The sequence below is a fragment of the Prosthecobacter sp. genome (assembly GCF_044222345.1).
Lineage (GTDB): Bacteria > Verrucomicrobiota > Verrucomicrobiia > Verrucomicrobiales > Verrucomicrobiaceae > Prosthecobacter.
In genome coordinates, this window is the sequence record NZ_JBGANL010000007.1 from 1 (window position 1) to 56,796 (window position 56,796).

Genomic DNA, 56,796 nt, shown 5'->3' on the forward strand with positions numbered 1-56,796 from the left:
GCCTTTGGACTGGGCACGCTGCCGCTGCTGTTTCTGGCGCAGACGCAGCTGCATATGCTGGGGGGGCGCCTCCAGCCTGCCACGATGCGGAAGGTGCAGCGGGGACTGGCGCTGGTGACGGCGGTGATTCTGGCGTGGAGGCTGAGGGATACGCTGGACTTTGGAAGCAGTGAGGCGGCGAGCTGCTGCCATGCGATGAACTGATTTTTTGAATTCTATGAACACAACCTGCCAGCACTGCGGGACACCGGTTCCGGCCACGCGAAGCGACGGCTTCTGCTGCGCGGGCTGCCGCTCTGTGCATGACATGCTGCAACAAAATGGACTGGAACATTTTTATGATCTCAAGTCCGGGCTGAACCTGCCGCCTGTCCCTGCGCAGGCCATGCGGCAGCAGGACTATGGCTGGCTGGAAACCGCCACGCTGGCCGCCGAAGCCACGCGGGTGAGTGAGGATGTGGCGGCTGAACTGAGCGTGTCTGTGCAGGGGCTTTCGTGCATGGCGTGCATCTGGCTCATTGAGCGGGTGTTTGACAAACTGGGTGGCACACAGATCCAAGTGGACATCTCCAGCGGTGAACTGCGCATGGCCTGGCAGCCGGGGAAGTTTCAGCCGGTGGAGTTTGCGCGTGAGCTGCAGCGCTTTGGCTACCTGCTGGGCATGCAGCGTGCCGAGGGTGGGCAGACCCGTGACAACACTCTGGAGCGCCGTACCGGTGTGTGCGGTGCGTTTGCGATGAATGCGATGGCGTTCTCGCTGCCTGCGTATTTTGGCATGCCGGCGGACTTTCCCTTTGCGCACTGGTTTGACCTGGTGGCGGCGGCATCGGCCACGCTGGCGCTGCTGGTGGGTGGCAGCTACTTCGCGCAGCGTGCGTGGCATGCGCTGCGTGCTGGGGTGCTGCACATTGATACGCCGATCACTCTCGGGATTCTGGCGGCGTATGCGGGATCGCTCATCGGCTGGATGAGCGGTGAGCCGGGGCTGAAGTACTTCGATTTTGTGGCGATGTTCATCTTTCTGATGCTGGGCGGCAGGCTGGTGCAGCAGATGGCCGTGGCGAGGAACCGCCGCAGGCTGCTGCGTGATCCCTCCATTCCTGAGGCGGAGATGCTGGACGCTCTGCAAGCGGGTGCGACCTTCACCGTGAAGCCGGGGCAGGCCGTGCCGGTGGCCGCGAAACTGACCGATGAGCATGCGAGCATCAGCCTGGAGTGGATCAGCGGAGAGAGCGACTCCTGCACGCGGAGCAGCGGGCAGCTGCTGCCATCAGGCGCGTTGAACGCGGGTACGCGGGCGCTGAATGCGGTGGCGCTGGAGTCGTGGAACGAATCGACGCTGCACAAGCTGCTGGAGGCGCGCCGTGGTGGGGAGCACCGGGATCTGCGGCTGGAAAAACTGCTGCGTGGTTATTTGGTGGTGGTGGTGCTGGCGGGCGTGGTCGGCGGACTTTGGTGGTGGTGGCACACGGGTGAATGGGCGCGGGGGCTGCAGGTGATGATTTCGGTGTTTGTGGTGTCCTGCCCGTGCGCGCTGGGTGTGGCGGCGCCGCTGGCGGATGACATCGCGGCAAGCCGTGCGGCGGACCAGGGTGTCTTTGTACGCACGCTGGGGCTGTGGAAGAAGCTGACGCGGCTGCGCCAGGTGGTGTTTGACAAGACAGGGACGCTGACGCTGGAGAACCCGATGCTGATGAATGCTGCGGTGCTGGATGGACTGGATGAGAACTCACGCCAGATGCTGCGCCATCTCACGAGCGGCAATCTGCACCCGGTGAGCCGCAGCCTGTTTGACGCGCTGGGCGGGATGCCGGAGCAAGGCATGGACGCTGAGGTGACGGAAGTGCCCGGACAGGGGCTGCGCTGTGAGCATGAGGGCGAGGTGTGGGCGATCTCACGGCCGCAGGATGCGTCTGCGGATGCGATCTTCACGCGGGATGGAGTGACGCTCTGCGCTTTCCGCTTTCGTGATGCACTGCGTGCGGAATCTCTGGCGCAGGTGGAGGCGCTGCAGGCGCGCGGGCTGAGGGTGAGCATCCTCAGTGGTGACCGCGAGACCAAGGTGGCGGCGATCGCCGAGCAACTGCATCTTCAACCGGGGCAATGGCAGCACAGTCTGACGCCGGACGAAAAGGCGGCGTGGATCTCCGGGCATGAGCCGCAGGGCACGCTCTATATTGGTGACGGCGCGAATGACAGCCTGGCGTTTGACGCGGCGGCGTGTGCGGGCAGTCCGGTGACGGGGCGCAGCTTTCTGGAGCACAAGGCGGACTTCTATTTCCTGGGACACAGCATGCGCTTCATGAGCAGCCTGCTGGACATCGCTGCGACGCATCGCCGGGCGGTGCATGCGGTCTTCGGGTTTTCGGTGACGTATAATATTGTCACGGTGATCGTGGGACTGATGGGGCATCTGAGTCCGCTGCTGGCGGCGATTCTAATGCCGCTGAGTTCGCTGGCGACGCTGTCGCTGGTGGCGCTGGTGTTTCGGCGTGGCGGGAGCGCCGGGGTGAGGAAGTATGTGGAGCCGGAGGTGGGAGCTGGGGAAGCGTGTGTGACGGCGTGCTGAGAGGGGGGCGTTGTAGAAAACTTGGGGGTATCCTTTGCTGGCGAAGGGGGGCTTTGACCCCTCACCCCGGCCCTTTGACTCACTTCGTTCGCCCTTCGGGCTGCCTGAGGCAGTCTATCTCCGCTGCGCTCCGGTTCCCCGAAGAGAAATATGTGTTTCGTCGTGGCTCAGGGGCCGGGAGAGGGGGGGCTGCTTTGGGCTGCCTTGGCTGCAAAATGGTGTGTGCTAGATGAGATGCGGGAAGCGGCAGGGCTCGGGCGGATCATCGTCCTCTGCGTCTTCGAGGTGAGAGCGTGTTTTTTGCCAGAGTTTCAAGGTGCCGTCGTAGGCTGTTTTGACGCAGGTGTAGCATTCGGGGACTTCGGCGCAGCTGCCGTAGTAGGTGACGATGCGTGTGCCGAGGGGTTTTAGCTCAAGCTGCTGCTGCACGTGAAGGGTGTAGTCGTCGTAGAGCTGCGATTTCATCTCCACGTCGTGATCGATGCGCAGCATGGGGAGGATGTTTTCTTCGAAGGGATTGAAGAGGTAGAAGGCATCGAAGGCGTCAAAGGAGACTGTGGTGATGTTGCCGTGAACGATTTCAGCCCGAGTGATGCGGAGGCGCTCCATGAGCTCGCGTGCAGCTTTGACGAGCCTGGTGCGCTGCTCCACGCCGGTGAAGTGGCCGAGGGTGGATGAGGCGCCGATGGCGCAGAATTTTCCGGGGCCGCAGCCGATGTCCAGCACGCGGGTGCCGGGCTTTTCGACGAGCATCTGTGCGGCCATCTGGCAGACATCCATGGGGGTCCAGTGGCAGGCGGACTGTTCGCGGATGTGATCGGGATAGTGCTGGTCGAATTCGTGATCTCTGAAGGCGGTGAGGAATTCGGTGTCGGACTCGATGGGGGGAGTCGAGGCTTGTGGGTAGAAGCGGGCGGGCATGATGGGGTGTCAGAGCGCCAATGCGGCGAACTGAGTGGTGTGACCGTGCCGATCAAGGGGGCGGGGGCGAGAGATTATTTCGCCTGAGCATGATGGACGCTTTGGTCTGTGGATGCCGGAAGGAACGGAGACGGTGCCGGAGCTGGAAGGTGAGGCTGCTGAGGGATGGTGGGGGACGCTGGCCGACAGACTGGGATGTCTGTCGTACTTTATGGCTTCCACCAGGCGTCGAGCTTTGAGCTCAGGGCATTCACTTTGTCTGCGTTTTCGGCTGCGAGGTTTTTCTCTTCGGTGGGATCGGCTTTGAGGTCGTAGAGTTCGACGACGTCATCGGGTTGGTTGGCCTTGTGGGGGACGATGAGCTTGTCGTGGCCGTAGATGATCCAGCGCCAGCGGAGGCTGGCGGCGGGGACATTGAGATCGACGAAGTTGTGGGTGAAGCATTCGCCGTAGAGGGTTTTGCGGGCGGTGACGGCGGAGGAGTCGAGGAGGTCGATGCCGGGGAAGGTTTTAGCGGGCTGGATGCCGACGGCCTTGAGGAGGGTGGGAACGAGATCGATGGACTGAGCGAGGTCTTCGGACATTTTTGGCTGCACGTGGCCGGGCCAGCGGATCATGATGGGGGTGCGCAGGCCGCCGTCGTACTGGCTTTGTTTTGACTTGTCAGCGTAGCGGCCGGTTTTGGGGTTGGTGATCCAGCCGTTGTCGCTGAGGTAGAGGAAGATGGTGTTTTCCTTCATGCCATTGTCGTCGATGTGCTTGATGAGCTCGCCGCAGGTTTCGTCGAACCAGTCCACCATGGCCCAGTATTTGGCGACATGCTCGCTGGGGGCCTTGTCCTTGTATTTCTGCAGGAGGCGCTTGGGTGGCGTGTGGGGATCGTGCGGCATCATGGGGGCATACCAGACGAAGAAGGGCTTTTGCTGCTGCTTCGCTTCGCTGATGAAATCATAGATGGGCTGCATGGTCTTGCGGCCGATGTCGAGGCCGGCATCTCCATGGCGGCCGCCGTGGGTCATGCCATGGGTGAAGCCGCCGCGCTCGTAGCTCTTCTGCCACCATTTGCCGGTTTGCAGGCTGAGGTAGCCTTTTTGCTTGAGCATGGTGGGCAGGGTGCCGGCTTCTTCGAGGTGCTTGCTGATCACTTCGCGACCGGCGTCAAACTGCGGACTGGTTTGAAACTCGCGGGGTTTCATGCCGGCGGGAATGGGGGGATCGTTGCTGGTGACTTTGTGCTGGTGCGGATAGAGGCCGGTGATCAGCGAGGCGAGGCTGGGGCAGCAGAGGCTGCAGGGGACGTAGCCACGGGTGAAGGTGAGGCTTTCTTTGGCGAGGCGGTCGAGATTTGGGGTCTGGATGACGGGGTGGCCCATGAAGCCGTAGTCGCTGTACAAATGATCGTCCGAGATGATCATGACGATGTTTGGCGGTGCATCAGCGGCGGAGAGCAGGCAGGGGAGGGCGAGCAGTGAGAGGAAGAGGCGGCGGATCATGGGCGCATGAGAACGAAGGGGCTGCGGGGCATCTTGCCGGGCAAATTGCTCGCAATTGCAGGCTGGAGGCAATCCAGACTTGCGCATGAGCGAGGGAACGACAGCCTAGGGGGATGATTCGGAAACGCTTTCGGCGTGTGGTGCCGGCGCTCAGCATCTGCCTTTTTTCACTGACCTCCTGCAAAATGCACGTGGGCTCGTTTGCCTACAGAGCCATGCACAGTGTGTCCAAGCCACTGACTTCGGAACCGCTGGACTACCTGCCGTTTCCGGATCTCAAGCAGTGGGCGGCCCTGCCGGGACCGATGCTGGAAGTGCAGGGTGGCAAGGCGATCCCGCGCAGCCTTTTTATCCGTGATGAGGAGCTGCCGAAGGGATCGCCGAAGGCCAAGAGGCCGAGCTCGGGGCTGACAGGGAGGGCGGGGGATCTGATGGGGATGGTGACTTCGCTGCTGGCGATCGCGGCGGGATCGACTTCGGATGACAAGCTGGGGTCGATCGACGACACGCGGCGGCAGCTGGCGGTGAATGAATTTCCCTTTGTGCTGCTGCAGGGGGCGGATCTTGTTTATGTGAAGGCGGAGAAGCAGATGTGGCCGCGTCTTGCGCGTGCTGACAAGTGGAGCAAAATCACGGTGATCACGAAGGACGGCACGTTCTTTGGCATCGCGCAGCGCATTCATTTTCGCAGTTCAACCTCGGAGGTGGTGCTGGAGGGGGACCCGACGGTGCAGTCCGGGCAGCAGCACATCAAGGGAGCGAAGGCGGACGCGGTCATGGTTTTGGATTTTGCGAAGCGCCGTGTGCTGGTGAACGGGCCGGTGGTGGAGAAGAAGCTGTTTCGGTGAGCGGGGAGGGGGCGTCTCAGAGTGAGCTGAAGCTCACGAGTACTTTGGTGTTCTGGCGCAAGCCCGGGCCTTCATGCGACGTTTTCTTCGGATATGGATCCTCTTCTCGAATATCACCGCCAGCAAACGCGTCGGCAGTTTTTTGGCCAGACAGGCTTGCGTTTGGGTGGTGTGGCGCTGGCGGGCATGATGGGAGAGTCGTTTGCGAGCGGGGCTTCCAGCCTGGTGCAACCGGCGCTGCCCGGACTGCCGCACTTTGCGCCGAAGGCCAAGCGGCTGATCTATCTGCACATGAATGGGGCGCCTTCGCAGCTGGATCTGTGGGATCACAAGCCGCAGTTGCAGCAGCATTTTGACAAGGATTTGCCGGACAGCATCCGCAACGGGCAGCGCATCACGACGATGACGAGCGGGCAGGCGCGGTTTCCGGTGGCGCCGAGCATGTTCAAGTTCACGCAGCACGGGCAGTGCGGGCGGTTTGTGAGCGAGCTGCTGCCGCATACGGCGAAGATCGTGGATGAGATTGCGGTGATCAAAAGCGTGCACACGAGCGCGATCAATCATGACCCGGCCTGCACGTTTGTGATGACGGGCAGCGAGGTGCCGGGGAAGCCGAGCATTGGCTCGTGGCTGGGGTATGGGCTGGGCAGCGAGAGCAATGACCTGCCGTCGTTTGTGGTGTTTACGCCGACGTTTCCTGCGGCTAGCCAGGCGCAGGCTTTGTTTACGCGGATGTGGAGCAGTGGTTTCCTGCCGACGAAGTATACGGGGGTGGCGCTGCGGGGGCAGGGGGATCCGGTGCTGTATGTGAAGAATCCGCCGGGGGTGGATGGAAGTGACAGGCGGACGATGCTGGATGCGCTGAACAAGCTGAACACGATCAATCATGACCGCATTGGCGATCCGGAGATTCAGACGCGCATCGCCCAGTATGAGATGGCGTTCCGGATGCAGACGAGTGTGCCGGAGCTGACGGATCTGAGCAAGGAGAGCAAGGCGACGCTGGAGATGTATGGGGACGATGTGAACCGCAGCGGCAGCTTTACGCACAGCGCCATCATGGCGCGGAGGCTCATCGAGCGGGGCACGCGGGTGGTGCAGATTTTGCATCGCGGCTGGGACCAGCACAGCAATCTGCCGAAGCTGCTGCGTGGTCAGGTGGAGGACACCGAGCGTGCTTGCGCGGCGCTGATCATGGATTTGAAACAACGCGGGTTGTTGCAGGACACGCTGGTGGTTTGGGGCGGGGAGTTTGGACGTACGGTGTATTCACAGGGTACGCTGACGAAGGAAAACTATGGGCGTGACCACCATCCGCGCTGCTTCACCATGTGGATGGCCGGTGGTGGCATCAAAGGCGGTGTGGAACACGGCGAGACGGATGACTTTAGCTATAACGTGGCCAAAGACCCGGTGCACATCAATGATCTCAACGCGACGATTCTGCACCTCATGGGCATTGATCACCGCAAGTTCAGCTTCAAGTTCCAGGGACTGGACCAGAGGCTCACGGGAGTGGAGGAGCACAGTCCGGTGAAGGCGGTGCTGGCTTAGAGCTAGGGCGTACTGTGATTGATTTCCACCGTTACGGAGCGGTGGTCGGAGCCGGTTTCGGGGCCGAGGGTGCGCTTTTGGACGGTGAGGCCGCGTTTTGTGAGGACGTGGTCGATGGGGATCATCATGGGCAGATTCAGGCCCCAGGTGGGGGGCCAGACGGGATCGACGGAACGGAAGTCCAGGCCGCTGTTTTCGCGGAGGAGGCGCATGCCTTCGCACCAGGGGGTGGCGTTGAGATCGCCGGCGACGATGACTTCGCCGGTGAGGCCAGCGACGAGAGTGGCGATGCCTGACAACTGCTCGCGCCATTCATGCGCCCTCTGGGCGCTCATCGGCGAGTTGGGGTGGGTGCCGATGAAGGTGAGCGGTCTGCCGAGGTGATCGAGATTGAGCACGAGGGTGGGCAGCCGCCAGATGGTGAAAAGGCGGACTTCGGAGCTCTTCATGGGCAGCCGGGTGTAGCAGGCGATGCCAAAATGGACCTCGCTCAGCTCTTCCAGGTGATGGGGGTATTTGATGCGAAGGGGTTCCAAGGCTGCGCGCCAGGATTCATCGACTTCCTGCAGGCAGACGATGTCCGCGTCGGTTTGCATCACGTGGGTGATGGCGGCCGACTGGTTTTTGTTTTCCGTCAGGACATTGAAGGTCATGACGCGGAGGGGTTTCTCGCCGGGGAAGGGCGTCAGCTCGGCCGTTTGATGGAAGGCGTGGATGATCTGGGCATTCCAGAGCAGGGAGATGAGCGAGATGAGCACCAGCCAGGTGCGACGGCGAATCAACGCGTAGATCAGCACGAGGGCGCAGACGATCACGTACTGGAGCCGGAAGTGTGAAAGGAGATCAAAAAACCAGCCATAGCGGCCGAGGCTGCCGAGCCAGGTGCAGGAGAGGGCCAAAAGGGAGATGACATCACAAATCCCGCCCAGTGTGACGGCTTTTTTGACAGGGATAGGTTTGTCGGCTGGCGGCGCGTCGTCACTCATCGGCAATGAGGGAGAATAAGCATGCAGGGGCGAGCATGCACCTTCTTCTTGCGCGGCGGTGCATGCCGTTCATGGATGCAGGCATGGGTAAACTTCAAGACAAGATCGCAGTCGTCACCGGTGCCGGACGTGGCATTGGCAAAGCCATCGCTGAAACTTTTGCCGCCGAGGGCGCGAAAGTGGCCGTCGTCAGCCGCACACTGGCCAATGCGCAAAGCGCTGCGGATGCCATCAACGCCACCCATCCCGATGCTGCGAAGGCTTATGCGCTGGACGTGGCCGATGGGGCAGCCTGTGCCGAAGTGGGCAAGCAGATCCTGGCGGACTATGATCACGTGGACATTCTGGTGAACAACGCCGGTGTCACCAAGGACGGCCTGCTGCTGCGCATGAGCGAGGAAGACTGGGACGTGGTGCTGGACACCAATTTGAAGGGCGCTTTCAACATGGTGAAGGCGTTTCAGCGCAGCATCCTGAAGCAAAAAGGGGCGCGCATCATCAACATCAGTTCTGTGATCGGCCTGATCGGCAATGCGGGGCAGGCGAACTACGCGGCGAGCAAGGCGGGACTCATTGGATTCACGAAGTCTCTGGCGCGCGAGTTTGCTGGTCGTGGTGTTACGGCGAACTGCATCTGCCCTGGGTTCATCGCCACGGACATGACGCATGTGCTCAATGACGCGGTGAAGGGTGAGATTTTGAAGAAGATCCCGCTCGGTGATCTCGGTGCCGGTGAAGACATCGCTGAAGCCGTTCTTTTCCTCGCCAGCCCGGCGGCCCGTTATATCACGGGGCAGGTGCTGGCCGTGGATGGCGGGATGGTGATGTGAGCTGGATGCTGAGGGGGCGTCTTGTGCCTTTCCGGGGCCGTGAGGACGGCGCACCTTTTTTGTGCCTGCGACGTGACAGACCCGAGACTTCGGACCCGGCGCAGCGGGTCCCTACCAGGTCTGTGGCACGCGGGGCGGTGGGGAGCCAACGAGGGGTGAACTTCGTGCTTCCGTCGATCTCGCCTCGTCTTCGCAGTCGCGGATCGTTCTGTTTGCGGGACGCGGTGTGAGGGACTTGCTTGGAGCGGGTGGCACCGGCTGCGGAATAAATTCCGCGCTCCGAAGAGTTGGCGCGCTGCTTTTGCGGCGCTGAGGTTTGACGCGGAACTTAGGTTTTGTCTCCGAAGATCATGGCGATGATGCTCACGGAATTGAAGATGGAGTGAAGGATCATCGGCACGAGGAGGCAGCCGGTGATTTCGTAGGCGAGGCAGAAGAGGACTGCGAGCATCCACAGGGGCAGGAGGCTGCCGACGTGCATGTGGATGATGGCGAACATGAGGGATGAACTCAGCGCCGCGAACGGGGCATCGGTGTAGCGTTTGAGGACGCCATAGACGAAGCCGCGAAAGAGGGTCTCCTCCGCCAGGGGGGCGATCACCACGGCCAGGAAGATGACGAGGAATTTGAAGCCGATGCCGTCAGATTTCTGGAAGGCTTGGACGGTTTCCTGGGGCTGGAGGTCCGTCCAGAAGTTCTGCAACCACGTCACCGTGACGGCTGAAACCACATTCACGGAGATCAAGATGATGATGGTGAAGATTCCCAGTGTCACCGCCAGCGAGCGCCAGTGCAGATTCTGCAGGCCAAAGAGTTCGGCGGGATTCAGACCGCGAGCCTGATAGAGGTAGAGCAGAAGCCCCGCGCAGACGGTGAGATGGAACAGCATGCCGAGGACCAGACTGCTGTCGTTGACCGTATCACCCCCGGTCTGGCCTGACTCATGGGGCTGCATGGAGAGGATGAAAAGCAGGCCGATGCCGGCCAGCACGAGCAAATCCAGTGCGCCGTAGGGACGCGAGAGCACGGAGCCTTCATGGTTCCAAGAGACTTCGGGACGCGCGTGCCGAAGCAGCCAGTAACTGACCAGCGCCATGGCGGTGGCGATGCTGACAAAGACGGACAGATCGTGCAGGACGCCGAATGAATGCACATCCAGCATGATCAGTGGGCGTAGCTGGGAGGAAGATAATAGGGAACGCCAGGCAGCAGCTTGGGCAGCAGGCCGCTGCTCAGATCCAGCTGCACCTTGGCGGGTGGTGTTCCTGCTTTGGCGGAGGCCGCGCCAAACACATCGAAGAAACTGACATCGTGACGATACTTTACGACGCCTGCATCTGCGGCTTTGCCGAGGGTGCGAGCCAGAGCGTAGGCATCCTCCACGTAACCGATTTGATCCACGAGCTTGGCGGCGAGGGCTTCACGACCTGTCACCACGCGGCCGTCAGCCACGGTGCTCTTGAGCTGTTCTTTAGGCACGCCGCGTGCCTCGGAGACGATGCCGAGGAAGCGATCATACATCTGCATCACGAGATTCTGCACGTAGGCCTTTTCGTCTTCACGCATGGGGCGTGCGCCGCTGAGGGAGTCCTTGAAGGCGCCGCTGGTGAAGGCGGTCATGGAGAGGCCGACTTTGCCGAAGAGTTCGCTGTAGTTCATGGTCTCGATGATCACGCCGATGCTGGCGGTGAGGGTGGTTTCACTGGCGACGATCTTGGTGGCGCCGCAGGCGACGTAGTAGCCGCCGGAAGCCGCCATGGAGTCCATGTAAACGACGACAGGCTTTACCTTGGCGGCTTTCTTCACCGCATTGTAGATGATGTCCGAGGCGGTGACCTCACCACCGGGGGAGTTCACGCGCAGCACGATGGCTTTCACGTGGGTGTCCGCGACGGCCTGCTCCAGCGAGTTTTTGATCGACTCCACACTGGGCATGGCTTCGGCAAAAAGGCCGCCCACAGACATGGAGGAAATGACGCCTTCGAGGTCGATGTGGACGATCTTGTCGTGCGAGGACTGCTTGGGGGACTCGACCGTGGATTCATGCAGATGGCGCTTGGGCCGTGCGGCAGAAAAGCTGGTGTCAGCGCCGACATCGAGGTCCAGCTTGCCGAGGAACTGGCCGACATTCAGGCCGAGACTCACGATGAGTCCGAGCAGCAGCAGGGCGATCAGGCATCCATAAGATTTATTGCTCATAAGGCTGGAAGCTAAGCGGCGGGTGGTGACTTGCCAAGCCCTTCGCACCGCAATTTAGCGGGCTGATTCAGCAGGTGAGGATGTCTTGCAGCAGCCATTCACAAAACTCATTTTTCCATTTCACGGGCATTGTGCTGTAGAGGGCTGCAAGGACGGCGGACCTTTTTGGATTGCTTACGGATGAGGCAGACCCGGAAACTGGGACGCGCGCAACGCGTCCCTACCAGCCCTGGGGCAGCGCGGCAGGAAGGGGGACGGAGATCGGTATGCGCAATACGTTCTGTTTGCGAATCAAGCAACCGAGAGGCAAACACGCGGACGCGCGGCGCGGGGATTATTTGAACAAACCTTTGAGGCCCTTGAAGGTGTTGATCAGGTCCTTGGCTTTGTCTTCGATGTCGTTTCCGAGCAGGCTTTCGAGTTTTACCTGGAGGTCGGGTTTGACCTCGGGGTGAGAGAGAGAGCCGGTGATGGTGAGATCGAAGGTGAGGCGGCCACGGCTGTCGGAAAGGCCCTCTACTATGAGCTTTGAGAGGGTGCGGTTGATGCCGCGGCTGGCAATGCCCTGCATCAGGCTTTGCTTCATGGCATCGCCACAGGAGAGGCGGGTGAGCATGCCCTGCTGGTCTTTGGCGAAGTCCATCCAGGAGTCACGCTTGATGGTGTATTCGTAGTCAGGGAGAGCAAACTGCGTGTCGTCCAGGAAGCGCATGGACTGCTGACGGTAGAGGATGTGGGCGTGGACGTCCTGCGCGAGCATGCCGCCGATGCGGACGGCGCTGAGATCGATGCCGTATTTCATGAGCTTGTCGAGGTGCTGGCCGGCGGTCTCGCCGATGGTCATGTTTCCCCCGATGGAGGAGCCGCGGTCGATGATGAGGTTCAGATCCGCCGCAGGGGACCACATGCGTGTGGCGGGATCGACGGGATTGACATCGCCTTCGCCATGGAGGGTCATGTCGGCAAAGCGCACCTGCCGGGATTGACCGCCGATTTTGGCGACGCCCTCCACCACGGCCTTGGCGGCGAGGCGGACGTGGAGGCGGTTGTGGGCGGTGAGGTCTTCGGGGTCGATGTCGATGTCGGTGAGCGCGAGGCTGAAGTCGCTGATGTCGGCTTTGAACTGAGAGTCGACGCCTTGATTGCTGACGCGGAAATGTGCCTGCTCGATGCTGATTTCCTGAAGGGACAGACGTTCGGCGCTGGGCTGGGGCGGGGGGGGCTGTTCCGAGACTGGAGGAGTGGTCAAAGCGGGGGCGGGCTGTCCGGGCGAAGGCACTGCGGCCACGGGCGGTGACTGGACCGGGATGGCGCGAGGCACTTCCTGCTGCTGCATCTGCGCCAGCTTCTCCGGAGGTGGCTGGAAGAGCTTTTGGAGAGAGCTGCCGTCTTGAGGGCTGACGGTTTCAGTGACGTCCAGGCCGATGATGCGCAGGATGCGCGGATAAAAATGGCGGTGCCACAGGCCTTCGGGGACCAATTCCAGATAGGCCATTTGGATACTCACCGGTGCGTGCTGCATGGGCGGGCGTGCGGCGACGGGGGTGCCTGCGTATTGATCGCGCGGGCCGATTTTGATTCCCGAGAGGCGGAGGCTGGGGGGCCAGGAGAGGATGGAGAGGTTCACGTCATCCAGTTGGACGCGGGCGTTGATGTTCTTTTCCGTTTCGAGCGTGAGGCGCTCCTGGTTCACATAGCTGCGCAGCCACCAGACGCCGCCCAGAGGGGCCGCCAAGGCGAGCAGTACGCCGAGACCGAAAAGGACAAGGAGGATGCGGGTGAACTTCTTCATAGGGGTGAGCATAATCAGTCCTGTGAGATTTGAAATTTGAGATTTGAAATTTGAATTGGCGAATTCCGGCTATTGTCGTCACCCCCTGTTTTAACTCGTTCTGAGCGGGCAGGATTGCCCGCACTACTCCTTCTCATTATGTCCATTCGCGTTCGCTTTGCTCCTTCTCCCACTGGTGATCTTCATGTCGGAGGCGCCCGTACGGCTTTGTTTAACTGGCTCATGGCCCGCAAGAGCGGCGGCACCTTCATCCTGCGGGTGGAAGACACGGACGGCGCGCGCAACACGGCGGAAGCCGCGGCTGGCATCATCAAAGGCATGCGCTGGCTGGGGCTGGACTGGGACGAAGGCCCGGAGGTGGGCGGTGACTGCGGCCCGTATTTCCAGAGCCAGCGCAAGGACATCTATGACGCGTATTTCAAGAAGCTGGAGGACGCCGGGCGCGTGTATGCCGAGCCCGATGGTGCGATGCGTTTCAAATTCAGCCGCACGGCCATCACGGTGCATGACCTGGTGTGTGGGGATGTGACCTTCGCCCCGACGGAGGAGCCGGACATGACGATCCGCCGCCCGGACGGCAGCTACATCTTTCACTTTGTGAACGTGGTGGATGACATCGAGATGCGGATGACGCACGTGCTGCGTGGTGAGGACCATCTTTCCAACACCTGGAAGCACATTGATCTTTTCAACGCCTTTGGGGCCACGCCGCCGACCTATGCGCACATCCCGCTGATCCTGAATCCGGATGGCAGCAAGATGAGCAAGCGTGATGAAGGCAGCGCGATCGAGCACAGCTACATGAACGCGGGTTTCCTGCCTGCGGCGGTGTTCAACTACCTGTGCATGCTGGGCTGGACGCCGAAGGCGGAGAGCGAAAAGCTCAGCCGCGAGGAGCTGACGGCGCTGTTTGATGCGGGGGCGATTCACAGCAGCAATGCGAAGTTTGATCTCAAGAAGGCGCTGTGGTTCAACGCGCAGTACCTGCGTGAGCTGAGCCCTGAAGCGCTGCTGGAAAACGGTCGTCGCTTTTTAAGCGCGGCTGGTCTGACGTGGGAAGATGACGCGATGGCTGCTGCGGCTGTGCACAGCGTGCGTGAGAAGGTGAGCCTGCTGACGGAACTGCCGGAGTGGGTGCATTACTTCTTCCGCGAGGACTATCCCTTTGAGGCGGATGTGGTGACGAAGCTCAAGGCGAAGCCTGAGAATGCGGGGCTGCTGAAGGCTGCGAGTGAGCAGCTGGCGCTGGCTGCGGAGTGGACCGAGCAGGGCGTGCACGATGCGGTGGAAGCGGCGGCGAAGACACTGAGTGTGAAGCCGGGAGCGATGATGCCGCTGCTGCGCTTTGCGCTGAGCGGGCAGTCACGCGGGCCGGGGGTGACGACGATTGCGCATTTGATCGGGAAAGAGAAGACGACTGCGCGGATTCAGTGGGCGCTGGGAGAGGTGATGGGGGCGTGAATTCGTCTTGTTACTTCCTCAATTTGATGAGAGTTTTTTCGAGCCTTTGGCCTATGGCAGGTAATTTCATTGCTGGAAGTGGACATGCATCGCAATACCGGGATCAAAGACATTCCGCCGCACTTTTACTGGGGCTCTTTGGAGCTCGATTATTCGACCGCCATCGCAGCGAACGTAGCACTTCAAAACTGCACTGTCATGCCGCGCCGGTGGTATGTGGATGCCCGCTTTCGTTGTGCCGACTGCGGGAACGAGTTCCTCTGGTCGGCCAAGGAGCAGCAGGTCTGGTTTGAGACTTACAAATTCTTCGTCGATTCACTGAAAACCCGCTGTGATGAGTGTTGTTTGAGACGGAGCGAAGTACTACACCTTCGCCAGGAGTATGACGCCCTCATTGGTGAAGCCCGCTCACAAGGAAGCGTTGAGCAGAAGGAGCGCATCTTGGAGATCTTGGAAAAATTGGAAAGTTCCTGTGGCCCTCTTCCTGACAAGATGTGCGAGACCCGTGAACTTTTTTGCAAGCAGTTGATGAAATTGAACGGTGCATCTGAACATTGAGTTCACACGATTACACACTCCCCAGCCCACTGAGCATAGGACTTGGCCACCTGCTCGGGCCTTAGGGCGACGATTTCAGGGACGTCGTAGGGGTGGAGTTCTTGGAGGCGGGACTCGAAGAGGGGCCAGGCGGCGGGGGTGGTTTTGAAGATGGCGAGGACCTCGGCGGAGGTTTCGACTTTGCCCTGCCAGCGGTAGATGGATTCGATGGCGGGGATGAGATTCACGCAGGCGGCGAGTTGCGATTCCACCAGCACCGTGGCAGTCTCGCGGGCTTTCCCGAGGTCGGGGAAGGTGCATAGGACAATCAAGAGGTCGTTCATTTACCGCCAGCTTATGAGATCTGCCTTCATCGACAAGCTTATCAAACGCATGGACCGCCTGGAACCGGGCGAGATCCAGGGCATCGTGCTGGAGCTGGTGCGGGAGAAAAAATTTCAGGAGAAGGTGTTCGAGGCGCTGCAGGAGGGCGTCATCCTGCTGGATACCGAAAACAAGGTGACTTATGTGAACCGTGCGGCCTGTACTTTTTTTGGCATGGAGCAGGATCAGGTGGTGGGCCAGCGGCTGGCGCAGGGGGTGCGCGGCCTGGACTGGAATGAACTGCTGAAGCCGGGCACGGTGGTGAGCCGGGACCTGGAGGTGTTTTACCCGGAGAACCGCTACCTCAATTTCTACATCACCAGCATCGACGATGACAGCCCCATGGGTTTTGTGATGCTGATCCGGGATGTGACCGAGACACGCAAGCGCACAGAGGAGCAGCTGGAAAGCGAGCGGTTGAATGCGTTTACGCTGCTGGCTGCCGGGGTGGCGCATGAACTGGGGAATCCGCTGAATTCGCTGACGATCCACCTGCAACTGCTGGAGCGACGCCTCAAGAAGATGGGGGCGAAGGGGGAAAGCCTGCGCGAGCACCTGGACGTGGCCACCGGAGAGATCAAGCGGCTGGATTTCATCATCGGGCAGTTTTTGGCGGCGATCCGACCGTCGAAGCCACAGCTGCAGAGGGTGCAGTTGCGCGAGCTGCTGGATGAGTGCGTGCGGTTCCTCCAGCCTGAGATCGAGGCCTGCAAGGTGAAGCTGAAGCTGGACTTGCGCTCTGATTTGCCCGCCATGCCGCTGGATGCGGGGCAGATGAAGCAGGCGGTTTACAATCTCATCCGTAATGCATGCCAGGCCATGCCGAATGGCGGGACGCTGACGATCAACGGCACCTTCACGGACTTCGAGGTGCGGCTGAGCTTTGAGGATACGGGGAAGGGGATCAATGCGGAACAGATGGGGAAGCTTTTCCAGCCTTTTTCCACGACCCGGACCACGGGTACGGGACTGGGGCTGCTGATTGTGCGGCGCATCATCCGTGAGCATGGCGGGGAGATCGACATCGAAAGCCGGGAGGGGCTGGGCACCCGGGTGAGTCTGTGGCTGCCGCTGGTGGAGAAGAGCGTACGGATGCTGGAGGCTGGACGGGATACGGGGGGCAAAAGCCGAGACCTAGGCTAGGGTGGAGTGTGGGCTGGCTACGCGGATGGCCTACTGATTCTCAATATTACATAAAAGATTATAATTATCGTCTCAGATCAATCCGATGCATTACGGAGGTTGACCATGTGGCAAAATTCGGCCAGCATTTGCCCCCATGTCTGACTCAACCAATCCGAAACCCGCCCGCAAACTGAACCCAGCCCTGAGCAAACCCGTCCAACCGGATGAGATTCTCGCGAAGGTGATCGGCTCCGCCCCGCTGTCCCGTGGCGAAATGACCAAGAAGCTGTGGGAATACATCAAGAAGAACGGTCTGCAGGACCAGGCCAAGAAGACCAACATCAATGCTGATGAGGCGCTGAAGGCCGTCTTTGGTGGCAAGAGCCAGGTGACGATGTTTGAGATGACGAAGCTCGTCTCGGCTCACGTCAAGTAAGCCCGGCATCCGCAGTTCCCTGAGATTCGGGGAAACCGCTGCGAAAGGCACCCTTTCCAAAACCCGCAGATCAAGCTGATCTGCGGGTTTTTTGCGTCTGGGGGCGGGAGGGACGGGAAGGACAAAGGGGGCGCTGACTGAGGGCTGTGGTTGATCTTCTTTCGGCTACTCATGGTTGAATCAAATCTCCCTTGCATCGGCGGGTCTTCGGCGTCATCTCAGGGGAACCTGCTCGTCACCACCACACCTTGGCAACCACCGACTCTTCACGCACCCTCGTAGCCATTCCTGCCCGCTGGGGTTCCACCCGCTTCCCAGGCAAACCGCTCCACCTCATCGCCGGCAAACCGCTGGTGCAGCATGTGTGGGAGCGCTGCCAGGAGTGTCGGCAGATCGACGACGTGATCATCGCCACGGATGACGCGCGGATAGCGGAGGCTGCGGCAGGATTTGGGGCGAAATTTGTCCTGACTGCCCCGGAGCATCCGAGCGGGACGGACCGGATCGCCGAGGCGGCGAATTCGTTTCCTGAGCACCAAGTTATCATCAATGTGCAGGGGGATGAGCCGCTGATCTCACCGGCGCTGATTGATGAGCTGGCGCGGACGCTGAGGGATGACCCGGGGGTGAAGATGATCACTGCTGCCGCGCCGATCCAGGATGCGGCGCAGATCAGTGATCCGAATGTGGTCAAAGTGATCTTCGATACGCAGGGGGATGCGCTGTATTTTTCGCGCTCGCCGCTGCCTTACCTGCGCAATCCGGAGGCCTGGCCGCGCAGCTACAGGCATCTGGGCATCTATGGCTTTCAGCGCAGCTTCCTGTTTCAGTTTGTGGCCTGGCCGCCATCGCGGTTGGAGCAGACGGAGTCTTTGGAGCAGCTTCGAGCCCTGGAAAACGGGTCCCGAATTCGCGTGGTGCTGACGGACGAGCTCTCGCCCGGCGTGGATACGCCGGAGCAGGCTGACGCGATTGAAAAGCATCTTCAAAAACAATCTTCTTGAACTGCGCCCCGACAACCTCCAACCGAAGAGAATCCATGAAATACATTTTTGTCACAGGCGGCGTCGTTAGTTCACTCGGCAAGGGGCTTGCCGCCTCCTCTCTGGGCACGTTGCTCGAACTCCGTGGCCTGCGGGTCATCATGCAGAAATTTGACCCGTACCTCAATATTGACCCCGGTACGATGAACCCGTACGAGCATGGTGAGGTGTATGTGCTGGATGACGGTGCGGAGACTGACTTGGATCTGGGCCACTACGAGCGTTTCACCCACACGAATCTTTCCAAGCTGAACAACCTCACCTCCGGGCAGGTGTACCAGAACGTGCTGGACAAGGAGCGCGCCGGGAAATACCAGGGGCGCACGGTGCAGGTGATCCCACACGTCACCAATGAGATCAAGGCGCGCATGCACGAGGTTGCGGAGAAGATGGGCGGAGACGTCATCATCACTGAAATCGGCGGCACTGTGGGTGACATTGAGGGGCTGCCCTTCCTGGAGGCCATCCGTCAGTTCGGTCATGAGGTCGGTCCAGGCAATGTGCTCTACATTCACGCCACGCTGGTGCCCTATATCAAGGCGGCGCAGGAACTGAAGACGAAGCCCACGCAGCAGAGCATCGCGAAGCTGCGCGAAATTGGTATCGCACCGCACATCATTCTCTGCCGTACCGAGCATCCGCTGGATCTCGATGTGCGTGAAAAAATCTCTCTATTTGGCAATGTGCCCATCGAGTCGGTCGTGGAAGTGCGTGATGTGAAGCACACGATCTATGAGGTGCCTTTGAAGCTGCATGAAGAGCGGCTGGACGACAATGTCTGCCGCCTGCTCAACCTCACCACGCCGCAGCCGGATCTGACCCGCTGGCGCAACTTTGTGCAGCGCGTCATCCACCCCACGCACCACGTGCGCATCGGGGTGGTTGGCAAATACATCGAGCTGCAGGACGCGTACAAGAGCATCTATGAATCTCTCACGCACGCCGGTGCCTCCCATGACTGCAAGGTGGAAATCATCCGCGTCGATGCCGAGAGCATCGAAAAAGCTGGTCCTGAGCTCTATCTCACGGGCTTGCAGGGCATCCTCATCCCCGGTGGCTTTGGTGACCGTGGCACGGAAGGGAAGGTGACTGCTGCGCGCTATGCCCGTGAAAAGGGCATTCCGTATTTTGGCATCTGCCTCGGCATGCAGATCGCCGTCATCGAGTTTGCGCGCAATGTGTGCGGCTTGAAGGGCGCGACCAGCACTGAGTTTGACAAGAGCACGGCGCATCCGGTGATCAGCCTGATGGAGGAGCAGAAGAAGGTGAAGCAGCTCGGCGGCACCATGCGCCTCGGCTCCTGGGTCACTGATCTGGTTCCTGGCAGCAAGGCCTTTGATCTTTATCGAAGCGCCACGATCACGGAGCGTCATCGCCACCGCTTTGAGTTCAATTCCGACTACAAGGAGCTCATGGAGCAGAAGGGCATGCTCATCTCCGGGACTTCACCGAAGGGTGATCTGGCTGAAATCATTGAGCTGCCATCGCATCCCTACTTTGTGGGCTGCCAGTTCCATCCCGAGTTCCTCTCCAAGCCGAACAATCCGCATCCGCTTTTCTTTGGCTTCGTCAAAGCCGCGATGCAGCACCATGCGGTGGCGGATCCGGTGTGCTGAGAGGAGGCTGCTTGAACTCCGGTTTTGGCGCCTTTCGTGGGTGGCTCAAGCTGAGGAAAAGCATCAAAGAGGTCGATTGACCAACCCATGGGGAGTCTTGTAGTCTGGCGCTACCTCGAAATTTTGCGCCTGCTGAGCAAGCTGCGCAGCCGCGATTGAACATCCTTCCGATTTTGAACTCCAACCTGCTCCCTGCCATGAAAACATCTCTCTTCTTCAGCCTTCTGCTGGCCAGTGCTTCACTGAGCCAGGCCAATCCTGAAATTGCCACGATCATCGATCAGGAATACGGGGCCGCGACCTCCGAAGGCGTGGTGCTGCTGCAATCACCTGCGAGTGCCGCCGATCCTACGCAGTGGTCCGTCTATGCGCGGGATCCATTCCGTCAGGGGGAACTCGTGCGTGCCATCCTTACTGCTGGAAAAAGCGGCTGGGCACCCAAGACTGCCGGTGGTGGCACCAAGCTGCTCACGCGCGTGCCACCGCAGGTCATTGCCTTCAACCGGATCAGATTCCGTTCATCCGACGCACTCAAAATCGCGCAGCAGAATGCGATGCTGGCCAAGACCAACTTCGTCGCAGCGTCCTATCAGCTTGCCGCCAATGCCACCACCGGGGCACCTGAGTGGGGGCTGGCGCTGAATGGCACGGATGGCAATGAAGTGGGTTTCATCGTCATCTCCGCCGAGACTGGCGCGGTGATTCATCAGCAGTGGGACAACGGTCTTGCCAGCAATGTGCCTGGCGCGCCGGTTTCCTCTCCTGAGCCCGGTTCCAAAGGTGAACGTGCCGCCGACAATGTGAGGCGTGCCGCGCGCAATGCGTGGGAATGGACGGGAGATACGGGCCTCGAAGTGGGGCACTTCTTCAAGCGGCTGTTTAAGAGCGGGAATTGAGGATGGTCGTGATGCGGGCGCGCTGGCCTGCAATGGTAGCGCCCCGCGTTCACCCATGGGGTTCATTTCACCAGCTTCATGAGCGCCTCATGAAGCTCTTTCTCACCGCGGCCGTCCGTCTGGATGTTAAAAACAGGCTCGGTGATGTCGGTTATAGCATTTTCCAAAACTGATTTCCGGAAAGCGAGCGTGGAGACGCTCGACGGCGGCTTGAGGACAAGCCGCCCTACCTCGCGCTGGGCGTTCGTATGCCCAGTGCTGGTAGTGCTGGCTGTCCTCAGCCAGCCGCCGTCGAAGACCAAGATCATCGATCAAGAAACTCTCACCGCGGCCGTCCGTCTGGATGTTAAAAACAGGCTCGGTGATGTCGGTCATAGCATTTTCAAAACTGATTTCCGGAAAGCGAGCGTGGAGACGCGCTCGGCGGCGGCTTGAGGACAAGCCGCCCTACCTCGCGCTGGGCGCTCGCATGCCCAGTGCTGGTAGGGTTGGCTGTCCTCAGCCAGCCGCCGTCGAAGCCCATGATCATCGATCAAGAAACAGCCTGCTAAACGAAAATGAGTTTTGCGAACCGCTATGTCATGAGCGGGGCCACGAGAGGTTTGTCCCCCAGCATGACGAGCACTTGATGGTGATGTGCCCGCCGGCTCATCGCTGTAAAGGCGGGCGCATCTTCATCCTGGAGAGTGATCTGGATCCCTGAGTATTCTTCCACTGCGGAAGTGAAGGGATTGGAGAGGGATCTCTTATAGCGCTGAATACTCTTCAACTGGCTGAGGATCAGATCAGGATCGGGGGAGATGTAACCCCGCTGCCGAGCACCCGGCAGATCCACTTCCTTCCAGCCCTCGATTTTGTCTTTGCTTAGGATGTGAAAATCAGAACAGCAGGCGTTTGGCCCGGCTTGTCAGGCGGCGCGGAATGGCTGCACAAAACGAAGGCTGCCAGCAGTCCGAGAAAGACGATGGCGTTTTTCATGGTGGATGCATTAGAGCATTTTAAATTATTTTATAGCCTAATGGGGCGGCGGCGGCGGACGCGGATTTGATGGGTGTGGCGGAGCGCCGCACAGGGGACTGTGCGGACCACTTTGCTGTCGCCCTCGCGATAGCTTTGGATTTTTCAACCCAGATGAGGCCACATTTTTATTTAAAATGCTCTAATGTAAGACGTTACGAGTTGTTTGCAAGCGCGTCGCGCATCGTGGGCCAGCCCCTTGCGGGCAAGAGTGCCCGCATCACTTTCTTATAGCTCCACGGCCTGGTTCATCACTGCGACTTTCACGCTGCTTTCTCCGTGCTTTGCATCCAGAGCGGCTTTGAGGGCGGTGGAGCGGTCGGGTTCGCCGTGGACGAGGAAGACGTTTTTCTTTGGACCTTGGACGCGGTCAAACCAGCCGAGGAGTTCGTCGTGGTCGGCGTGACCTGAGAAGGAGTCGAGGATTTCAATGCCGGCGTGGACTTCAAACTCGTCGCCGAGGATGTTTACGCGCTGGTGCCCTTCGCGGAGTTTCCAGCCGAGAGTGTTTTCTGCGCAGTAACCGACGAAGAGGATGATGTTGCGGTTGTTGCCGACGTTGTTGCGGAGGTGGTGGAGGATGCGGCCGGATTCGGCCATGCCAGAGGCGGAGATGATGATGGCGGCGCCTTTGAGTTTGTTGAGGTTTTTGGACTCATTGACATCACGCACGAGCTGCAGCCCCTCAAAGCCGAAAGGATCATTGCGCATGAAGGCGGCCTCATGAACCGTGGGTTTGAGTTCATCGACATGGAGGCGGAAGATCTCAGTGGCTTTTACTGCCAGCGGGCTGTCCACAAAGGTGGGGATGAGGGGGAAGCAGCCCTCGTGGCGCAACTGGTCCAGTGTGTAGAGGAGCTGCTGCGTGCGCTCGACCGCGAAGGCGGGGATGATGAGCTTGCCCTTTTGCTGCAGGATGCGGCGGATGATCCGGCAGATGTGTTCATTGGAATCCGAGGCCAGCTCATGGTGCCGTCCGCCATAGGTGCTCTCCATGATGATGTGATCCACTTTCTCGCAGGCTTCGGGATCTGCCAGCAGGTCATTGTTGGGGCGCCCGATGTCCCCGGAGAACAGCAGGCGGGATTTTTTGCCGGTCTCGCGGTCGTCGATGTCGAGGATGACCTGCGCGGAACCGAGGACATGACCGGCATCGATGAAGGTCATGGTGACGCCGTCGGCAATGATCATGGGGCGGTGATAGCCCACGGAAACAAACTGCCGCATGCACTGCTCTGCATCCTCCATGGTATAGCTGGCTTCCAGCAGCGGGAGGTTGTCGTTTTTGCGGTGGCGGTTGAGCCAGTTGATGTCGCTCTCGTGAATGTGTGCGGCGTCGGGCAGCATGATGCTGCAGAGGTCGCGCGTGGCGGGCGTGGCGAAGATGTTGCCGTTGAAGCCACGTTTGCAGAGATGGGGGAGGTTGCCGCTATGGTCGATGTGGGCGTGGGAAAGAACCACGACGTTGATCTGCTTGGGATCAAAGGGGAAGTCGCGATTGCGCTCAAAGGCCTCGCTGCGTCTGCCTTGGTACAGGCCGCAGTCCAGCAGGATGCGCTGGCCGTTGACAGTGATAAGATGCTTGGATCCGGTGGTGGTGCCGGCGGCACCGCAGAAAGTCAGTTTCATGGATGGTTGGAGTTTTTTGGGGTGCCCGAAGCACGTTGAATCAAAGAAGGCGTCGGAATGAATACAACACAGCGAAGTTATTCTGTTCTGCCATTGCAAAGCCATCTTTTTATTGTCCGGACTCGGTCCTCATGAATGAAACGAAGGGACTTATGGAAGAGCGGCCTTTTTAAACAGCCATTTGCAAAACCCCATTTCGGCAGGCAAATTTGAAGATGCCCGATGTCTCGCTGAGGGCGATGATGCCATAGGGCTGGTAGGAAGGCGATGGGGCGTCCTTGGAACTCTTGCTTTCTTCTGGCCGGCAAATTCGACGGTGACGTCTTATCCCGGGGAGGCTTTGCCCCTCACGGGAGCAGGGAGGTCGCGCTGCAGTGCCAAGTGATCGGCGAAGATGGAAGGCATCTGCACTGCTGCGTGCGTGGAGGTCAAAACAGAAAGGCAGGCGCAGAGAAGCCGCGGTTTCATGGTTGTGTGCGGATTCTGGCAGGCCTGGCAAATTGCGCCAGCAAAACGGTGCGATGAATTGCGTACTCATTTCCTGCTTGGCATTCACCAAGCCGTCCTTCATCGTCCCAATTTCCAATCATGCGCCTACTCCTCACTCTCGCTTTTCTCGTTCAATCCGCCACCGCCACCGCCGCCGAATGGACCATCTCCACCTTTGCCGGGAACGGTACCCAGGGGGGCAGCGGTGATGGCGGCCCTGCCACTGCGGCGCAGATCGACAACCCCTTCGGCGTCACACGTGGGCCGGATGGTGCTATCTGGTTCTGCGAATACACCGGCCAGCGCATCCGCCGAGTGGCTGCGGACGGCACTATCAGCACCATCGCGGGGACGGGGAAGAAGGGTTACAGCGGCGATGGTGGTCCTGCGCTGGAGGCGACCTTCAATCTGCCGCATGAAATCCGCTTTGATGCGAAGGGGGATCTGTATGTCGTCGACATGACGAATCATGTGGTGAGGAAGATCGACATGAAAACGAAGATCATCACCACCTTCGCAGGCACCGGCGTGGCAGGCTACAGCGGTGATGGAGGCCCGGCGGCCAAGGCGCAGTTCAAAAGCCCGCACAGCATTCAGTTTGGCCCTGATGGAAGCCTCTATGTGTGCGACATCGGAAACAACGTCATCCGCAGGATCGACATGAAAACCGGTGTGATCAGCGCCTTTGCCGGCACCGGCAAACCCGGTGCGACGCCGGATGGCGCACCCATCGAAGGCACGCCGCTGAAAGGGCCGCGCTCGCTGGATTTCGACAAGGCGGGCAATCTCTGGCTCGTCACCCGCGAGGGGAACCAGGTCTTCAAGTTTGACCTCAAGGCGGGCAAGATACATCACGTGGCGGGCACGGGGGCCAAAGGCTTCACTGGCAACGGCGGCCCGGCCAAGCTGGCGACGCTGAGTGGTCCGAAGGGGGTCTCCATCGACGCGGCAGGCAATGCCTGGCTGGCCGACACCGAAAGCCACAGCGTGCGGATGATTGATGCGAAGACGGGCAATCTCGAACTCATCGCGGGTACTGGTGAAAAGGGCGACGGCCCGGAAGGGAATCCGCTTCAGTGCAAAATGGCGCGCCTGCATGGCATCTTCTGCGATGCAGACGGCACCGTTTACATCGGCGACAGCGAAACGCACCGGGTGCGTCTGCTGAAGCAGAAGTGATACAACCGTTGAAAAGGTGGGCCGGCGGCTGTGGTGGAATGCGCCTGCCATCCATTGAGCCCTGCCCCTGACTTTCGACGTTTTAAGGACGGCGCAGCTTTTTGAGCGCCCGCGATGCTACAGACTCGAAACTTCGGCCCCGACACAGCGGGGCTCTACCAGTCCTGCTGCACGCGCGGCGCATTTTAGAGCATTTTAAATTATATTATAGCCTAATGGGGCGGCGGCGGTGACGCGGATTTGATGGGTGTGGCGGAGCGCCGCACAGGGGACTGTGCGGACCACTTTGCTGTCGCCCTCGCGATAGCTTTGGATTTTTCAACCCAGATGAGGCCACATTTTTATTTAAAATGCTCTAATTGCGCATGGTATCATACTGCTACGAGCGGTGAAAGGCAGAGATGGACAGATTTGCCTGGCGCAGGCGGCTGGCGATTTCCTGCGTCATTTCCTGCAGCAGCGTGATCTTCAGCGAGGGGTTGCGCTCGTTCAGGGCGTCAAACCACGTTTTGGTGATGACCACGCATTCGACGGGCTCCAAGGTCACGATGTCAGCGGAGCGCTCTGAGCCATCCAGGAAAGCCATCTCGCCCACGGTCATGCCGGCGGTGAGGACATCGATGCGTTTGCGCGTTTGTTGATCGGTATGGATCTGCACCTCTACGGTGCCGCCGACCAGTACCAACATCTCAGCGGCCATCTCGCCGGTACGGATGATCGTCTGATCGCCCGCATACTGACGCCGCTGGAGTTCTTTTTCGAGAAAGGCGATGTCCTCGTTGGTGCAGTGGCGGAAAAGGGAGCAGGATTTCAGCGACAGCGGTGCATGCGGACGCCATGAGACGCCTGAGACTTCGAGCAGCAGGGAGTCCTCACAGTGCTCCAAAGCGGCATCCATGGTGGCGAAGATGTCTGTTTCAGCGATGCCGACCGTGCGCAGCGAGGTCATGAGCCTGGCGGGCTGGCAGAAGATGACGCGCACACCGTGAGGGGCCAGGCGAGCGCCGAGGTTGGCCAGGAGGATCAGGCTCACGGAGTTGGCATTAACGACTGCACGCAGGTCGAAGATGATGTGCTTGCACTCTGCGGCCAGCGACGTGGCGTGGCGGATCACCGGCTCGATGGTGGTGAAGGTGAGGCCGCCCTGCAGTTCCATGACCTGGATCATGGAGCCGTTTACACGAAGGAGCTCACGCGCCTGCGGTGTCAGCCGACGGCGGGAGACCACCTCACCGCCATGATAGGCCAGGCGGATGGCGGACAGTGGAGTCGCTGTCGGATTGAGCATGTGCAGCGCCAGTTCGCGAGAGAGATCCATGCAGACTTTGATGCCGCGATCACTGTTGCCCTGCTTGTCCAAAGGAGGTGAGAAAATGCCGATGCCGAGCTGTCCGGGCAGCACGGCCAAGATGCCGCCGCCGACGCCGCTTTTGGCGGGCAGGCCCACGCGGTAGATCCATTCGCCGGACCAGTCGTACATGCCGCAGGTGGCCATGACGCCGAGCACGTTGTCCACGTACTCGGAGGGGATGACGCGTTTGCGCGTCAAAGGCTGGATGCCTTGGTTGGCGAGTGTGGCCCCCATCAGCGCGAGATCCCTGCAGGTGACCTCCACCGAGCATTGCTGGAAGTAGGTTTCCAAGGTTTCATCCGGGTCTTCATCGAGGATGCCGAAATTGCGCAGCAGCCAGCCGATGGCGCGGTTGCGGTGTCCGGTTTCACTCTCACTGCGATAGACTGACTGATTGATCTCCAGCGGCCTTCCGGCAAAGCTGCTGAGGTAATTCACGACGCGGTCGATGCGGCTCTGGCCGTCCTTTTTCAAGATCTGTCCGGCGGTGGCAATGGCGCCGGCATTGATCATGGGATTGAACGGTGCGCCGGTGCCTTCTTTGAGGCTGATGGCATTGAACGCTTCACCGGATGGCTCCACGCCGATGCGCGAGAGGACATGGCTTTCGCCGCGGTCCTCCAGCGCGAGGCCATAGACCAGGGCTTTGGAGATGGACTGGATGGTGAAGGAATGGCGGGTGTCTCCAACTTCATACACATGTCCGTCGCGGGTGGCGATGCAGATGCCAAACAAGCGTGGATCGGCCTTGGACAGTTCGGGGATATAGTCCGCCACATGGCCTTCCATGCTGGACGCGTAGCGGGAATACAATTGTTCGACGTACTCTTGGATGGGAGAGAGCATCCTTATTCTAAAGCATTCGCCATGCCGAGTGCGTAAAATTCCAGAAATGGGGATGCTGGCGGTGTGAATATCGTTTGGAAAAAAACGGCGCTTCAGCATGTATCTGTCTTCACCACCATGATCTCACTTCGCACCTGCCTCTTTGCCCTCGGTCTGCCATTCTTCGCCCATGCGGATCAAATCGTGTTCGTCGCTGGCGGCGGTGCGCAGGATGCAATGAACATCGCCGCCACGGATGCTGTGCTGAAGGAACCCTTTGGCACGGCTTTTGACTCCGGCGGGCACATGTGGATCGTCGAGATGGTGTCAGGCAACCGCCTGCTGCAGGTGGATGGCGGCGGCACCATCCAGCATGTGGCCGGACAACTGAAGCCCGGAGACAGTGGTGACGGCGGGCAGGCCATTCGTGCGCAGTTCAATGGTCCGCACAATCTGGCGGTGCTGCCCAATGACAATGTATTGATCGCTGACACGTGGAACGGGCGAGTGCGTGTGGTGGATGTGAAGGCAAGGATCGTTTCCACTCTCGAAGGGTGGCGCGCGCCTGCAGGCAAGGAAAAGGGCAACGGGCCCTACTGCATCACGTTGAATTTTGAGGGCACGAAGCTCTACATCGCTGATCTGCTGCGGGTGTATGAACTCGATCTGGCCACGCACCAGAGCAAGGTGATCGCGGGTAATGGCAAACGTGGCAGGCCGGAGGATGGCGCCGTGGCCATCGACGCCCCGCTCTCAGATCCACGTGCTGTGGCACCTGACCGGCAGGGGAATGTTTATATCCTGGAACGCGGCGGCAACGCGCTGCGCGTGGTCGATAAAACCGGCCACATCCGCACGGTGGTCAATGCCAGCGGCCAAAAAGGTGGGGAAGGGGATGGCGGCCCCGCTCTGGAAGCCACGATGAACGGTCCCAAGCACCTCTGCGTGGACAAGGATGACAGCGTCATCATCGCGGATGCCGAGGCGCATCTGGTGCGCCGGTTTGTTCCAACCACCGGCAAGATCGAGCGCATCGCTGGGACTGGCAAGCAGGGCAGCGCCGGCGTGGGTGGAGATCCCCGGCAGTGCCAGCTTTCACGCCCGCATGGCGTCACCATCAAGCCGGACACGGGAGAGCTTTACATCACGGACAGCTATAACAACCGTGTGTTGAAGATTGTGAAGCAGTAAGGGCGGGGCCGGAGTGACACGTTCAAGGTTTCAAGTTTTTACAGGCTGGCGCGGGCGGCTTGTGTGCTACTTGCGTGCTTTGGTGATGGGTTCCGGGCTGATTTTGAGGATCAGGGGGCGGTGATCGCTGGCTTTGTAAAAGTCGCGGTCGGCGTGCACAAAGGAGCTGCGGGTGTCGATGTGAGGGCGCAGGAGGCGGCTGGTGAAGCAGTAGTCGAGACGTGAATAGATGTCTGTGGCGTCCCAGAAATGGGTCCAGACCTCGCCGTTTTCATCGCGCAGGAGGATGTCCGTCAGGGATGTCTCAGCGGATCGCGGGCTGCCCATGATTTCCGAGAGAGATGGGTCGTTGCGATGGGCGTTGAAGTCGCCGTAGGCGAGGATGCTGGCGGCGGGTTCTTTGGCGAAGATGGAGTCGATGTGGAGACGCAGCAGGCGTGCTTCGTTGCGGCGCATCTCGGCCTGATCAGCCTCTGAAACGGTGCGCATGGACTTCAGATGCACGCCGAGCAGGTGCAGATCAAAGGTGGGAGTGAGGGCAATCGTGACATCGAGAATGCCGCGCTGAAAGGGCAGGGTCTGCGCACCGATTTGATACGTGAGCGTGGTCTGCGGGTTGCGCGTCTTGATGGGCAGGCGCGAGAGGAGGGCGAGACGGCGTGAGGGATCGCCTCCATGGGCAAGCTCGGTGTAGGGCAGATCCACGCCTGCTGCTTGCAGGCGCTGCTGCAACTCTGCCAGGTCATCGGCGGTGCCGATCTCACAAATGCCGAGGATGTCGGGGTGGATGGCGGCCAGCATTTTCACCACCTGGGCGCGCTCAGCTTCGGGCTTTGGGGTGGGAGGTTTGCCGACGGATCGCTCCATCGTGAGCCAGTTTTTCAGATTGTAGGAGCAGAACGTGAGTCGCTGCGGCTCGGCGGCGGAAAGAAGTGCCGCGAAAGCAAAAAAAACGGCGGGTCCCAGGACCCGCCGCGTGAAGTGAAGGAGTGGCTGCATGCCAGCGGATGGATTCGACTAGGAATCTTCGACGTTGGCGACGGGCTGACGCTTTTCCTGAGGAGGTGTGATTTTTGGGCGCTCAACCTCTTCCTGAGCGTTCTGGAGCTCCTGCTCGAACTCGGTGCGGGCCTTTTTGAACTCGCCCATGCTCTTGCCCAAGCTGCGGGCGAAGGTGGGAAGCTTTTTCGCGCCAAACAGGACGAGGATGAGGATGCCGATGATGATCATCTCAGGCGTGCCGAGAGGACCGATTGCAAGGATGGATGTGGGGTTCATGATGGTACTAGGTTTGCATTGTTCGTGGTGACGTGCAACGCGGACTTTGAAGTCGTTCCCAGTGGGGCCATTGTCCTTTGCGCGGAGTGAAAACGACCCGGCATGAATGCCGTGGTGCTGTCTTCCAGCTTATTTAACGCCGCATCCGGCTGGAGGTTAGCAAAAAACACCCAATTTAGATATTTTTGTTCGGCCCAGCTACCGGAGAGGTCCCGGACTTCGCCTGGTCCTGCGGTGGAACCAGAGTTTGGCGATTGCACAGGCTGTCTGTGCGCGTAGCAATGCGCTCACCATGATTCACAACGTTTTTTTCTGGCTCAAGCCTGATCTTTCTGAGGAACAACGCGCCACTTTCGAGGCGGAGCTGATGCACCTGCTCGAAATCGACTATCTCGTGCATGCCTTTGTGGGCAAGCCGGCGGATACGGAGAAGCGGCCTGTGACCGACCACTCCTTCAGCTATTCGCTGACGCTGCATTTCAAGGACCTGAAGGATCATGAATTCTACCAGAAGGAGTGCCCGAAGCACCTGCGCTTTGTGGCGGCGTGCAAGACGTTCTGGGAGCGGGTGGTGATTTACGACAGCGCACCTCTGCATTGATTGAGCGATTGCATTGATTTTTTTATTTCACAGCCATGTCCTATACTTTTCCGAAATCCGCCGAACTTTTCGCACGTGCGCAACACAGCATCGCTGGTGGCGTCAACAGTGGTATCCGCAAGATGGAGGTGCCGGTGCCGCTCTATTTTGACCACGGCAAGGGCTCGCGCCTGTTTGATGTGGATGGCAATGAGTACATTGATTTTCAGATCGGGCAGGGGGCGATCTTGTACGGGCATGCGCCGGAAGGGATGGCCAATGCCATCGGCACCCAGGCGCATAAAGGCACGCACTGGGCGGCGCAGAGCGAACTGGAGATCGAGGTGGCCGAGCGGCTGCAGAAGATGATCCCGGGAGCGGAGCGTGTGAGGTTTAACAACAGCGCCACCGAGGTGGTGCTTTCCGCGCTGAGACTGGCACGTGCTCATACCGGCAGGCCGATGATTTTGAAGTTTGAAGGGCACTACCACGGCTGGGGTGATGAAGGACTCGTGGGCTACGCACCACCTCCGGGACAGTGGGGCACGGAGGATGACCCCACCCGCCTGCATCCCAGCAAGGGGGTGATCCCGGAAGTGCTGAACACCTTTGTGGTGGCGCGATGGAATGATCCGGCGCATCTGCGTCAGCGGGTGGCGGAGCATCACGATCAGATCGCCGCGATCATCTTTGAGCCGGTGCTGTGCAACACGGGCTGCATGCCTGCGGTCGCTGGCATGTTCGAAACGATTCGTGAGTTGTGCGATGAGAATGGCATCGTCATGATCGCGGATGAAACGATCACGGGTTTCCGCTTTGGTGCGGGCTGCGCGCAGAAGTACTATGGATTCACGCCTGATCTGACGATTCTGGGCAAGGCCATCGGTGGCGGGGTGCCGTTTGCCGCGCTGGTGGGCAAGGAGAAGATGTTTGCCAAGATCATGAGCGGCGAAGTGGTGCATGCGGGCACTTTGAATGCGAACCCGCTCTGCCTTGCTGCTGCGAAGTGGTGCCTGGATGAGGTGATTGCACTCGGTGACAAGCATCCCGCGAATGTGATCGCACTCGGCGAGCAGTTGATGGCCGGCTTGAGCAGGCTGGCTGCGCAGCACGATATTCCGCTGCGGCCGCAGGGAGCGGGGCTGGTATTCCATGCCACGATGCTGAAGCCGGGTGCGCCGGAGGGGCAGATCACGAACTACCGCGACTACGCTCTGCGTCAGGATGCGCCGCGCTGGGCCCACCTGCGCCGCTGCCTGCTGGAGGAAGGCGTGCGTGCTATTGAGCGCGGGCTGTGGTTCATCAGTCTCGCGCACACGCAGGCGGACATTGATGAAGCCCTGCAACGTGCCGCGCCTGCCTTTGCCCGCCATGCGGCGGAGTGGAAAGCCCCATGCTGATCTCCGAGACTTTTTATTCTGTGCAGGGTGAGGGCTCGCTGGTGGGCGTGCCTTCGGTGTTTGTGCGGACTTCTGGCTGCAATCTGCGGTGCACGTGGTGTGATACGCCGTATGCCTCGTGGCAGCCGGAAGGCACTGAGATGAGCGTGGAGGAAATCGTTGCCGTGGTGCAGCGTGAGCCGACGCGCTTTGTCGTGGTCACCGGTGGTGAGCCGATGGTGGCGAAAGGGATGCCGGAACTGCTGGCGCAACTGCGGGAGGCGGGGAAGCATATCACGATTGAAACGGCAGGGACCATCGCTCCACAGGGCGTGGCCTGTGATCTGGCCTCCATCAGTCCGAAGCTGGCGCATTCCACACCGAGCGAGGCGAAGGCTGGCAAGGCCTGGGCGGAGAAGCATGAGCGACTGCGTCTGCAGCCTGAGGTGCTGCGGGCGTGGTGTGAGAACTATGAGTATCAGCTCAAGTTTGTCGTGGCGACCGAGGCGGACGTGGAAGAGGTGCAGGCGGTGGTGGCGTCCATCGGGGTGCCGGTGCCGCCGGAGAAGATTTTGCTGATGCCGGAGGGCATTACCCAGGAGGCGCTCAAGGCTCGACAGGCCTGGCTGGTGGAGGTGTGCAAGCGCACGGGCTGGCGCTACTCCCCGAGGCTGCACATTGATTTGTTTGGCAACAAACGCGGGACATGAAACGGCGGTCGTCGAGCGGGTCGCGATTTTTGTGGTGGCTGCTGTGGCTGTCTCTTGCGCTGCTGCAGGCATGGAATCATTACCGTGACAAACCGGTGTCAACCCAGGCGCCGGGGGTGGAGAGCCGGTTTGTGGCACTGGCCAATGCCCAGCTCGTCGAGGATGCAGGCAATGATGGCGACAGCTTCAAGATCACGCATGAGGGCGGCGAGCACGTGCTGAGATTGTATTTCGTCGATTGCCCGGAAAAGCGGTTGTATCCGCTGGTGAAAAACCGGCTGAAGGATCAGGCGGCTTATTTTGGGGGACTGAGCATTCCGCAGACGGAGCATCTGGGGCTGGAGGCGAAGGTCTTTACTGAGAAACTGCTGCATGAGCAGCGCTTCATCATTCAGACACGCTGGGAGCGCGTGTATGACAGCGCCCGCTCGTATGCGCTGGTGTTCTTTGATGACGGGGAGGAACTTTCAGAGAAACTGGTGAAGGCAGGACTGTGCCGGATTCACACGAAGGGCACGTGGATGCCGGATGGACGCCGTGAGTATGATTTTGAAAGCCATCTGCGTGCGCTGGAGCGCGAGGCGCAAGCCAAGAAACGCGGTGCGTGGGGGAAGCCGAAGCCGGTGGAGTGAGGGAGTGTGGCAGGCACAGGCGTCCCGATGCGGAAGGGCCGGGAGACGCTTCTGGAGGACGGGGCGCGTGAAGAAGGTGCTGGGTTTGCTTCCCCGGGCCGGCAGAACCCAGGGGGGCACTCGCTAAAGCTCGGCACCCCTGGGCTGAAAGACGGAAGGCCGTTGGTCTTCAAGGCAGGGCCATCAGTCTATGATGCAATCATGAATAAGATGGGCAGATTGCTTGGCGGTCTATGAGCGTGGGGAGATTTTGGATGGCTCGGTGCCGCTGACCGACGGACAAGAGTGTCCATCGTACTTCTACATCAGTCCTGCCAATAGCGGCACATCTGCTGGGGCGAGATTGTAGCTTTGCAACTGGGTGCGCTCCACCCATACCAAGGCGGTGTGTTCGTGTGGGTAAGGGGCAGGGCTTTCGGCAGTGAGTTCGCAGATGAAGGGGATGAGCTCGATGCTGCCCCAGTCGTAGGCGTGGACGAAGGGCGGGAGGGTTTGCGTGATGCGCACGGTGCAGCCGAGTTCCTCCTGAAGTTCACGGTGCAGGGCGGTCTCAGCGGATTCACCGGGTTCCACTTTGCCACCGGGGAATTCCCACAGTCCGCCGAGCTTTTTGTCGGGCGGGCGTTGGGCGAGCATGATGTGCTCACCACGCACGATGATGGCGCAGACGACTGGCACGGGGGGGGCTGGTTCCATGAGCGTGTTTCAGACCTTGGCGATGGTCAGCGCGGCCTTGGCGGTGCGCACGGCGGCATCGGGCATACTGATCTTGGCCATGCTGGCGCGCATGCGGCGGCCCACGGCGCTGTTGTTGGTGAGGATGCTTTCGACGGCGGCGGCGGTTTCCCGGGCGCTGTTGGTGACGATGCCGCCATCGTGCTTGGTGATCATTTCGGCATTGCCCTCTTCCTGGCCGGGCACCACGTAGTCGATGACGGCGGGGATTTTGGCGGCCATCACTTCGTGAAGGATGGCTCCTCCGGCCTTGCAGATGACGACGTCATGCGTGCGAAGGAATTCCGGGATGCGCTTGGTCCAGCCGATGATTTCGATGGTGTCTGGCGGCATGGAGTCCGTGAAGCGCCGCAGGACGTGGTAGAGGCGCTTGTCGTGCTTGCCCACGGGCAGGGTCATTTTCACGCCGCTGCGGAAGAGGGGTTTTAATGCTTCCAGAGTGGCTGCGACGCGCCGGCCCGTGGTGGAGGGCAGGTAAAGAATGCGGGCATGCGAAACCGGCGGCTGCTCGGGGAGTGGCTCCGTGAATGCGAGATCCACCGGGAAGCCGGTGACGCGGATCTTTGACTCAGGCACGCCGAAGCTGATGACCACTTTTTTGGTCTCGTCATCGGCCACGCAGAAGAGCTCGCTGCGAGACATAACCCAGACGCGATTCACGCTGATGGAGTCGGTGATGACGGTGCAGAGCGGCGGCACGGCCTGCTGTTTGGACAAGGACTCCAGCAGGATGGCGTACAGGGGATAGGTGCTGATGATCAGACGTGGCTGCTCCTGCTTGATGCGCGCTTTCAGAGCGTTCACCATGGCGGATTGCCAGAGGGCATCCGGCCCGGTGACTGAAGGGCGGCCCATGAGATCATAGGTCATGCGCCAGCCGGCCGGCCAGTGGGTGATGGCGAATTGGTACAGGCTTTTGCACACATCGGATATGAGGGGCTGGGCCTCGCTGATGAGATCGCTGGTCTCGATTTTCTCATCGGGGCATAGACGGGTCAGAGCCTCCGCCACAGAGCGTGCGGCGGTGTTATGCCCATCGCCAAAACCTGCGGTTAGGATCAAAATCACCGCGCATCGCTGGCTGATAAACGAGTGAAAACAAGCAAAAAGGGCGGGCAAACTCGCGGGTTGACATTATTTTGGATTTGTTAATAATCAGGATTTAACATGACCCGGCAACGTGCCAGAACCACGAGCCAGACGCTCGCAGCCACCGTGACCCTCGCAGTGGTGCTGATCATGCTCACGCCGCTGCGCCGCGGGGCCGTGGAAAATCAGTCGCGGCAGGCGGGATGGGCACCGCTGTTGAATCTGGGCGGCATGGCAGACAGCGAATCATTCCACCGTTTGCACACGTCTGCCGCTCACTTTGCGGCGAGCGAGAGGACTCTCTCCCGCCAACCTTCTTTGATTTCGGTGCCATGAGCGGGCGGTTCAAGCCTCCGGGGCAGTGTCCGGTGTGTGGTGAATGGGTGCCCAGAGGAGCCGCTGCTTGTGATGATTGCGGTGCCTGTGCGAAGTCTGGCTGGAGTGGCGACACGCATGCGGATGGCCTGGATCTGCCGGATGACGAGTTCGACTACGACGACTTCGTGGCGCGTGAGTTTGGCGGCAAGAAGTCCAAGCAACCGCTGGGCATGAACCTCTGGTGGTGGGTGGCGCTGGTGCTGTTGATCATTCTGATTGTCGGAGCGCTGATGCCTCTGTTTGGGTGAGAGGTTGGTGGCAACCTCGTTGCCTTCAGCTTAAGTCCATGGATGAAACTGAGCAGGTTTGCAGCGTTTTGATAAAAACCATTGCCGTTCAGCAGGCTTTTATCTGCTCGCACATCAGGGGCTTCGAAGGCGGCTGGTTGAGGACAACCAGCCCTACCAGCGCTGGAAATGCAAACACCGAGGGACTCACGCGCGCGTTGCGGAAAACTAGTTTTTGAAATGTTATCAACTATTGAGATGCTGCGGCCATATCCTTGCCATTGAGCACGGCCAGAAGCGTGAGATCGACGAGCAATTTTTGCACATTGCAGCTCGATGCCGCAAAGCTCTTCTGGAGATCTTCAAGCGTCTGTGGGCCATAGGCGAGCGGCTGCTGCTTGACGAAATGATTGAAGAGCTGGCGGATGAAGGCGCGGTGGCCGTAGGGGCTGGTGGCGACGTAGTTCACGATGTCGCGCGGGCCGCTCAGGTGCACGACCTTGCCTTCGTCATCGGCAAATTCGCCGGCGGCATTCACAGGCTTGTTGTTGTCCTGCGTGCGCCAGCGACCGATGGCGTCGAAGTTTTCCAGGCTGAAGCCGAGGGGGTTGATGGTGGAGTGGCAGGACATGCAGGTCTTGTTGCGCGTCAGTTCGGTGATCTTCTCACGCATGGTCAGCTTGGGATTGAAGTGGCTCTCATCAAAGGTGACGGCCATGGGCGGGGGACGCAGCGAGAGACCGACGATGTTGCGCGTGAGGAAGACGCCGCGATGGATGGGCGAGGTGGCGCGGCTGGAGGCCAGTGAGGAGAGCAAATACGGATGGGTGACCACACCGGCGCGCTGCTTCGGATCAAAGGCCACCTGCTGGAAGTCGCCGCCCTTTACAGGAGTGCCGTAGAATTTGCCGAGGCGGTCGTTGAGCAGCAGGTAATCAGCCTGCAGGAGCTGGCGGTAGTCGGACTGGGGGCTCCAGACGACCTGGTCGAGGAATTCGAAGAGTGATTCACGCAGGTCTGCCAGCACGCTGTCATCAAAGCCGGGGAAGATCTTCAAGTCCTTGGCATTGCCCTCGGCGCGTTCGAGCTCCAGCCAGTGGTGGAAGAAGCCGTGCAACTTTGCCTTCGTGCGCGGGTCCGGCAGCATGCGCTGTGCCTCAGCGCGGATCTGCTCGGGCGTGTGAAGTTTGCCAGACGTGGCGGCCTGCATGAGCTTCCGGTCAGGGATGGAGTCCCACAGAGTCAGGGCGAGACGTGAGGCAAAGGCGAAGTCGTCGGGCTTTTCGCTTTCGCGCAGTTCGGGGTAGAGAAACTGCGGGGATTTCAGAGTGAATAGCACCACGCGCTTCACGGCCTGCTCCGGGCTCTTGGCGGAGGAGAAAATCTTTTCCACGTGGAGCTGCTTTTGCTCATCTGTGAGCGGGCGGCAGAAGGCGGCCTCGACGAAGGTGAAGGCGAACTTCTTGAGTTTCTCCAAGCGGTCTGGCGCGTCAGCTTTGGTGCCGGCGAGTTCGTTTATATTCTCCTCAACGTGCTCGGCGGTGGAGATGGCGGCCTCGGTGGCGGATTGATCCCAGCCTTTGGAAATGGAGGTGCCGCGCTCATAACCCACGCTGCGGTCATCAGCGGGAAAGTTGGTACGCACGATCATGAGTTCACGCGGGCGGTCAGTGCGCAGCGCGTGCTGGGGGATGATCTCGGTCACGCCATGGGGCGGCTTCCACAGGAGTTCGATGGAGGCGGACTGCTCCTTGAATTTGAAATGGTCCAGCCGCAGCCGGTAGGCGCGCCCGCCGACGAGGAAGATGCTTTTCTTTTCTTCGCGCACGGTGGGGCCCGCGCTCACCCAGGCATCGATGAGGGCATCGTTTTCAGTGGTGTCATTGATCCAGAGACGTGCGCCGTTTTCGGTCTTGAGGATGAATTCGTAGACGCCGGTTTCTTCGGCAACCACGCTGCCTTCCCAGGAGTCCTGAAACTGCTCGGCTTCCATCTTCGCATTGTCGGGACTGCCTGCGCCAAAGTGAAACGCCACCTGCGGATCGACACGCTCAAACTTGTAGTTTGGGCGCTTGGCTTTGATGCCGTCTTTCGGCGTGGTGTCCACCGCCTTCTCGCCGGGCTTTGGCAGTTCGACGCCGCGATAACTGGCTTTCAGCCCTGCCTCGGGATTGACGGGGCGGTCAAAACCCGGGCCCATGCGGAAACGCCCGATGAGGTCCATCACAGAAGCGCGATACTGAGAGATAGTCAGGCGGCTCAGGTCCTGATCTGGCGGATGGCTGCGCGCCTGAGCGGCGGCGGAGTAAAAGGCATCGTAGATGTAGGCGGCCACCTGTTTGGCATCTTCACCCACGCAGGTGCCTTCTTTGTCCTCCGGCATGGTGCGTTCGATTTTGCGCGTCAGAGCATCCAGTGTGAGATCGCCGGTAAGAGGATCATCAAACTTGTCCTTCACACCCTGGCCTTTGGCGCCGTGGCACTCCTGGCACATCTTTTGGTAAATGACGGCACCGGGATGCTCGGCGGCAGAAGCGTACGCCGTCAGCAGGCCAAGCGTGAGCCAGGCAAATCGAGAATGGGGGGATGTTTGGGCCATGAAAGGGGGTGAAACTTGGCTAAGAGAATAATCCCTTCATCGCAACCCTCTTTCACGGAACTCCTGCATGGCGGCTCCGGGGGCGGCGGGGTCAATGGCAGCCGCAACCACCGCAGCCCTGCGCTTTGCGAGCGCCCAGTTTTCGCTCGATCTCCAACGAAGAGGGCGTGATCGCCAGTCCGCCGAGGGAGGTGCAGCGGTGCTCGCGCGGCATCATGGCGGCGACGTTTTTGGCGGCATCGATCACTTCATCCAGCGGGATGAGAGGATCAAAATCTGCCAGCGCCATGTTGGCGCAGGAGAGGGCATTGCTGGCGGCCATGACGTTTTTGCCGAGACACGGAGCTTCGACGCGATTGGCGATGGGATCGCAGATCAGGCCCAGCATGCTCTGGAAGGCGAGCGATGCGGCGGAGATGGCCTGATCCCGCGTGCCGCCTGCGAGTGTGACGAGTGCGGCAGCGGCCATGCTGGCTGCCGAGCCGCCCTCTGCCTGACAGCCGCCGACCTCTGCTGCGAAGGTCCAGCGCGTGGCGATGAAGACGCCGATGAGTCCGGCGGCGAGCATGGCCTGAGCCATGTCCTCCTCGGATTTTCCCATGGCCTCCGCCATGCCGATGACTGCGCCGGGCAGAGCCGCGCAGGCACCCGCCGTGGGCGCGGCGACGATGACGCCCATGGAGCTTTTCACTTCCATCAAGGCGGTGACGTAGAGCACGATGCGATTGAGCGCGCCGCCATCCAGCAGCTTGCCGACTTGCATGAGTTCTTGGAAGCGTCCGCTCTGGTGTCCCAGAACGCGGTCTTCATACTGGGTGCCTGTGATGCCGCTGGCGATCGACTTGCGAAGGATGTGCAAGATGGCGATCATTTTATCGATGACTTCGCGTTCGGTGAATTGTCCGCGCGCCATCTCATAGGCCAGAGCGAGACGCCAAAGGGGTGTTTGCTTTGTGCCATCCTGGGCGAGCATTTCGGCGCAGCTGGTGAAGGGGACATGCATGTCTTTGCGCGAGGGGACCGGCAGCACGGGGGAGAGACGTTTGACGGCAATGACGGGCAGATGCGCGGTGCTCACAAATGAAGCGCCTTTTATCTGAAGAATCTGGAGATCGCCTGAGGCGTGTCGCAGCACCTGATCCGCCTCAAAATCAGGGTGTGCTGTCTTCGGGAGCCAGATGAGGGTCTCATGATAGCCGCCGTCCATGGGCATGGGCACGCCGTCGATGATGAGCACTTGCACCATGCCGCCACCGGTGGAGATGGCGATGAGTGAGCGCTGCTCGCGTGCATTGCTCAGGGTGAGGCGGTAGGTATTCGGGTGCGGATCTCCGACGTCCACGGTTTCGATGCGCAGCTTGATGCCGGCTTCTGCGAGAGCCTGTGAGGAGCCGGGCAGCCGCTCGTCATCGGCGTCCCAGCCGAGCAGGCCGCCGAAGAGGCCCATGTCGCTGCCCTGGCTTTCGTGCGTGGTGGGCAGGGAGCCGCTGCGGTCAAACTCGACCAGCACCTCCGTGATGTCTCCCTCCATCAGATCTCGTGCCAGACGTCCGATGCGCAGAGCTGCTGCGCAGTGTGAACTGGATGGCCCACGCATCACGGGGCCGATGACGTCATTGAAGATGGAAACGGCGCTCATGGTTGTGGCGGAGTGGTGCTGCGGCCTTCGCGTTTGGATTGCTCCAGCAGGGCCTTCAGCTCTGCGGCAATTTCCGGGTGTTTGAAATAAAGGTTGGTGGTTTCACCGGGATCGCTGGCGAGATCGTAGAGCTGGCCTGGTGCTTCAGGCGCGACTCCGGGCAGTGCGAATCGTTTGAGTTCGGGATTAGCGTAGTTGTTTCCGCCGGAGCCTCGGTGGTCGATGTACTTCCAGTTTCCGCGCCTGATGGAAAGTGTGCGCTGTCCGCTGAAGGCCTGCATGAGCAGGTAGGGGCGGATGGGGGCAGCCGCCTGCCCTGTGAGTATTGGCAGCAGATTGAAGCTGTCTTCCGCCGCGTTGCGTGGCAGCTCCGCGCCTGTGATGGCCGCGAGCGTGGCCATCACATCGGTGAGGCAGGCCAGTTGATCGCTGCTGCTGCCGGCCTTCACGTGGCCCGGCCAGCGGACGATGAGAGGCACACGGTGGCCGCCTTCCCAAGCATCGCGCTTCATGCCGCGCCAAGGGCGTGCGCCATCGTGATCATAGTCGCTGCGCATGTGCACGACGCTGGTGGTTTCGGGGCCGTTGTCGCTGGATAAGAGGACGATTGTTTTGTCCGCGATGCCGAGTTTTTCCAGTTCCTGCATCAACTCGCCCACGATGTGATCGAACTCTGCGATGAAGTCGCCATGCGGCCCTGCCTGCGTCTTGTTTTGAAACTCCGGGGCTGCAAAGGATGGCAGATGGACAGCCTGCGCGGCATGGTAGAGGAAAAAGGGCTTCTCAGGATTTGATCTCACATGCTGCTGCATGAACTCGCGGCTTTTTTTGAGGAAGAGCAGGTCCACCTCCTGCATGGGGAAATCGGGTGCGATGAGGCCTCCGCGGCAGTCGTTGGCATACGGGTGCTTGGGGAGCTTTGATCTGTCCAACGGGTCCTGCGGAGGCACCGGAATGCGATCGCCGTCAATGAAAGCGTAGAGCCAATCCGTAGTGGGGCAGCAGGCGGTGCCAAAGAAACGCTCGAAGCCATGATCCAACGGGCCGCCTTCGATGCGGCGGGTGAAGTCGATGCGCTTTACGTCTTCCAGTTTTCCCTGGTGAATTGCTTCGCCGAGGGCATCGCGAAAGGTAAGGCCCACGTGCCATTTGCCCACAGCGGCGGTGGCGTAGCCCTGCTTTTTCAGCATCGCTGGCAGGGTGAGGCGTCCGGGCGCGATCAGGCTGGGGCCGCCTGCGCCTTGAAACACCGTGCCGCCATTCGGCACCCGAAAGGCCATCTGCCCCGTCATGAGGCTGTAGCGTGAAGGCGTGCAGACGGTGGCCGGACTGTGAGCGTCTGTGAAGCGCATGCCCTCACGTGCCAGACGGTCGATGTTCGGTGTCTCCACCTTTGATTTCTCATTGTAGCAGCGCAGGTCGCCATAACCGAGATCATCGGCCAGGATGAGCAGCACGTTTGGACGCTCTGCCGCCAGCACGCTGCCGCAGCAGAGGATGATCAGTGTGAAAATGAGCCCGGGTGATTTCATGACATGAGATGAGCTATTTCTCCAACTCCTGGCGTGTGGCGATGGGGACGTAGCCGATTTCCAGCCCCTTTGGTGGTGTGAGGATCAGGGCGGGATCAATGTCTGCCAGTGTGCCAAAATCGGGTGGTGTGAGGTAGTCGCGGTCCTTCGTCCAGGCGCGATGCAGCTTTTCCACGCGGGCCTGCACCTGCTCGCGCTCCGCGTCGCTGAGGTCGGCATTGAGCATGGCGGGCTGGTCGGCAAAGCGATACCAGTAATAAGCGACCACGCTGCCATCGCCGAGGCGGGCTTTGAAGGGGCCTGCCACAGGTCCTGGCTTCTTCCAGCAGCTTGTGGCATCTTCGGGTGTGGTGCGTGGCTCCTGAGGCTTTTCAGCGGGAGTGATAAACTGATGCTGGGCCAAGCCTGAGTCGGTGGGCACATCCTTTGGAGGCAGTACATTCCACTGCGGCCTTTTGCCGTCGGTGCCGAGCGTGAAGTACTCGGGCAGTGTCACGAGGCCTGCGCTGCGGCGAGTGAGCTGCGGGTCCCACTTGTAGGCAAAGGTGATCGGATTTGGCGCGAAGGAGGTGGCGAAGGACTTCCAGGCCAGAGGCACTTTTTCCTCACGCTGTGTGCCGGGCGGATAGATGCTCCAGTTTGAGCCGCCGCCTGAGCGGAAGGTGTGAAGAACGGCGGCCTCTGCCTTGATCGCGCCATTGGCCGTGGGGCCACCGGCAAACCACTTTTCCACATCGTCCCATAGAGCGGACTTTTTATATGCGGTCAGGCGATGCAGCACGGTGGAGGTGCCATCTGCGCCGACGGGAAACGAGGTGGGTGCCACACGCGCAAGCTCGGCGCCAGATGCATCTTTGCTGAGCATGGCAGGCACGTGCTGGGTCTCCATCTGGATCGGTTTGTTTGGGCCGGTGGGGCGTGTGTCCAGCAGCATGTCCGCCCACTCCGGGTGATCGATCTTGGATTGCGACCAGAAGAACGGCGTGAAGAAAGCCGCCGGGCCTTTGAAGTTTCCGGTGTTGAGAAACAGGGTCCAGCACTGGTTTCCCGTGGGGAGGTTTTTGCCTGCCGTGGTGGTCTTCGGATTTGTCAGCGGAAGCGGCAGGTAGCCGTAGCCAAAGAGCTCGCCGCGGGTGCCCTGCTTGAGGTTCAGGCCATCCAGAGGAAACAGCAGCCAGGGGCTGAGCTGTGCGACGCCATACTGGCCGCGCGGCTTTTCCCAGGTGCCTGCGCCGTAGCCGGGACCATTCGCGATGAAGGTGAAGTTTGGCCCCACGCCGCCCATGATGAACTTGGGTGTGGTGGTGGGGAAATGGGTGTCGCGCCACCAGCCCAGCCCGCCCTCGATGTCGGTGTAGCATTTGCCCTCCGGCTTTTTTCCCTCCTCATACTGCGGGTGCATCCAGGTGCCGCAGAGGCCAGTTTGAAACTTGTGGCCCGGATAAATGGCCACCAGCGGCCATGCTGCTGCGTAGAGGGAGAAGCCGGCATTGAACTCTTCAGGTACTCTTTCTGTGGGCGCAAAGAGATAGCCGGCCATCTCGCCCTCTCGCAGTTCTGAGGAGGGGGCGGGTGCTTGCTGTGGATTCAGCAGTGCTAGATTGGCCTCGGCGAAAGCGCGGCCCATGAGGGTGAAGGTTTTGGCGCAGCCGAGGTAGTGGTAGCCTGCATTGGAGGCGCCACGATTCCATAGTGCGACTTCGGCAGGAGAGATCAGTTTTGCTTCATACTGCTTCAGGTGCTCGCGCTTTTGCTCCTCGGTCATGTGGCCGTCGGCATTGGCGTGGTCTTTGTTCTTCGAGTTTAAATAGAAGCCCATCTGGCGGACTTGAGCCCGCTTGTCGTCGATGGCTCCGAGTTCGTCAGACCAAAAGGGTGCTGTTGGTACGGCCACGACGTTGCCTTTGAACTCGGGCAGGAGGGAGGGGGCGGTCATGGCCTCGCGGAAGGCCACGGTTTCCTGATTGGCCTTCATGCCGCCGACGCCCATGACACCGATCACGAAGGGCATCTTCGGTGCTCCCAGGTCCTTGCGCACATCGCGGATGAACTTGGCGAGGAGGTCGCTGTAAGCCGCGAAGCGCCCGGGCTTGCCGCGTTCGGGATAGGTGTGGGCATCCACCATGTCGTTGAATCCCTGAAGCCAGACGAAGCCCGCGATCTCGTAGCCCTGTGCGGCGTCGTAGGCCGGGCACACGCGTTTCGGATCAGCGAGCACACGTTTCACATGCTCGACCATGTAGCGGTAGAAGCGCCCGGTTTCCTTTTTCTTCTCCGCGAGCCACTGGTTCATGTCCTTCGGAACACCGTGACCGGGCGGGCCATAGTAGAGCTTCTTCTGGTAGTCGTTGATTTCATACGGCCCCGCGCTCGGCGGACGGAACTCGGTGTTCAGGCTTCTGCCTCCCCACGCGGTCTTGATGATGAGCACGGGCTCCTTCAGCGCGGCATTCATCGTGAGGCCGAAGGTGAACTCCGGACCGATCTTGCCGTTCGACTTCGTCGCATCGTCTCGCGCACCAAAGCCAGCGGTGAGTTTCCCCGTGCCCTCTCCATTCGCGCTGCCGTCGTATTTGCCGGTGTAATAGGAAATCCAGGTGTGATCGCATACTGTCGGTTGGCCATCCGGCCCGCGCATTTGCTTCAGCAGCGGAGCCGTGGCTGGATCATCGCCGATGTAGTCAAAGGTTTCGATCCTGGCATGACCTTCCATGTTGGACTGTCCTGCGAGGATGAAGACTTTCAATGGCTTCGCATGAAGCTGCGTGGCCAGAAGGATGGTAATGAGCAGGATGGTTTTCATGGTGTTGTCCCCCAGAGTTTTGCCAGCAGCGCAAACATTTCTGGGTCGTGCTGCTTCAGCTGTTCTTTGGTGAAGGGGTAAAAATCGTTGTGGGTGAAAAATGCTTCACTGCATTCCGCGAAGTATTCACGCGCATTCGTCATGGCATAGGCTTTGGCCAGGCGCTTGCGGCCTTCGGAGTCCTGACGCTCCACCTTGTCGTATTTGCCGGCGGCTCTGGCATGTTGAAAGGCGGCTTCGATCTCGGGATGGTCATAGCCCAGCACACGGTCGTGGTAGGCGTGTGCGAGTTCGTGCAGGGCGAAGTTGGGCATGCGGCGGGTTTCCGCCTCGAAGATGCTCACGTTGGTGAACTCCACGCCCTTGGCCATCACGGGGTCGCGGCCGTTTTCCTGGAGCCAGCCAGCGCCAGGGTGGTATTCTGCGCGCGGGGGTGATTTGGGGTATTGAGGATTGAAGTAGAGAGGCACTTTGCGCAGTTCGTCCACCGCTTTTGGCGGAATCACGCGCACGATTTCCTGGAGCTGCCGGGTCAGCAGATGCAGCGCCTTGCCGGTCAGTTCTGCATCTTTCGTCAGCAGTTCGCGGCTGATGCTCACTTTCCATCCTTCGATGCTGCGGATCTCGCGTGCGGCGTTGGCGTCAGCATCGCGTTTGCGTGCTTTGTTTTTGATCATCTCACGCGCTGCCTGCAAGGGCTCGGGCCAGGCGAAGGTGGGGGCTTTGGAGGGATCATAGCCGGCCATGTGGCCGGTGAGGCGCTTGGCTGGTTTGGTGTAATGCAGCTCGGTGTCTCCAAAGACCTCGCGGCAAAGTGCGGCGAGACCGGGATCGTACTCGATGAGCTGGGAACGCAGATGGACGTGGTTGTGGTCGTGGTCGTTCACGCGGTTGTCGTCAAACCAGCTCTGCACGCCCTCAGCCCAGTATTCATGGTGGTTGACACTGGGGTATTTGCCGCGCCAGAGCCCTGCCTTCATGGCTGCATCGTAGGCTGCCTTCAGCCGTGTGTCGAAAGTTGGGTCCACGTTCAGAAGGCCGCGCAGGTGGATGCAATGGGCAAATTCGTGGATGACGATGCACTCCTTCTCATAAGGATCTCCGGGCAAGCCCAGCACATTCTCCTCGGCACAGGAGCAGAAAGGATCTGTCTGGCTGCCGCCCAGGCCGCGTGCACGGCTGTCCCAGTAGGCTTTGGCGGAGAGGGCCTCATAGCCTTTCACGGGCTCGTGCGCGAGGCGGGCAAACTCCGGCAGATCGGTGGTGTATTCATCATGTGCCATGATGATCATGCGCGCGCCGCTGTCGATCATGGCCTGCCGGACATCAGGCCGGTGGTCGAGCATGAGATTGAGAAGGTAGACCACCTCTTTGAGAGCATAAGGATTCGTCTTTGCCGTGGCGACGATGGGGAAGCCATGGGCACTCTCGCGCTGCGTGTAGCATGCAGGTACGCCGTCTTTTGTCTGCGGGTCATAGCGGAAGCCCTGCACGCGAACTTTGCAGACAACTTCGGTTTCCTTCTGACCATCCACGATGACAAAGCGATGGCCCAGAGTGGTGCCGATGATGTTGTCTTTGCCGGGGGCGATCTTGCCATTGGGAATACGGTCGCCGTCCGGCTTGAGCCAGAATACCTCCACTTCTCTGGGGGCGGCATTGATGATCTGCAGCCGGGGGCGGTCCAGCGCGAGCGTGGTGGTGGCGATGAGCCCAAGTGCGATGATGAGTGTTTTCATGAAAAGCGGTCGGGTGACATCAGGTGGAGGGCGACGGGTGGCTTTTCTCCGACGATCAGATCGCTCACGATCTTTCCTGTGGCTGGTGCGAGGCTGAGGCCCATCATGGCGTGGCCGGTGGCGATGGTGAGGTTTTTCCAGCGCCGGGTGCGGCCGATGTAGGGCATGCCGTCGGGGGAGACGGGGCGCAAGCCGCTCCAGGGTTTGACTTCGGCGAAATCGTTTTCTTCGAAGGCGGGGAAGTAGAGGGGGAAAGCGCGTGTGATGCCGCGCACACGGCGGTGGGTGATGGTTTCATCGATGCCTGCCATCTCCATGGTGCCTCCCACGCGGAGCGCGCCATCCATGGGCGTGACCGCGAGACGTGCCTCGGTGCAGATGGTGCAGAGTTCGGGGAGCTGACGGGGACTGGGAAGAGTGAGGGTGTAGCCTTTGCCTGCCTGCATCGGCAGCTTAAGTCCAAGATCCTGTGACAAACCTGAAGACCATACACCACTGCATAATACCACTTCATGGCCTGCCACCTGACCTTGAGAGGTCTCGACGGCTTTCAGGGAGCCGCCCTCGGTTTTGAAGCCGGTGATCTCAGTGTTCCAAAGGAACTGGACGCCGAGGCGTTGCAGCTCTGCCTCCAGAGCGGCGATGAAGCGGGCGGGGGGGAGGTGGCAGTCTTTGGGGAAGTAGATGCTGCCGCAGACGTCCATGGTGACGCCGGGGTCGAGGGCGGCGGTGGCTTTGGAGTCGAGGACTTGGGCGGGGATGCCGAGGGCATTGGCCTGTGCGGCCATGCGGGCTTCTTCTTCGAGGGTGTGCTGCTGCTTGCAGAGCATGAGGAGGCCGTTTTTGACGAGGCCGAAGTCGAGGCCGATGTCTTCAAAGCACTGGCGGCTGAGGAGGCTGAGATCGCGGAGGATGGGGGCTGCGGCGGAGACGCGGTCTTTGGTGGCCGCTTTCCAGAAGTGGAGGCCCCAGGTGAGGAGGTCTGTGTCGAGGCGGGGCTTGATGTAGAAAGGGGATTCGGGGTTCCACATCCATTTGAGGCCGAGGCTGACCATGCCGGGGGCGGCGAGCGGGATGAAGTGGCTGGGGACGATCATGCCGGCATTGCCAAAGGAGCAGCCATCGCGCTGTGCGGGACTGCGATCTATGATGGTGACCTGCATGCCACGCCGGGCGCAGTAGAGCGCCGTGCTGAGGCCGATGACGCCTGCGCCGAGGATGGTGACGTGGGTGGGCATTGAGGCGAATGATAGAGGCAGAGGGACTACCAGGAAGGTGGGTGTGGCGGAGTCGCAGGATTGCGGGCAGGAGTGCCCGCATCACTTCGAGCTATGGCTTGAGATGGCGGACGAGGAACTCCATGCGGAGGCGGGAGCCGTAGGGTGTTTCGGCGGCACCGTGGCCGGTGCCGATGATGGGCATGAAGTCAAAGGTCTTGCCGGCTTTTTGGAGGGCGCCGACGACTTGCGTGGTGCTGGCGGGATCGACGTTGGTGTCGAGTTCTCCGACGATGAGGAGGAGATTGCCTTGCAGCTTGTGGGCGTCGTCTTTGTTGGAGCTGCGGGCGTAGCTTTCATCGACGGGCCAGCCCATCCACTGCTCGTTCCACCAGATTTTGTCCATGCGGTTGTCGTGGCAGCCGCAGTCGGCGACGGCGACTTTGTAGAAGTCGTGATGATCGAGCAGGGCGCGCATGGCGTTCTGACCGCCGGCACTGCCGCCGTAGATGCCGACACGAGTGAGGTCCATCCACGGGCGGGTTTGGGCGGCGGCTTTGATCCAGAGTTTGCGGTCGGGGAATCCGGCGTCTTTGAGGTTTTTCCAGCAGACATCGTGGAAGGCTTTGCCGCGATGGTTGGTGCCCATGCCGTCGAGTTTGACGATGATGAAGCCGAGTTCGGCGAGGATGTGATGATTGAGCAGTCGGCCGAAGTCCTTGGGCGCGAAGGCGCTGTGAGGACCGGCGTAGATGTCTTCGACGACGGGGTGTTTTTTTGTGGGATCGAAGTGAGAGGGCTTGATGAGGATGCCGTGGATGTCGGTCTGGCCATCTCGGCCTTTGGCGACGAAGCGTTCGGGCATGGTCCAGCCAGCGGCGAGAAGTTGGGTGGCGTCGGCCTTTTCAAGTGTGCAGACAAGGGAACCATCGTGGCTGCGGCGGAGCTCGTGGACGGGGGGGAGATCGGCGCGGGAGTAGCTGGCGGTGAAGAAGGCGCGGCTGGGGGAGAACTCGATGTGGTGATTGCCATCGCCCTGAGTGAGCTGCTGGAAGCCGGTGCCGTCGAAGTTGATGCGGCAGAGGTGGAGATGGTAGGGATCTTCTTCTTTGCGCAGGCCGCTGGCGAGGAACCAGAGCTGGCGCTTGGAGTCATCAACATGCAGGACTTCGCGGACGGGCCATGCGCCGTGGGTGATCTGGTTTTTGACCTGGCCGGTTTGGGTGTCGTGGAGGTAGAGGTGGCACCAGCCGTCTCGCTCGCTCATCCAGAGGAGTTCGTGGGTGGCGTGCAGCCAGTGACGCCAGGTTTTGTGGGTGTAGTCGATGAAGGTTTTGGAGGTTTCTTCGACGATGGTGCGAACGGTGCCGGTTTTAGCATCGGCGGCGAGGATGCGGTAAAGCTGGTGGCCGCGCTGGTTGTAGTCGAAGTAGAACTCGTGGCTGTCGGGTGCCCAGGTGAGGGGCAGTCTGCCGGATTCGGTGAAGGGGTTTGGATAAAGATCCTGAGGCACGCGTAGGGTGCGGCCGTCTTTGTGGGTGATGACGATCTGCGGCTTGGGAAGGGGATCGCCGGGTTTGACGTAGTCGAGGACTTTGAGCTTTGGCTGGAGCTGGCCTGTGGGTGTGGAATCGACGATTGTGATCTGGCGCTTGGGCACCTTGTCTGACTGGAATGTGACGACGCAGGTGCCATCCGGGGCGTGGTCTCGGGTCTCTGTTTTTTGACTTTCTTTTTTGGCGGGGGTGAGGCCCTTGCCGTCGATGATCAGCGTTTGAATCTGCGGCCCGGCTTCGATGATGGCCAGGTGTTCGCCGGTGCGGCTGGTTATGAGCCAGACGTGGCCGTCAAAGGTGTGCTGCTCGCGCTCTGCACCGGCGCGAATGCCGCCGTAGCGGATGTGTTTGCCGTCCTGGCTGATCCAGAAGAGATCGAGGTCTGTGTCGAGCTGATTGATGAACTTGAGGCCGGACTCTTCGCCGGTGCGTGTGGTGCGGCGGAGTTCTATTTTGGCGGTGGAGGATTTGAGCGCCTCTTGTTCTGGGAGGCCGAGGGCTTTAAGCGTGGGGGCGGATGTGCGGGTTCCGGTTTCGGCCTGGATGAGGACGAATTCGTGGGTTTTGGGGCCGGTCTGGACGCGGTACCAGAAGGATTTGCCATCGGGCAGCCAGTTGGGTTTCAGGCGGTCGCGGAAGACGAGGTTTTCGGTGCGTTTGGGCAGGGATAGGGCGTGATCGAAGTCTGCGGCCAGTGCGGTGGTGGAGAGCAGGAGAAGGAGCGGGAGTTTCATGGGGGCTCTGGGCGGCGGCAGAATTTAAGGTTTAAAGTTGGGAAGAGTTGGGTGCGGCGATGGTTTCGGGAACGCTGGCGCGAAGGAGCGGGCGGTGGGTGGTGGCGGAGCGCCGCACAGGGGACTGTGCGGACCACTATGCTGGCGCTGGCGCGGGGCGGTGGGTGATGTGGAGTCGCTGGATTGCGGGCAGGAGTGACCGCATCACTGATGGGGAATGCCGAGATGGAAGGGGTCGGCTGGGTCGAGGATGAGGGTGGTCTCAGCAGTCACGTACGCTGTGCCGGTGATGGTGGGGATGATTCCGCCTTCAGTCGGAGTGTAGCTGGCTTCAAAGACGCTGCCGATGATGCTTTCCTGACGCCAGATTTCGCCGGGGGCGAGTTTGCCGTCGGCGGCGAGGCAGGCGAGCTTGGCGCTGGTGCCGGTGCCGCAGGGGGAGCGGTCGTATTCAGCACCGGGACAGAGAACGAAGCTGCGGCTGTGATTCGCGGGATCGTGGGGCGGGGCGAAGAGTTCGATGTGATCGACCTCCGGGTGGCCGGCGGCGTGGATGGCGGTGCGCATTTCCAGAGCCGCTTGGGTGAGGTGGGGGATGTTGGCCTTGGTGAGGGCGAGGCCGTGGTCGGATACCATAAAGAACCAGTTGCCGCCATAAGCGATGTCTCCGGTGAAGCCGCCTGCGTGCACGGAGGCGGCTTTGCGGTATGAGGGAACGTTTTGGATGCTGACGCGGTTGTCTTCGTGCAGGGTTGCGGTGACGATGCCGACGGGGGTCTCAATGCGGTGCTCTCCGGCGGCAATGCGGCCGAGATGACGGAGGGTGATGATGAGGCCGATCATGCCGTGGCCGCACATGCCGAGGAGGCCGACGTTGTTGAAGAAGATGACTCCGGCGGCGCATGCGGGGTCTGTGGGTTCCAGGAGGAGTGCGCCGACAATGACCTCATGCCCGCGCGGCTCGCAGATGATGGCGCGGCGGTAAGTTTCGAGCTCTCCGGCGCTCACGCCGCCAAGCACGACGCGGGTGGGCTCGCCGCCGGTGTGGGAGTCGATGACGGGGATGCGTTTCATGATGGGCGCTTCGCCAGGGCATCGCGGATGATCTTGAGCACCTGTTCGCGTTCCACTCCGGCGAGCGGCAGGCGGGGTTCGCGGCACCATTCTTTGCCGAGGCCGGTTTCTTGGCAGAGAAGCTTGATGTATTGGACGAAGTGGATGTGGGTATCGAGCTTCATGAGGGGCTGCATCCAGCGGTAGAGGGTGCGGGCTTCGTCCCACTTTCCGGCGCGGGTGAGGTCCCAGAGCTTTTGATTTTCGTGGGGGAAGGCGATGCCGCTGCCGGCGACCCAGCCGTCGATGCCGAGGATGGAGCATTCGAGGATGAGGTCGTCCACGCCGGTGAAGAGCTGATAGCGATCTCCGACGAGATTGCGCAGCTCGGTGATACGGCGCGGGTTGGCGCTGCTTTCTTTGATGGAGGTGAGGTTTTCGATGTCGGCGAACTGGGCGAACATCTCGGGTGTCACGTCGGTGTGATAGCCGACGGGGTTGTTGTAGAGCATCCAGGGCAGGGGCGTGGCTTTGGCGAGGGTGCGGAACCAGTGCTCGGTCTCGCGTGCGTCGCTCTTGTAAACCATGGGGGGCATGACCATGAAACCGGCGGCACCGAGTTTCTCGCCGTCCTGCATGTACTGGATGGCGGCGCGGGTGCTCATCTCTGCGACGCCGCTGACGACGGGGATGCGGCCTTTGGCGGTGTCGATGGCGCATTTGAGGACGGCGCGTTTTTCATCGGGCTGCAGACATTGGTTTTCACCGAGGGAGCCGCAAACAATGAGGCCGGAGATGCCGGACTGGATGAGGGCCTCGAAGTGACGGGCAGAGGAGGGGAGATCGAGCGACTGATCCTGGTGCATCTGGGTGACGACGGCGGGGAAGACGCCGGACCATTTGGGGAGTGTGGGCATAAAAGGGAGTGGGATGAGAGGTGATTGGCTGAAAGAGGGGAAAGACGCGAAAAAAGGGGGAGGGCTGAAAACTGGGAACTGAAAACTGAGAATTGGAAATTGAACCGAGTGCTGAGGTTTGGGCGGGGCTGAGGTGTGATGTTGTAGAGCGTGGAGTGTGGGAAGGGTGGAGGGGAGGGGCAGAGGGTCTTGATTGCTTTTTGGCTGTCTGGCTGCCAATTCAGTCAAAATGATGGAATCCACCGGCCTATTTTCTGAGCATGCAACGACGGAGGCGCTGTTTGATGCGCTGCCGGATGTGGTGTTTTTCATCAAGGATGCGGCGGGGCGGTATGTGCGGGTGAATCAGACGCTGGCGGATCGGTGTGCGGGAGGGGACAAGGCGAAGCTGATGGGCAAGCGGCCGGAGGAGGTGTTTCCGGCGGCGCTGGCGGCGAGCTATGCGCGGCAGGATGAGGCGGTGCTGAAGACGGGGAAGCCGGTGGAGCATCAGCTGGAACTGCACATCTACCCGGGCAGCAAGGCGGGCTGGTGCCTGACGACGAAGCATGCGCTGCGCGATGCGAAGGGGCGCATCATCGGCGTGGCGGGGATTTCGCGAGATCTGAATGCACCGAGTGACAAGGCGGGTGGCTTTGCGGAACTGGCGGCGGCGCTGAAGCACATGCAGCGGCACTTTGCGGAGAGCCTCCGGATTGAGGACATCGCGAAAAAGGCGGGGCTGAGTGTTTACCAGTTTGAGCAGCGGGTGCAGAGGCTGTTTCAGATGAGTCCGCTGCAACTGCTGCACAAGCTGCGGCTGGATGAGGCGACGCGGCTGCTGCGGGAGACGGAGCGCTCGCTGGCGGATATTGCCATCGAGACGGGGTGGTGTGATCAGAGTGCGTTCACACGGCACTTCAGCCGGTATGCCGGGATGGCACCGGGGAAATTTCGGGGGCTGAGGAAGTGAGCTGATCGACAGACAAAAGAGCCGAGGCTATGTGAAGACAGGCGAAGCTAGCCTATCGTACTCCCGATCAGTGCGCGTCGAGGAAGCTCGTATGCCGAGGTGTTTGAAGCACGCTCATGGACGGGCGGGCTGTCGCCACACCCATCCTACGTTCAAGCCTCGACCTCAGTGCGCCGCAGTATCACGCCATCAGCGCCTTCACGGGCTTCGCGGGATTGATGCCGATGAGTTTGGCATCGAGACCCTGGAACTTGTAGCTGAAGCGGTCGGCGTGGAAGCCGAGGAGCTGGAGGACAGTGGCGTGGAAGTCGCTGATGTGGAGCGGGTCTTTGACGATGTTGTAGCTGAAGTCGTCGGTCTCGCCGTAGATGGCGCCGCCTTTGGAGCCGCCGCCGGCCATCCACATGGTGAAGCAGCGGGGGTGGTGGTCGCGGCCGTAGTTTTCTTTGGTGAGGCCGCCCTGGGAGTAGATGGTGCGGCCGAATTCGCCGCCCCAGATGATGAGGGTGTCGTCAAACATGCCGCGCTGCTTGAGGTCTTCGATGAGGGCGTGGCAGGGCTGGTCGATGTCTTTGCACTGGCTGGGCATGCGGCCGCCGACGTTGCTGTGGTGGTCCCAGTTGTTGAGGTAGATCTGGGTGAAGCGCACGCCGCGCTCGGCGAGGCGGCGGGCCATGAGGACGCTGTTGGCAAAGGTGCCGGGCTTTTTCGCTTCTTCGCCGTAGAGCTTGAAGATGTGCTCGGGTTCGCTGTTGATGTCGGTAAGCTCGGGCACGCTGGCCTGCATGCGGAAGGCCATTTCGTACTGCTGGATGCGCGTGTGTGTTTCGGGATCGCCGACCTGCTTGTAGTTGATCTCATTGAGGGCGTTGAGGCCTTCGATGGTGCGTTTTCGCACGCTGTCAGGGACGCCGGGAGGGTTGTTGATGAAGAGGATGGGATCGCCTTTGCTGCGGAAGGAAACGCCGGCGTGCTCGCCGGGGAGGTAGCCATTGGACCAGAGGCGTGAGGAGATGGCCTGCTCCTGCTCGCGGTTCGTCGGCGTGGCGATGAGGACGACGAAGGTGGGCAGATTTTCATTCATGCTGCCGAGGCCGTAGGAGGCCCAGGAGCCGAGGCAGGGACGGCCGGTGATCTGATTGCCGGTCTGCATGGCGCAGATGGCGGGCTCGTGATTGATGGCCTCGGTGTGGAGCGAGCGCATCCAGCAGATGTCGTCGGCATTTTTCGCGAGGTTGGGAAGGAGGTCGGAGTTCATCCACATGCCGCACTGGCCGCGCTGGGCAAAGTTGAACTTCGAGGGCGCGATGGGGAAGCGCGCCTGGCCGCTGGTCATGGTGGTGAGACGCTGGCCGTTGCGGATGCTCGGCGGCAGGTCTTTGTCATACCACTTCTGCATCTCAGGCTTGTAGTCGAACAAGTCCATCTGAGCGGGGCCGCCGACCATGTGCAGGTAGATGACGCGCTTGGCCTTGGGGGCGAACTGAGGCCCCATGGCGGCTTGGTTTGACGCATTGGCGAACGATTCGCCGAGGAGAGATGCGAGGGCGGCGCCACCGAGCACGTTTTTGCCGCGCGCGAAAAGCTGGCGGCGAGTTTGGTAGGTGTCCCATTCGTGGAGGATGCTCATAGGAAGAAGAGTTAAAAGTTTAAAGTTGGGAGGGGTTAGACGACCATCCAGTGAATGTAGAGAATGTGATCGCCGTTTTCAGTTCCAAGCGCCCATTGGACAAAAGCGGATTCAACGTTGAATTCACCTTCCGCAATTTTGATATGGTGTTTTGATTTCCACCATGGACGAAAATCACCGCTGACTGTGGCTAAATCGGAACTCGCGGATTTTAGTTCTTTCGTTCTGAATTCTTGAACGACGTCTGAGGGGATTCGGATCTTTGCCTGCATTGAAGGATCAATGCAATCCACACTGTTGTAGAAATAACAAAGTGCCTCCGATCCTTTGGGGAAGTGAATGCCTGTATTCTGCTCCACGACCTGCATCTGTTCAAAAGTTACATGAGGGTAGAAGCTCTCTGTCTTTTCCAAATGACTACGGATAGACAGTAATCCAGCGATGAACAGAACTCCGGGAGTCACCAAGAGCAGCAACAGTGCTGCTAGCAGAATTTGCCAGATGGATCTGCTGCGGGCTTTTGGCCTGGGGTTCAAGCTGGGTGTCAAATAGGTCATTACTTGTTCAGCACTTCGTCCAGATTCATGAGCTCGTTGCAAAGCATGGTCCAGGCGGCGAGTTCGGGTTTGGGGAGGTTGGAGTCGGTTTTGGATTCGCCGACTTTGAGGAGGGCTTCGGCGTCGGTGGGTTTGCTGCCGTAGAATTTGCGCAGGTCGGCGAGGCTGGCGGTGAGGATGGGGGTTTCCTGGGCTTTAAGCGGGCGGCAGAGGACACGTTCGGCGATGGCGGTGAACTTGGTGGTGTCGTCGCCTTTGACGTTTTCGAGGGTGTGCTGGGCGAGGTTGCGGGCGGCTTCGATGAACTGGGGGTCGTTCATGGTGACGAGGGCCTGCAGCGGCGTGTTGGTACGGTCGCGGCGGACGCAGCTCACTTCACGGGTGGGGGCGTTGAAGACCTCCATGTTGGGCGAGGGGGCGGTGCGCTTCCAGAAGTTGTAGAGGGTGCGGCGGTAGAGGTTTTCGCCGTTGTCCTGCTTGTATTTTTCAGTGCCCATTCCGACAACTTCCCAGACGTTTTCCGGCTGGTAGGGCATGGTGCCGGGGCCGCCCATGCGGGGCGAGAGGGTGCCGCTGACGGCGAGGGCGTAGTCGCGGATCATCTCCGCATCCATGCGGAAGCGAGGGCCGCGAGAGAGGAGGGCGTTGTCGCGGTCTTTTTCGATCTTCTCCGGGGTGAGGATGGCGGCCTGCCGATAGGCGGCGGAGGTGACGAAGAGCTTGAAGAGGCGCTTCACGTCCCAGCCGCTTTCGCGGAACTCGACTGCGAGCCAGTCGAGCAGTTCGGGATGGGTGGGCGCGTCGCCCATGATGCCGAAGTCTTCGCTGGTCTTCACCAGGCCGGTGCCGAAGAGCTCCTGCCAGAAGCGATTGACCGTCACACGTGAGGTGAGGGAGTTTTCTGGACTGACGAGCCACTTGGCGAGGCCAAGGCGGTTTTGTGGTGCTCCTGCAGGCAGTTTGCCGAGGGCTGCGGGCACGGCGGCTTCGACGGCATCGCCCACTTTGTCATACTGGCCGCGCATGAGGATGTTGGCCATGGGCTTGGAATCCATGCGCTCCTCCTGAATGTGCGTGAGGGGGCTGCGGGCCTTGATGGCGTCCTGCTCGGCGGTGAGCTTGGTGCTGCTGGCGAGGGCTGCCTGATAGGCGGCATCGCGGGTGACGAGGAAGTGTTCGAAGAGCGCCTCCTGCTGCTTGGGGCCGCGTTTTTTCGCGGCGAGCATGGTGCGCAGTGGACCGACCTTGGAAAGGGTCTGCACTTCGACTGGGGTGAGCTGGCGGTCATAGATGCGCACGTCCTGCACGCCGCCGTCGCTGAAGTAGGCCCCGTTGCTGCGTTGGCCGATGCGGGTGGGGGTGGTGGTCTTGATGCTGCCTTTGAGGGCGTTGGTATCGGGCTTGATGGGGGCTTCGACGCCGTCCACAAAGATGCGCACACTGCCGGCTTTGCCACGGCCATCGTAGGTGACGAACACATGCTGCCAGACGCCGGGGCGCAAGGCGGGCTTGGCGGTGGAGACTTTGATGGCATCGTCGGGCCATTTGCTGACGATGTGGACGGAGAGGCGGGTGTCGCTCTGGAAGAGGTCCCAGCCGCGGTAGCCGTTCTTTTCATCCATGCGGGCGAGAATACCGCCGGAGACACCGGCGCGGTCTGCGCGCACCCAGGCTCCGTAGCTGAAGGCGTGATCTTTTTCGAAGTCGCCCACGTCGCCGATCTCGAAGGTGCCGTTCGGTTTCATGACAGGAGCAGGGCCCAGTTTGCCATCGGGCTTCCAGGTGACTTCGCCGACGGCTTTGAAGGTTTTGGCGGTGCCGCAGGTGCCGGTGACTTCGCTGCCTGCGCCTTCATTGAGGGGCACATGGGCGGTCATGCCCTTGCTGGGCACGTCTTTGTCGAGGTCTTCGGGCTTGGCGCTGGTGAGCCAGAGATCGAAGAGCGGCTTGGCGGCTTTGCGGGAAGAGTCCTGCTTTGTTTTAGCAGCGGCGATTTCGGCGGGCAGGGCGGTCCAGCGTGGGCGGTCCTTGTCGGTGGGGAGCACAAGGACGGGGCCGAGGCCGTCCTTCACATTGCCGTCCTTGGGCTTCTGCGTGGTGTTGCGGAAGAAGGCAGCGAGTGAGTAGTAGTCCTTCTGCGTGATGGGATCGAACTTGTGATCGTGGCACTGGGCGCAGTTGGTGGTGAGGCCCATGTAAACCCAGCCGAGGGTCTGCACGCGGTCGCTGGCGTAGTTGGCGAGGTTTTCGTCATCGATGGTGCCGCCTTCATTGGTGGTTATGTTGCAGCGCTGCAGGCCGGTGGCGATGAGCTGGTCTTCGGTGGGCTTGGGCAGGAGGTCTCCGGCGATCTGTTCGATGGTGAACTGATCGAAGGGTTCGTTGCGATTGAAGGCTTTGACGACCCAGTCGCGGTAGGGCCAGATCTCGCGCTCTTTGTCGAAGTGGAGGCCGTGGGTGTCGGCGTAGCGTGCGGCATCCAGCCAGTA

At 60.5% G+C, this 56,796-nt stretch carries 46 protein-coding genes and 1 pseudogene (1 of these 47 only partly in view); 22 read left to right on the forward strand and 25 right to left on the reverse strand.

Annotated features, from left to right (window positions below):
• A pseudogene (locus ACILSL_RS05855) lies at positions 1-204 on the forward strand (sulfite exporter TauE/SafE family protein); the annotation flags it as partial.
• Between the two features lie 13 nt (positions 205-217).
• Positions 218-2,569, forward strand: coding sequence for a heavy metal translocating P-type ATPase metal-binding domain-containing protein (locus ACILSL_RS05860; RefSeq protein ID WP_395731064.1), 2,352 nt, complete (start codon positions 218-220; stop codon positions 2,567-2,569).
• Positions 2,570-2,794: 225 nt separating this feature from the next.
• On the opposite strand, the gene ACILSL_RS05865 is transcribed toward ACILSL_RS05860, so the two are convergent.
• Entirely contained in the window at positions 2,795-3,490 is a 696-nt protein-coding gene (locus tag ACILSL_RS05865) for a class I SAM-dependent methyltransferase (protein WP_395731065.1), read from the reverse strand.
• A gap of 209 nt (positions 3,491-3,699) precedes the next feature.
• On the reverse strand, positions 3,700-4,983 hold the full coding sequence (locus ACILSL_RS05870) for a sulfatase (protein ID WP_395731066.1): 1,284 nt from the start codon (positions 4,981-4,983) through the stop codon (positions 3,700-3,702).
• A gap of 215 nt (positions 4,984-5,198) precedes the next feature.
• Between ACILSL_RS05870 and ACILSL_RS05875 the strand changes: the two genes are divergently transcribed.
• Both ACILSL_RS05875 and ACILSL_RS05880 read left to right on the forward strand, forming a co-directional pair.
• Positions 5,199-5,831, forward strand: coding sequence for a hypothetical protein (locus tag ACILSL_RS05875; RefSeq protein ID WP_395731067.1), 633 nt, complete (start codon positions 5,199-5,201; stop codon positions 5,829-5,831).
• A 93-nt stretch (positions 5,832-5,924) separates the two neighbouring features.
• Entirely contained in the window at positions 5,925-7,385 is a 1,461-nt protein-coding gene (locus ACILSL_RS05880; protein WP_395731068.1) for a DUF1501 domain-containing protein, read from the forward strand.
• Positions 7,386-7,387: 2 nt separating this feature from the next.
• Here the strand turns inward: ACILSL_RS05880 and ACILSL_RS05885 are convergent, their stop codons facing one another.
• Positions 7,388-8,371 (reverse strand): endonuclease/exonuclease/phosphatase family protein, encoded by a 984-nt coding sequence (locus ACILSL_RS05885; RefSeq protein ID WP_395731069.1) that lies wholly within the window; start codon positions 8,369-8,371, stop codon positions 7,388-7,390.
• 83 nt (positions 8,372-8,454) lie between these two features.
• Between ACILSL_RS05885 and fabG the strand changes: the two genes are divergently transcribed.
• The gene (gene fabG / locus ACILSL_RS05890) at positions 8,455-9,201 is read left to right on the forward strand and encodes a 3-oxoacyl-[acyl-carrier-protein] reductase (protein ID WP_395731197.1); all 747 of its coding nucleotides are present in this window, start codon (positions 8,455-8,457) and stop codon (positions 9,199-9,201) included.
• Positions 9,202-9,529: 328 nt separating this feature from the next.
• On the opposite strand, the gene ACILSL_RS05895 is transcribed toward fabG, so the two are convergent.
• The 3 genes from ACILSL_RS05895 to ACILSL_RS05905 form a co-directional block, all read right to left on the reverse strand.
• Positions 9,530-10,363: a lysostaphin resistance A-like protein gene (locus ACILSL_RS05895; RefSeq protein WP_395731070.1), complete on the reverse strand. Its 834-nt coding sequence runs from the start codon at positions 10,361-10,363 to the stop codon at positions 9,530-9,532.
• A 2-nt stretch (positions 10,364-10,365) separates the two neighbouring features.
• On the reverse strand, positions 10,366-11,400 hold the full coding sequence (sppA, locus tag ACILSL_RS05900) for a signal peptide peptidase SppA (protein WP_395731071.1): 1,035 nt from the start codon (positions 11,398-11,400) through the stop codon (positions 10,366-10,368).
• A gap of 334 nt (positions 11,401-11,734) precedes the next feature.
• Positions 11,735-13,192 carry a hypothetical protein gene (locus ACILSL_RS05905; RefSeq protein WP_395731072.1) on the reverse strand — a complete coding sequence of 486 codons (1,458 nt, stop codon included), beginning with the start codon at positions 13,190-13,192 and terminating at the stop codon, positions 11,735-11,737.
• A gap of 138 nt (positions 13,193-13,330) precedes the next feature.
• On the opposite strand from ACILSL_RS05905, the gene ACILSL_RS05910 reads away from it, so the two are divergent.
• Together ACILSL_RS05910 and ACILSL_RS05915 are read left to right on the forward strand one after the other, a co-directional pair.
• On the forward strand, positions 13,331-14,653 hold the full coding sequence (locus tag ACILSL_RS05910; protein WP_395731073.1) for a glutamate--tRNA ligase: 1,323 nt from the start codon (positions 13,331-13,333) through the stop codon (positions 14,651-14,653).
• A gap of 84 nt (positions 14,654-14,737) precedes the next feature.
• Complete coding sequence (locus ACILSL_RS05915) at positions 14,738-15,211, forward strand: zinc-ribbon domain containing protein (protein WP_395731074.1); 474 nt, start codon at positions 14,738-14,740, stop codon at positions 15,209-15,211.
• Between the two features lie 2 nt (positions 15,212-15,213).
• Here the strand turns inward: ACILSL_RS05915 and cutA are convergent, their stop codons facing one another.
• A complete protein-coding gene (gene cutA, locus ACILSL_RS05920) occupies positions 15,214-15,534 on the reverse strand; it encodes a divalent-cation tolerance protein CutA (RefSeq protein WP_395731075.1) in 321 nt (106 codons plus the stop codon).
• A 13-nt stretch (positions 15,535-15,547) separates the two neighbouring features.
• Between cutA and ACILSL_RS05925 the strand changes: the two genes are divergently transcribed.
• From ACILSL_RS05925 to ACILSL_RS05950, 6 genes are all read left to right on the forward strand, one after another.
• Positions 15,548-16,717, forward strand: coding sequence for a nitrogen regulation protein NR(II) (locus tag ACILSL_RS05925; RefSeq protein ID WP_395731076.1), 1,170 nt, complete (start codon positions 15,548-15,550; stop codon positions 16,715-16,717).
• 136 nt (positions 16,718-16,853) lie between these two features.
• Positions 16,854-17,135 (forward strand): SWIB/MDM2 domain-containing protein, encoded by a 282-nt coding sequence (locus tag ACILSL_RS05930; protein WP_395731077.1) that lies wholly within the window; start codon positions 16,854-16,856, stop codon positions 17,133-17,135.
• Between the two features lie 248 nt (positions 17,136-17,383).
• Positions 17,384-18,139 (forward strand): 3-deoxy-manno-octulosonate cytidylyltransferase, encoded by a 756-nt coding sequence (kdsB, locus tag ACILSL_RS05935; protein WP_395731078.1) that lies wholly within the window; start codon positions 17,384-17,386, stop codon positions 18,137-18,139.
• A gap of 35 nt (positions 18,140-18,174) precedes the next feature.
• Positions 18,175-19,794: a CTP synthase gene (locus ACILSL_RS05940; protein WP_395731079.1), complete on the forward strand. Its 1,620-nt coding sequence runs from the start codon at positions 18,175-18,177 to the stop codon at positions 19,792-19,794.
• Between the two features lie 197 nt (positions 19,795-19,991).
• Positions 19,992-20,690 carry a hypothetical protein gene (locus ACILSL_RS05945; protein WP_395731080.1) on the forward strand — a complete coding sequence of 233 codons (699 nt, stop codon included), beginning with the start codon at positions 19,992-19,994 and terminating at the stop codon, positions 20,688-20,690.
• A 123-nt stretch (positions 20,691-20,813) separates the two neighbouring features.
• On the forward strand, positions 20,814-21,125 hold the full coding sequence (locus ACILSL_RS05950) for a hypothetical protein (RefSeq protein ID WP_395731081.1): 312 nt from the start codon (positions 20,814-20,816) through the stop codon (positions 21,123-21,125).
• Positions 21,126-21,935: 810 nt separating this feature from the next.
• On the opposite strand, the gene ACILSL_RS05955 is transcribed toward ACILSL_RS05950, so the two are convergent.
• Positions 21,936-23,336, reverse strand: coding sequence for an MBL fold metallo-hydrolase RNA specificity domain-containing protein (locus ACILSL_RS05955; RefSeq protein WP_395731082.1), 1,401 nt, complete (start codon positions 23,334-23,336; stop codon positions 21,936-21,938).
• 588 nt (positions 23,337-23,924) lie between these two features.
• Here ACILSL_RS05955 and ACILSL_RS05960 point away from each other — a divergent pair.
• Entirely contained in the window at positions 23,925-25,004 is a 1,080-nt protein-coding gene (locus ACILSL_RS05960) for a hypothetical protein (protein ID WP_395731083.1), read from the forward strand.
• Positions 25,005-25,383: 379 nt separating this feature from the next.
• On the opposite strand, the gene glsA is transcribed toward ACILSL_RS05960, so the two are convergent.
• Positions 25,384-27,201: a glutaminase A gene (gene glsA, locus ACILSL_RS05965; RefSeq protein WP_395731084.1), complete on the reverse strand. Its 1,818-nt coding sequence runs from the start codon at positions 27,199-27,201 to the stop codon at positions 25,384-25,386.
• A 117-nt stretch (positions 27,202-27,318) separates the two neighbouring features.
• On the opposite strand from glsA, the gene ACILSL_RS05970 reads away from it, so the two are divergent.
• Entirely contained in the window at positions 27,319-28,371 is a 1,053-nt protein-coding gene (locus ACILSL_RS05970) for a hypothetical protein (RefSeq protein ID WP_395731085.1), read from the forward strand.
• Positions 28,372-28,437: 66 nt separating this feature from the next.
• Here ACILSL_RS05970 and ACILSL_RS05975 read toward each other — a convergent pair whose 3' ends face one another.
• Both ACILSL_RS05975 and ACILSL_RS05980 read right to left on the reverse strand, forming a co-directional pair.
• Positions 28,438-29,370: an endonuclease/exonuclease/phosphatase family protein gene (locus ACILSL_RS05975; RefSeq protein WP_395731086.1), complete on the reverse strand. Its 933-nt coding sequence runs from the start codon at positions 29,368-29,370 to the stop codon at positions 28,438-28,440.
• Positions 29,371-29,388: 18 nt separating this feature from the next.
• Positions 29,389-29,649 carry a twin-arginine translocase TatA/TatE family subunit gene (locus ACILSL_RS05980; protein ID WP_395731087.1) on the reverse strand — a complete coding sequence of 87 codons (261 nt, stop codon included), beginning with the start codon at positions 29,647-29,649 and terminating at the stop codon, positions 29,389-29,391.
• Between the two features lie 292 nt (positions 29,650-29,941).
• On the opposite strand from ACILSL_RS05980, the gene ACILSL_RS05985 reads away from it, so the two are divergent.
• The 4 genes from ACILSL_RS05985 to ACILSL_RS06000 are packed head-to-tail and all read left to right on the forward strand — an operon-like array spanning position 29,942 to position 32,950.
• On the forward strand, positions 29,942-30,250 hold the full coding sequence (locus tag ACILSL_RS05985) for a Dabb family protein (RefSeq protein ID WP_395731088.1): 309 nt from the start codon (positions 29,942-29,944) through the stop codon (positions 30,248-30,250).
• Positions 30,251-30,285: 35 nt separating this feature from the next.
• Entirely contained in the window at positions 30,286-31,629 is a 1,344-nt protein-coding gene (locus ACILSL_RS05990) for an aspartate aminotransferase family protein (protein WP_395731089.1), read from the forward strand.
• A complete protein-coding gene (locus ACILSL_RS05995) occupies positions 31,623-32,318 on the forward strand; it encodes a 7-carboxy-7-deazaguanine synthase QueE (protein WP_395731090.1) in 696 nt (231 codons plus the stop codon). Before ACILSL_RS05990 ends, ACILSL_RS05995 begins: the two co-directional genes overlap by 7 nt.
• Positions 32,315-32,950, forward strand: coding sequence for a thermonuclease family protein (locus tag ACILSL_RS06000; protein ID WP_395731091.1), 636 nt, complete (start codon positions 32,315-32,317; stop codon positions 32,948-32,950). Before ACILSL_RS05995 ends, ACILSL_RS06000 begins: the two co-directional genes overlap by 4 nt.
• 300 nt (positions 32,951-33,250) lie before the next feature.
• Here the strand turns inward: ACILSL_RS06000 and ACILSL_RS06005 are convergent, their stop codons facing one another.
• Both ACILSL_RS06005 and ACILSL_RS06010 read right to left on the reverse strand, forming a co-directional pair.
• Positions 33,251-33,646: a (deoxy)nucleoside triphosphate pyrophosphohydrolase gene (locus ACILSL_RS06005; RefSeq protein ID WP_395731092.1), complete on the reverse strand. Its 396-nt coding sequence runs from the start codon at positions 33,644-33,646 to the stop codon at positions 33,251-33,253.
• Between the two features lie 9 nt (positions 33,647-33,655).
• Positions 33,656-34,753 (reverse strand): MGDG synthase family glycosyltransferase, encoded by a 1,098-nt coding sequence (locus ACILSL_RS06010; protein WP_395731093.1) that lies wholly within the window; start codon positions 34,751-34,753, stop codon positions 33,656-33,658.
• A 99-nt stretch (positions 34,754-34,852) separates the two neighbouring features.
• Here ACILSL_RS06010 and ACILSL_RS06015 point away from each other — a divergent pair, with 99 nt between their 5' ends.
• Both ACILSL_RS06015 and ACILSL_RS06020 read left to right on the forward strand, forming a co-directional pair.
• Positions 34,853-35,110 carry a hypothetical protein gene (locus ACILSL_RS06015; RefSeq protein WP_395731094.1) on the forward strand — a complete coding sequence of 86 codons (258 nt, stop codon included), beginning with the start codon at positions 34,853-34,855 and terminating at the stop codon, positions 35,108-35,110.
• Positions 35,107-35,400, forward strand: coding sequence for a hypothetical protein (locus tag ACILSL_RS06020; protein ID WP_395731095.1), 294 nt, complete (start codon positions 35,107-35,109; stop codon positions 35,398-35,400). Before ACILSL_RS06015 ends, ACILSL_RS06020 begins: the two co-directional genes overlap by 4 nt.
• Before the next feature lie 229 nt (positions 35,401-35,629).
• On the opposite strand, the gene ACILSL_RS06025 is transcribed toward ACILSL_RS06020, so the two are convergent.
• From ACILSL_RS06025 to ACILSL_RS06065, 9 genes are all read right to left on the reverse strand, one after another.
• Positions 35,630-37,978 carry a DUF1592 domain-containing protein gene (locus ACILSL_RS06025; protein WP_395731096.1) on the reverse strand — a complete coding sequence of 783 codons (2,349 nt, stop codon included), beginning with the start codon at positions 37,976-37,978 and terminating at the stop codon, positions 35,630-35,632.
• A gap of 91 nt (positions 37,979-38,069) precedes the next feature.
• The gene (locus ACILSL_RS06030) at positions 38,070-39,617 is read right to left on the reverse strand and encodes an L-serine ammonia-lyase, iron-sulfur-dependent, subunit alpha (RefSeq protein ID WP_395731097.1); all 1,548 of its coding nucleotides are present in this window, start codon (positions 39,615-39,617) and stop codon (positions 38,070-38,072) included.
• The gene (locus ACILSL_RS06035) at positions 39,614-41,149 is read right to left on the reverse strand and encodes a sulfatase-like hydrolase/transferase (RefSeq protein WP_395731098.1); all 1,536 of its coding nucleotides are present in this window, start codon (positions 41,147-41,149) and stop codon (positions 39,614-39,616) included. The genes ACILSL_RS06030 and ACILSL_RS06035 overlap by 4 nt, the downstream gene beginning before the upstream one ends.
• A 13-nt stretch (positions 41,150-41,162) precedes the next feature.
• Positions 41,163-43,952 carry a sialate O-acetylesterase gene (locus ACILSL_RS06040; protein ID WP_395731099.1) on the reverse strand — a complete coding sequence of 930 codons (2,790 nt, stop codon included), beginning with the start codon at positions 43,950-43,952 and terminating at the stop codon, positions 41,163-41,165.
• Complete coding sequence (locus ACILSL_RS06045; RefSeq protein WP_395731100.1) at positions 43,949-45,691, reverse strand: hypothetical protein; 1,743 nt, start codon at positions 45,689-45,691, stop codon at positions 43,949-43,951. The genes ACILSL_RS06040 and ACILSL_RS06045 overlap by 4 nt, the downstream gene beginning before the upstream one ends.
• Complete coding sequence (locus ACILSL_RS06050; RefSeq protein WP_395731101.1) at positions 45,688-46,929, reverse strand: NAD(P)/FAD-dependent oxidoreductase; 1,242 nt, start codon at positions 46,927-46,929, stop codon at positions 45,688-45,690. Before ACILSL_RS06050 ends, ACILSL_RS06045 begins: the two co-directional genes overlap by 4 nt.
• A gap of 91 nt (positions 46,930-47,020) precedes the next feature.
• Positions 47,021-49,198 (reverse strand): prolyl oligopeptidase family serine peptidase, encoded by a 2,178-nt coding sequence (locus ACILSL_RS06055; protein ID WP_395731102.1) that lies wholly within the window; start codon positions 49,196-49,198, stop codon positions 47,021-47,023.
• 204 nt (positions 49,199-49,402) lie between these two features.
• Complete coding sequence (locus tag ACILSL_RS06060; protein ID WP_395731103.1) at positions 49,403-50,272, reverse strand: proline racemase family protein; 870 nt, start codon at positions 50,270-50,272, stop codon at positions 49,403-49,405.
• A complete protein-coding gene (locus ACILSL_RS06065) occupies positions 50,269-51,168 on the reverse strand; it encodes a dihydrodipicolinate synthase family protein (protein ID WP_395731104.1) in 900 nt (299 codons plus the stop codon). Before ACILSL_RS06065 ends, ACILSL_RS06060 begins: the two co-directional genes overlap by 4 nt.
• Positions 51,169-51,397: 229 nt before the next feature.
• Here ACILSL_RS06065 and ACILSL_RS06070 point away from each other — a divergent pair, with 229 nt between their 5' ends.
• Positions 51,398-52,120 (forward strand): PAS domain-containing protein, encoded by a 723-nt coding sequence (locus ACILSL_RS06070; protein ID WP_395731105.1) that lies wholly within the window; start codon positions 51,398-51,400, stop codon positions 52,118-52,120.
• A gap of 181 nt (positions 52,121-52,301) precedes the next feature.
• Here the strand turns inward: ACILSL_RS06070 and ACILSL_RS06075 are convergent, their stop codons facing one another.
• The 3 genes in view from ACILSL_RS06075 to ACILSL_RS06085 are tightly spaced (at most 35 nt apart) and all read right to left on the reverse strand, a layout consistent with a single transcriptional unit that may run on beyond the window.
• A complete protein-coding gene (locus tag ACILSL_RS06075) occupies positions 52,302-53,750 on the reverse strand; it encodes a DUF1501 domain-containing protein (RefSeq protein WP_395731106.1) in 1,449 nt (482 codons plus the stop codon).
• A gap of 35 nt (positions 53,751-53,785) precedes the next feature.
• Positions 53,786-54,307: a hypothetical protein gene (locus tag ACILSL_RS06080; protein ID WP_395731107.1), complete on the reverse strand. Its 522-nt coding sequence runs from the start codon at positions 54,305-54,307 to the stop codon at positions 53,786-53,788.
• Positions 54,307-56,796, reverse strand: partial view of a DUF1553 domain-containing protein gene (locus tag ACILSL_RS06085; protein ID WP_395731108.1) — the 3' portion only. 672 nt of this gene lie beyond the right edge of the window; only the last 2,490 of its 3,162 coding nucleotides appear in the window; its start codon lies beyond the right edge, outside the window; it ends in the stop codon at positions 54,307-54,309. Before ACILSL_RS06085 ends, ACILSL_RS06080 begins: the two co-directional genes overlap by 1 nt.

What these genes read in the sequence shown, in the direction of transcription:
- ACILSL_RS05860 (WP_395731064.1), top strand. Translation starts at nt 218, where the DNA reads ATGAACACAACCTGCCAGCACTGCGGGACACCGGTTCCGGCCACGCGA.
- ACILSL_RS05865 (WP_395731065.1), bottom strand. Translation starts at nt 3,490, where the DNA reads ATGCCCGCCCGCTTCTACCCACAAGCCTCGACTCCCCCCATCGAGTCC.
- ACILSL_RS05870 (WP_395731066.1), bottom strand. Translation starts at nt 4,983, where the DNA reads ATGATCCGCCGCCTCTTCCTCTCACTGCTCGCCCTCCCCTGCCTGCTC.
- ACILSL_RS05875 (WP_395731067.1), top strand. Translation starts at nt 5,199, where the DNA reads ATGCACAGTGTGTCCAAGCCACTGACTTCGGAACCGCTGGACTACCTG.
- ACILSL_RS05880 (WP_395731068.1), top strand. Translation starts at nt 5,925, where the DNA reads ATGGATCCTCTTCTCGAATATCACCGCCAGCAAACGCGTCGGCAGTTT.
- ACILSL_RS05885 (WP_395731069.1), bottom strand. Translation starts at nt 8,371, where the DNA reads ATGAGTGACGACGCGCCGCCAGCCGACAAACCTATCCCTGTCAAAAAA.
- fabG (WP_395731197.1), top strand. Translation starts at nt 8,455, where the DNA reads ATGGGTAAACTTCAAGACAAGATCGCAGTCGTCACCGGTGCCGGACGT.
- ACILSL_RS05895 (WP_395731070.1), bottom strand. Translation starts at nt 10,363, where the DNA reads ATGCTGGATGTGCATTCATTCGGCGTCCTGCACGATCTGTCCGTCTTT.
- sppA (WP_395731071.1), bottom strand. Translation starts at nt 11,400, where the DNA reads ATGAGCAATAAATCTTATGGATGCCTGATCGCCCTGCTGCTGCTCGGA.
- ACILSL_RS05905 (WP_395731072.1), bottom strand. Translation starts at nt 13,192, where the DNA reads ATGAAGAAGTTCACCCGCATCCTCCTTGTCCTTTTCGGTCTCGGCGTA.
- ACILSL_RS05910 (WP_395731073.1), top strand. Translation starts at nt 13,331, where the DNA reads ATGTCCATTCGCGTTCGCTTTGCTCCTTCTCCCACTGGTGATCTTCAT.
- ACILSL_RS05915 (WP_395731074.1), top strand. Translation starts at nt 14,738, where the DNA reads ATGCATCGCAATACCGGGATCAAAGACATTCCGCCGCACTTTTACTGG.
- cutA (WP_395731075.1), bottom strand. Translation starts at nt 15,534, where the DNA reads ATGAACGACCTCTTGATTGTCCTATGCACCTTCCCCGACCTCGGGAAA.
- ACILSL_RS05925 (WP_395731076.1), top strand. Translation starts at nt 15,548, where the DNA reads ATGAGATCTGCCTTCATCGACAAGCTTATCAAACGCATGGACCGCCTG.
- ACILSL_RS05930 (WP_395731077.1), top strand. Translation starts at nt 16,854, where the DNA reads ATGTCTGACTCAACCAATCCGAAACCCGCCCGCAAACTGAACCCAGCC.
- ACILSL_RS05940 (WP_395731079.1), top strand. Translation starts at nt 18,175, where the DNA reads ATGAAATACATTTTTGTCACAGGCGGCGTCGTTAGTTCACTCGGCAAG.
- ACILSL_RS05945 (WP_395731080.1), top strand. Translation starts at nt 19,992, where the DNA reads ATGAAAACATCTCTCTTCTTCAGCCTTCTGCTGGCCAGTGCTTCACTG.
- ACILSL_RS05950 (WP_395731081.1), top strand. Translation starts at nt 20,814, where the DNA reads ATGTTAAAAACAGGCTCGGTGATGTCGGTTATAGCATTTTCCAAAACT.
- ACILSL_RS05955 (WP_395731082.1), bottom strand. Translation starts at nt 23,336, where the DNA reads ATGAAACTGACTTTCTGCGGTGCCGCCGGCACCACCACCGGATCCAAG.
- ACILSL_RS05960 (WP_395731083.1), top strand. Translation starts at nt 23,925, where the DNA reads ATGCGCCTACTCCTCACTCTCGCTTTTCTCGTTCAATCCGCCACCGCC.
- glsA (WP_395731084.1), bottom strand. Translation starts at nt 27,201, where the DNA reads ATGCTCTCTCCCATCCAAGAGTACGTCGAACAATTGTATTCCCGCTAC.
- ACILSL_RS05970 (WP_395731085.1), top strand. Translation starts at nt 27,319, where the DNA reads ATGATCTCACTTCGCACCTGCCTCTTTGCCCTCGGTCTGCCATTCTTC.
- ACILSL_RS05975 (WP_395731086.1), bottom strand. Translation starts at nt 29,370, where the DNA reads ATGCAGCCACTCCTTCACTTCACGCGGCGGGTCCTGGGACCCGCCGTT.
- ACILSL_RS05980 (WP_395731087.1), bottom strand. Translation starts at nt 29,649, where the DNA reads ATGAACCCCACATCCATCCTTGCAATCGGTCCTCTCGGCACGCCTGAG.
- ACILSL_RS05985 (WP_395731088.1), top strand. Translation starts at nt 29,942, where the DNA reads ATGATTCACAACGTTTTTTTCTGGCTCAAGCCTGATCTTTCTGAGGAA.
- ACILSL_RS05990 (WP_395731089.1), top strand. Translation starts at nt 30,286, where the DNA reads ATGTCCTATACTTTTCCGAAATCCGCCGAACTTTTCGCACGTGCGCAA.
- ACILSL_RS05995 (WP_395731090.1), top strand. Translation starts at nt 31,623, where the DNA reads ATGCTGATCTCCGAGACTTTTTATTCTGTGCAGGGTGAGGGCTCGCTG.
- ACILSL_RS06000 (WP_395731091.1), top strand. Translation starts at nt 32,315, where the DNA reads ATGAAACGGCGGTCGTCGAGCGGGTCGCGATTTTTGTGGTGGCTGCTG.
- ACILSL_RS06005 (WP_395731092.1), bottom strand. Translation starts at nt 33,646, where the DNA reads ATGGAACCAGCCCCCCCCGTGCCAGTCGTCTGCGCCATCATCGTGCGT.
- ACILSL_RS06015 (WP_395731094.1), top strand. Translation starts at nt 34,853, where the DNA reads ATGACCCGGCAACGTGCCAGAACCACGAGCCAGACGCTCGCAGCCACC.
- ACILSL_RS06020 (WP_395731095.1), top strand. Translation starts at nt 35,107, where the DNA reads ATGAGCGGGCGGTTCAAGCCTCCGGGGCAGTGTCCGGTGTGTGGTGAA.
- ACILSL_RS06025 (WP_395731096.1), bottom strand. Translation starts at nt 37,978, where the DNA reads ATGGCCCAAACATCCCCCCATTCTCGATTTGCCTGGCTCACGCTTGGC.
- ACILSL_RS06030 (WP_395731097.1), bottom strand. Translation starts at nt 39,617, where the DNA reads ATGAGCGCCGTTTCCATCTTCAATGACGTCATCGGCCCCGTGATGCGT.
- ACILSL_RS06035 (WP_395731098.1), bottom strand. Translation starts at nt 41,149, where the DNA reads ATGAAATCACCCGGGCTCATTTTCACACTGATCATCCTCTGCTGCGGC.
- ACILSL_RS06040 (WP_395731099.1), bottom strand. Translation starts at nt 43,952, where the DNA reads ATGAAAACCATCCTGCTCATTACCATCCTTCTGGCCACGCAGCTTCAT.
- ACILSL_RS06045 (WP_395731100.1), bottom strand. Translation starts at nt 45,691, where the DNA reads ATGAAAACACTCATCATCGCACTTGGGCTCATCGCCACCACCACGCTC.
- ACILSL_RS06050 (WP_395731101.1), bottom strand. Translation starts at nt 46,929, where the DNA reads ATGCCCACCCACGTCACCATCCTCGGCGCAGGCGTCATCGGCCTCAGC.
- ACILSL_RS06055 (WP_395731102.1), bottom strand. Translation starts at nt 49,198, where the DNA reads ATGAAACTCCCGCTCCTTCTCCTGCTCTCCACCACCGCACTGGCCGCA.
- ACILSL_RS06060 (WP_395731103.1), bottom strand. Translation starts at nt 50,272, where the DNA reads ATGAAACGCATCCCCGTCATCGACTCCCACACCGGCGGCGAGCCCACC.
- ACILSL_RS06065 (WP_395731104.1), bottom strand. Translation starts at nt 51,168, where the DNA reads ATGCCCACACTCCCCAAATGGTCCGGCGTCTTCCCCGCCGTCGTCACC.
- ACILSL_RS06070 (WP_395731105.1), top strand. Translation starts at nt 51,398, where the DNA reads ATGATGGAATCCACCGGCCTATTTTCTGAGCATGCAACGACGGAGGCG.
- ACILSL_RS06075 (WP_395731106.1), bottom strand. Translation starts at nt 53,750, where the DNA reads ATGAGCATCCTCCACGAATGGGACACCTACCAAACTCGCCGCCAGCTT.
- ACILSL_RS06080 (WP_395731107.1), bottom strand. Translation starts at nt 54,307, where the DNA reads ATGACCTATTTGACACCCAGCTTGAACCCCAGGCCAAAAGCCCGCAGC.